A 57,671-nucleotide genomic window follows, 5' to 3' on the forward strand; every position below is an offset into this window, starting at 1 on the left:
GGTTGCGCATAAAATCACGACTGTTCTCGGTTGCGCGGGAAAAGCGTAATCGGTTTTCTTCGGCATTAAAGTGCCTTACAGAATACAGACAGATAGGAGATTGCCATGCTCACAAAATACTGGAGCCAATTCAAAAGCGGAACGGATATCCGCGGTGTTGCAAGTGATGGCGTTGCCGGGGAAGAAGTCAATCTGACGGATGAGAATATTGAAAAAATGACGGCAGGCTTTGCGCTTTGGCTTTCGGACTCTGTTAAAAAAGACGTTTCCGCTTTGAAAGTGGCCGTCGGGCATGATTCGCGGATTTCCGCCGACCGGATTCAGGCTGCCGTTACACGCACGCTGACCGCCGCGGGCGTACAGGTGCTGGACTGCGGACTTGCTTCCACACCGTCCATGTTTATGACAACCGTCGACCTTGGCTGTGATGGTTCCGTTCAGATTACGGCGAGCCACCACCCGTTCAACCGGAACGGCTTGAAATTCTTTACAAAAAACGGCGGACTGGACTCGCCGGATATTGAAGCGATTCTTCTGCATGCCCAGGACGGGGACAAACCCGCAGAAGGGAAGGGCAGTGTAAAAACCGTCGATTATATGTCGCAGTACAGCGCACATCTGCGCGCAATGATTCAAAAAGGTGTAAACGCGGCGGACTACGCTCACCCGCTGAAAGGATTCCACATCGTCGTTGACGCCGGAAACGGTGCGGGCGGGTTTTATGCCCGCGATGTGCTGGAACCGCTCGGCGCGGATATCTCCGGAAGCCAGTTTCTAGAGCCGGACGGGCATTTCCCGAACCACATTCCGAATCCGGAAAATGAAACTGCGATGAAATCCGTCTGTGCGGCGACGGTCGAAGCCGGGGCGGATCTGGGCGTGATCTTTGACACCGACGTGGACCGCGGCGGCGCGGTGGACGAGCGCGGAGACGAGATAAACCGCAACCGTCTGGTGGCGATTGCCTCGGCGATTGCTCTGGAAGGGAACGGGGGAGGGACGATTGTAACCGACTCGATTACTTCCAGCGGATTAAACCAATACATAGAAAAAACCCTTGGCGGAAAACATCACCGTTTCAAAAGAGGCTATAAAAATGTGATCAACGAGGCGGTGCGCCTGAACAGCGAAGGCGTGAACTGCCCGCTTGCAATCGAAACTTCCGGCCATGCCGCCATGCGGGAGAATTATTTTCTGGACGACGGCGCCTACCTTGTGACGAAGATCATTATCAAGTCGGCGCAGCTCCGTGCGCAGGGGAAAAAGCTGGAGGATTTACTCGCGCCTTTGGCGGAGCCGGTGGAAGCAGCGGAGCTCCGTTTTCCCATTCGGACAGAAAACTTCCGAGAATACGGCCAAAAGGTGATTGCGGATTTAACGGAATACGCAAAACAACATCCTGCGTGGCATATCGCGCCCGAGAATTACGAGGGCCTGCGGGTGTTGTTCGGCAAAGAGGATGGCGACGGCTGGTTCCTTCTCCGCCTGAGCGTTCATGATCCCCTTATGCCGCTGAACGTGGAAAGCGACTCCCAAGGCGGCGTCCGGAAGATTCTGAATCAGCTGTCCGGTTATCTGAACACCTGTAGAGAGCTTGATCTGTCCCCGCTTAAAGAATATTGATACAAAAGTGAGGGGAAACACCCTTTGCTTTGTATATTGTTAACCGTAAGTGTGTCGAATTTTGAATAATAAGGAGAGAAAAGAATGGATCGGAATACAATTGTCATCGGCTGCGACAATGCAGCGGTTGATATGAAAAACATGATTGCCGAACACCTCAGGAACAAGGGCTATAACGTGGAAAATGTGGGATGTGACGAGTCGAGCGACCCTACCAATTATCCGAGCGTTGCAAAACGCCTCTGCGAGAGTATCATCAACAGCGGCTACAACAAGCGCGGAATTTTAATCTGCGGCACCGGAATCGGCATGGCGATGTGCGCGAACAAGTTCAAGGGCATCCGCGCCGCCGTATGCCACGACGCGTATTCCGCAGAGCGCGCCGCGCTGAGCAATAATGCGAACGTGATTTGTATGGGCGCACGCGTAATCGGCCCCGAGCTTGCGAAAAAGATCGTTGACGAATGGCTTCCGCTGGAGTACAGGGACGGCCGTTCCACCGCAAAGATTAAGGAAATTGCAGGAATCGAAACAGAGAACTTTAAATAAGATTTGCATCGGAACAAGGAGGATTCCATGGAACGCAGAAAAAAGATTTACTTAGGAACCAACACCAAGATGTATAAAACGACAGAGCAGACGGTTGCGTTTCTGAAAAGACTCAATGAACTCACGCAGGATATTTCCCGCGACAGAATGGAGTTATTCGTCATACCTTCCTATACAACGCTGACTGCGGCACGTGAAAGCGTGCCGCGGGAAAGCATCCTGTTAGGCGCCCAGAACATGGGCTGGGAAGAACAGGGTCAGTTTACCGGTGAAATTTCGCCGTTAATGCTGCGGGAAGCCGGTATGGATATCGTTATGGTCGGCCATTCGGAGCGCCGCCATGTATTCCGCGAAACAGACGCGGAGGAAAATAAAAAAGTCCTGTGTGCGTTGCAGCATGCTTTCCGGCCGCTCCTTTGCGTCGGCGAAACTGCCGAGGAAAAGGATTTCGGAATTGCCGAGGAGGTGCTGCGCACACAGTTGAAGGTCGGTTTTCACGGGGTTACGCCGGAGCAGGCCAAGACCGTTTGGGTTGCTTACGAGCCGGTTTGGGCGATCGGTGTGAACGGCGTGCCTGCTTCAAAAGAGTATGCCGACCATATTCATAAGGTGATCCGCGATACGCTGGCGGAACGGTTCGGCGCCGAAATCGGCGGCGATATTCCGGTCCTTTACGGCGGAAGCGTAAACCCGCAGAATGCGGAAGGATTAATCCGGATGCCTTATATAGACGGCCTGTTCATCGGCCGCAGCGCGTGGGACGCGGATAATTTCAACTCCATTATCCGGACGGTTCTGCCGCTGTTTGAAGAAAAACGGAAGAAGGAGGCTGCTGTATGAAACAAACCCAGCTTTATGCGCTGAATGAATCCATCCGCAACCTCGATTACGTTCTTGCTACCTATTATATAGAGCTGCCGAAGGAGACCAATGTGGTTGAGAAAGCCGCCGGTATGATTATCGGCCAGACGCTCGGCACATGGGTTCCGGTTCCGGGCATCACGGATGAAATGCGCGAAGAGCACATGGGCAAGGTGGTCAATATCATTGACCTGCCTCCGTGCGATCTTTCCACACAGGTGCAGACGGACACCGTTCCCTACCTGATTCAGCTCGCGTATCCGATTTCCAATTTCGGCGCGCAGTTCCCGCAGATGATGGTTACCCTCCTCGGAAACGACGCTTCGACCTCCGCACAGGTCAAGCTGGTTGATCTTCAGTTTCCGGAGAGCTTTGTAAAGGAATTCAAAGGCCCGCATTTCGGTATTGAAGGGATTCGTCAATTTGCCGGTGTACCGGAACGCCCGCTGTTACTGAATATGATTAAGCCCTGCACCGGTTTTACGCCGGACGTCGGCGCAAAGATTTTTTACGAAACGGCGCTGGGCGGCGTGGATTTCATTAAGGACGACGAACTGCTCGGCAACCCGGATTTCTGCTCGAATGTGGAGCGCGTAAAGGCGTATCAGAAAGCCTCCGACGCCGCGTACGAGAAAACCGGGCACCGTACCGTTTATATCTGCAATATTACCGACCGCGCGGACCGCATCGTCGACAATGCGAAACGCTGCATCGACGCGGGCGCAAAGGCGATTATGGTCAGCTACGCGGCGGTTGGCTACAGCATGGTGCGCACCCTTGCGGAAAGCGTAAACGTACCGATTTTGGGTCACTATGCAGGTTCCGGCATGTTCTACGAAGGGATTGTCAGCGGATTTTCGTCTCCGTTTGCCACCGGCCTTTTCCCAAGAATGGCGGGCGCGGATATGATTATGATGAATACGCCTTACGGGGGATATCCGCTGAAATTCCAGAAATATATCCAAACGGCACACGAAATGTCCCTGCCGTACTACCAACTCAAGCCTTCCATGCCCATCGTCGGGGGCGGCGTACATCCGGGTATTACGGAGCGCTATGTGAAGGATTTGGGAAGCGATATTGTCTTCGCCGCGGGCGGTGCCATTCAGGGTCACCCGATGGGCGCCGCGGCGGGCGCGCGTGCAATGCGTCAGGCAATCGATGCCGTGATGTCCGGAATTCCTCTGGAAGATGCGGCGAAGGAACAGGAAGAGCTTCGTGCTGCGCTGGAACGTTTTGGCCGCCGCAAGTGAGGCTGCTCCGAATCCCACTGGAACAGGATATACGGGCTGCCGCAGGCAAGGGCGGACCGGCATTCCTTCAAAACACAACGATAGATAGAGGTGTTTACTTTGCAGCAATATGACATCATTCTCATCGGCGGCGGCATTATGGGCTGCTCCATTGCAAGGGAACTTTCCAAGTACAAGCTGAAAATCGCCGTATGTGAAGCCGCCGCCGACGTGGCGTCCGGCACGACCAAAGCGAACGGCGGGCTGATTCACGCGGGGGACGATCCGATTCCCGGAACGCTGAAAGCTTTTTTAAACAGCAAGGGCTGCTTAATGTACCCGATTCTTTCCGAAAAGCTCGGGTTCCGTTTTCATAAAAGAGGTTCCATGGTCGTCGGATTTACCGAGGATGACCTCGCCGTTTTGAAAACATTGCTGGAACGCGGCCGCCTGAACGGTGCACCCGATCTGGAGCTGATCAGCGGCGACCGTATTTTTGAACTGGAGCCGGAAACAAACCGGAAGGCGAAATACGCGCTTTATACCCCGCACACCGGCATTGTCGACCCGTTCGAGGTTGCCATTGCCTTTTGCGAGAATGCGGTTGCAAACGGCGTGCAGTTCCATCTTTCTTCCCCTGTAACGGCGATCCGTAAAACGGACGGCGGCTTTGCCGTGACGATTCCCAAGGGCGAATTAAACGGAAAATATATCATTAACTGCGCCGGTGTGCATGCGGATGACGTGGCCCGCTTGGCCGGTGCGGATGAATTTACAATTCAGGCGCGCCACGGCGACCTGCTCGTAATGGACAAGAACTGCGGCGTCAAAGACGTTATGACGCTGTATCCGATTCCGAAGCCGGACACAAAGGGCGTTGTTTTGATGAGTACCGTTTCCGGGAATATTCTGGTAGGTTCGACCGCCGTTATGATGGAGAAAGACGATATTGCAAGCTACCGCGAAGGCATTGATGAGTTAATCGCCGGTGCAAACAAGCTGATTGAAAGGCTGGATATCCGGAAGGTGATCCGTACCTTCGCCGGGAACCGTGCCGTGGTTGTGGGGAACAACAACGACTTTTACATCCGTCCTTCGCAAAAGGTTGCCGGTCTGTTCCATGTCGCCGGGATTCAGTCCCCGGGTATCGCTTGCGCTCCCGCCGTCGCGGCCTATGTCGTGCAAATGCTGAAAGGCTGCGGCGTACCGATGGAAGAGAAGAAAAACTTTATCGATACAAGAAAGGCCCCTGTTGATTTCAGTTCTCTTTCCACGGAAGAACAGGATGAGCTTATCCATAGGAATTCCGCATACGGCAGGATTGTCTGCCGCTGCGAATGTGTAACGGAGGGCGAAATTATTGATGCCATGCACCGGAATCCGCAGCCCACAACGGTCGATGCAATCAAGCGCCGCACGCGCGCGGGCATGGGACGCTGCCAGAGCGGGTTCTGCCAGCAGAAGGTTCTGAGCATTATGGCGAAAGAGCTGGGATGCAGCCCAACAGAAATCGAACTTGGCGCCAAGGGTTCGCAGATTGTCTATTCAAAGCTGAAGGAGGGCTGCTAACATGAACGAATTTCTTTTTGACGTTGTCGTAATCGGTGGCGGCCCCGCCGGCATGGCGGCGGCAATCGAGGCGCGGAAAAACGGTGCGAGCGTTGCCCTGGTGGAACGCAACCCACGTTTGGGCGGCATTCTGTTACAGTGCATTCACAGCGGATTCGGCCTGAAATGCTTTAAACAGGAGCTGACCGGGCCGGAGTATGCCCAGCGGTTTATCAATCAACTGGATGAAACGGATATCCAGGTGTTTCTTTCCACCATGGTACTGCAAATAACGAAGGATAAAAAAGTAGTCTGCATGAATGAAAAAGGAATTTCCGTTTTAAATGCGAAAGCGGTTGTTTTGGCGATGGGGTGCCGCGAACGTACCCGCGGCGAAATCAAGATTCCGGGCGACCGCTGCGCGGGTGTTCTGACCGCGGGCCTTGCCCAGCACTATATCAATATTGACAACTATTGCCCCGGACATAAATTTGTCATTCTCGGTTCCGGCGACATCGGCCTGATCATGGCGCGCCGGCTCAGTCTGGAAGGAATGACCGTGCAGGGCGTTTATGAGCTGATGCCCTACCCGAACGGCCTGACAAGAAATATTAAGAACTGCCTTGAAGATTTTGGGATTCCGCTGCACCTTTCGACCACGGTAACCCGCGTAATCGGGAAAAACGGCCGTGTTGCCGCTGTTGAGGTAACAAAAGTGGACGAAAAATTGCAGCCTGTCGAAGGTACTTCCGAAATCGTACCTTGCGACACGCTGCTTCTTTCCGTTGGTCTTGTACCGGAGAACGAACTGTCCTCCGGCGCCGGTGTTGCATTAAGCCCGCGCACACATGGCGCGGTTGTGAACGACAGCTTACAGACAAGCGTTCCCGGCATCTTTGCCTGCGGGAATGTCCTCCATGTGCATGACCTTGCCGATAATGTAACCGCGGAAGCACAGCACGCCGGTGCGTGCGCCGCCGTCTTCGCGAAAGGCGGGTCAAGGGAAGATGGTGCGGCGATTGCCGTAAACTGTGAGGATCCGATCGGCTACACCGTTCCGTCAACGATTTGTTCGCGGGAGAAAGCCTCCGTGCTTTTCCGTGTGCGCCGTCCTGTTGAAAACGCTCGTATGGTGGTAACGTCCGAAGGCAATGTCCTGTTACAGGGAAAGCTGCGCAAATATATACCGAGCATCATGGAAGAACTGGTTTTGCCGTCCGCCATCCTGCAGAAGGCTGGCAGCGAAATCACCCTGCAAATCGAATCTGTTTAAGGAGGGAAGATCCATGAATCCAAAAGAACTTGTATGCACGGTTTGTCCGAACAGCTGCAATGTAACGGTTGAACGGAACGGGAAGGGCGAAGCCGTTAAGGTAACGGGAAACCGCTGCCCGCGCGGCGAGGCTTTCGCCAAACAGGAAGTCACCTGCCCCATGCGGGTAATTACCAGCACCGTCCTGCTTCGCGGGGAAGACGGCAGGGAAGCACTTCTTCCGGTTCGCTCCTCGGAGGCTTTCGCACTGAGCAAGCATGCCCGGACGATGGAGCTGCTCCGGCATATGACGGTACGCGCGCCCGTAAAAATGGGCGATATCGTGGTTCGCAACGTGCTGGATACCGGAGTGGATATTATTGCGTCCTGTGATTCCTGATTCTATGTAATTTTTCCGAACCGGCTTATTGGGCCTTTTTCCCGTTTGCCGCGGCGCTTTTGTTTTGCGGCGCGGCGTCGTAAATCCGGCATCCGTATTTACTGAGCGATGTGTGCCACTCCTGGGAAACAGGCCGGTCGGTGAAGATTGCATTTAAGCAATCGTATCCGCAGATGGTGATAAACGAAGCCTGGTCAAATTTTGTGTAATCGGCTACGAGGTAGCGTTCCTTGCTGCGCCGAATGATGGTCTTTCGTATCTGCGCCAGATCATCGTTCGAATCGGTTACCCCCTGATCGATGGAGAGGGTGCGGCAGGAGAAAAAGGCTTTGTCCACATAATACTCTTCCAGAGCTTTCTGCGCTTTACTCCCATAAAACGCAAGCTCCTTGAGCGAGAAAAATCCCCCGGTGCAAATCAGGCGCATGTTTTCCTTCTGGGACAAAAGATTGATAATGGGCAGAGAATTGGTAACGAGGGTCAGCCTCATATCCTGAATCACCTTTGCGATTGCATAAGTCGTCGTTGAATTGTCCAGAAAGATTACGTCGCCGTTTTGAATGATTTGCTTGCATTTTTCGGCAATAGCGTTCTTTTCTTCCAGATAGACAGTGGAACGAATACTGTAGTCAATCAGGTTTTCAACGCCCGTCTGAACGAAGGCGCCGCCGTACGAACGAAGCAGCACTCCCTCCTTTTCAAGACTGCGCAGATCGCGCCGAATGGTCTCATCCGTTACGTCAAACATCTGCGCCAGCTCCGTAACGGTGGCGCTCTTTCGCTCCAGAATCAGATCCTTTATTTTTTGCTTGCGTGTAACCGATAACATTGCATTGACACCCTTTCCTTTTGCGGCTTTATTCTTGAAAGATTCCGACCCTTTCCATTGGAATGCCGCATTTCTTATCATTTATTCAAAATTGATTTCCCATAAAGTCCACAATAGCAGGGAAAAAATCCCAAACAATTCTGTATCTCTATGTTTTAAATCAACTATTTTCTGAAAATCAGCCATAACAATCAACACAAATCAACATCGTATAAATTCATTTTGTAAATATTATATAGGATATACACAATTATGTAAATAGTTTTGATAAAATAATATATATAACCGTCTAAAAACCATTGACACTCCAACACGATTATGATATAATTCAACACGAATCCAAAAGATAACGAAACATACAAAAACTAAGAATGGAGAGATAAGATGTTTGTCCAGGATCACTACCCGGCCGATGATGAAGCAAAAGAAGCAATCGTCAAATACGGACGCGGTTTATTTGAACACGGATATGTGGTTTCCAATGATGGAAATATAACGGTTAAGGTTTCGGAAAATGAAGTCTGGTGTACGCCTACCGATGTATCCAAGGGAGCGATGACACCGGAAATGATGACCAAACTCGACTTGGACGGCAATATTCTGGCAGGCGCCGGAAATCCTTCTTCTGAAGTAAAAATGCATTTACGTGTCTATAAGGAAAACCCGGATGTCCGCGCGGTTGTGCACGCGCATCCGATTTATGCGACAACCTTCTCCATTGCCGGTATTGCGCTGGATGAGCCCACGTTAATGGAAGCTTTAATGCAGATCGGCTGCGTACCGGTTGCCAAATATGCAAAGCCCGGTGTGGAAGAGGTCCCCGACAGTATTGCTCCATTCTGCAAAAAATATAACGCCGTTCTTCTTTCCAACCACGGAGCCCTTACCTGGGGCGATTCCATCGGAATGGCATACCGCCGGATGGAAGTACTCGAAGACTATGCGAAGGTCACGTTTAATTTACATATGCTCGGCAAGACCCGTTTCCTGACGAACGATCAGCTGGCCGGTCTCGACGAACGCCGCCGTCTCGGCGGATTTTCCCCGGTCCCGATGCCGCTCGGCGTAAATGAGCCGCAGAATACGACGGATGTCCTGCCGAAGATCGGCTGAAAAATCCGCCCGGATTTCTTTAAATCGGTATGAAAAGAGGACATACTACATGCTAAGTAAAGATCTGATACGTCTTGACCTTGATGTTGCGAACCGGGAAGAAGCGATTCGCATATTGGCCGAAGATTTTGTAAAAGCCGGTGTTGTAAAGCCCAGTTTTGTAGACGCTGTACTCGAGCGGGAACAGCGTTCCCCAACGGCGCTGCCGGCTGTGGCTTACGACATTGCCATTCCCCATACGGTGAGTGAGCATGTTATTACCCCTGCAATGAACATCGCCGTCCTGAAGCATCCGGTTGCATTTCAGCAGATGGGGTCGCCGGAAATTACCCTTCACCCGCAGGTGCTGTTCATGCTTGCGATCAGCGATCCGAAGGATCAGCTTTCGCTGCTGCGCCGGATTATGAAGATGCTGCAGAACAAGGAATTGCTGAATCAGGTACGCGAAGCAAAAACAAAGGACGGGATTTACGATTTGCTGCAACCGGTAATCGACGTCTGACGCTTTTTTCCGACATTAATGCCGAGGCTGACGCCAAGGCGTTAAAATGACAATATTATTTAAAGGGAGTGCGTTTCTATGGCAACAAGAATTAGGATTCTGTCTGTTTGTGGTTCAGGTGTTGTAACCTCTTCCATGGTGGCAAACAAGTTGAAGGACATGTTTGCGGAAAAAGGCTATGACGCAGAGACCGTCGAGGCCAATTCCAGCGAGGTGGAAGGCTGCTGCAGCCGTCAGCATTTTGATTTGATTGCGTATGCCAGCCCAATCGGCGACAACTGCGGCGTGCCTGCTTTCAATGCAATCGGTCTTATCACCGGAATGGGCGAGGACGAATTTATGGAGGAGGCGATCGAAGCGCTGCATAAAGCCGGAAAGTAAACGGGAGGATCTCTTAAAAGGCAAGAATATTGCGGATTAAGAGGGAAAAGAAATGCGTGAGTTCAGCATTTCAAAAATCAGAAATTGGGAGGATTAACAATGTTTTTTACGGCAGTAAAAACCTTCTTTGACACATTCGGACCAGTTGTATTTGTGCCAGTTGTAATCTTCATCATTGCGGTCGCTCTGAAAGTTCCTGTAAAAAAGGCTTTCATGTCCGGTTTGTCCGCGGGTGTTGGCTTGGAAGGGTTTAACCTGGTTATCGGCGCTTACAGCCCCATTATCACTCCGGTCATCAATCAGCTCGTTAAGGATACCGGAATTAAATTGAACATCCTTGATATGGGCTGGCAAACCACTTCCATTATAGCCTATTCGACAAACATCGGCATGGTTTATCTGGTGATCGCCATTGTTCTTCAGATCGTATTGTTCCTCACACGTTATACAAACGTTTTCCAGGCGGGAGACCTTTGGAACAACTATTCCTACATGGCGTGGGGCTCCGTACTGTTCCTTCTCACCGGAAACTTCGCATTGAGCCTGGCCTGCATGATTGTTCAGCAGCTGTTCACACTCTGCTTTACAGAAGTCATCGAGGAAAGATGGTCCAAGTATTATCATTATCCGAACTGCACAATCGCATCCTTACATACTGCTACCGTCGGCGTATATGCAATCGGTATGAACTGGCTGCTGAATCGTATGGGCCTTTATAAGGTAAAGGCGGACCCTGAAAGCTTCCGCAAACGCTTCGGCTTCCTTGGCGAGCCTATGACACTGGGCCTTCTGCTCGGCTTGTTCATCGGCATCATCGGCAACATCAAGCACCTGGGCGAGCTCAAATCCTGGGGCACAATCCTTGTCTGCGGCGTTGCCACCGCTTCCGTTATGGCTGTTTTCCCGAAGATCTCCGGTATTTTCGCCGGTTCCTTCGGACCGATCACGGAAGCTTCCAAGAAGTCTGTTAAAGGCACAAAGGGCGAGTGGTATCTGGCGGTTAACGATGCCTGCGGTTACGGCGAAACAGCCACACTGATTTCCGGTATCGTTCTGATGCCGATCGTTCTGCTCCTTTCCTTCGTGCTTCCGGGCAACCAGACCCTGCCGATGCTTGATCTTGTTGCTATTCCATATGTAATCCAGCCTTGTGTTGCCTGCTCAAACGGCAACATGCTGAAATCCATCATCTCCGGCGGCATCTTCTGTGTGATTTTCCTGTATTGCTGCACAATGACCGGCGGCGCATTTACAGAAGTTGCCAAGAGTGTCGGTACGATTAAGCTTGAGGCCGGCGTCATGATGATTACCAGTTTCATCATCCTTGGTCAGCCTGTCGGCGCAATTATCTTCATGGCGTTCCTTTCTCAGAATCCGTTCGCCATTGCGGCGGTTATCGTAGCTTATGTATTCTGCTATGTCTTCGTACGCAAGAACCGCACAAAGATCCATGCATGGATCGAAGAAGAGGCGCTCAATCCCGGCCACGAGAAGGTCAACACAACGCCTGCTGCTGCACAATAATTTTGCAATCCGGTAATGATCCACTACCGTCCCAGCAATGCATTCCAGTATCGACCCAATAATGAATAGAATTGAAAAGAAAAGGTGCCGCACTGTTTCGGCGGTGTGCCGCCTTTTCTTTTTCTTAAAAATCCTTTAAAGATTCTGATGCGCGCTGCGCACATGTCCGGAAAGCTTTTAAAGTCAGGGAGGAATTCGAATTGGTGTATCAGGGAAATCCGGTGTCCGAAGGGATCGCAATGGGGAAAGTTATGCTGTATGAGCCGTTTATACCCGTAGTTGACGGTACGGCGATCTCCAAAGAAGAAATACCGGCGGCGTTGAGCCATTATAAAAATGCGCGCGGCGGCGCGAAAGAGGAACTGGAGGCATTGCATTCCCGGCTCCGGCAGGATGACCCCGGGAAAGCCAAGATCATAAAGGCTCATATGGACATCCTGTTTGATGTAGCCATGGAAGAGGAAATCCAGGACGCGATTTCCGACGGAAAAAGCACGGAAGCGGCTGTGGACAAAATCTTCCGCAAATACATCAGAATAATCGGCAAATCCGCGGATGAGCGGATTCGTGAGCGCGCTTCCGATCTGGAGGACGTAAGGTGCCGCCTGCTGCGGAACTGTATGGGCGTGAAAGAAAAAAATCTTGCGTTTTTAACCGATCCGGTTGTTGTTGTGGCAAAGGATTTATTCCCGTCCGACACCGCTTCCATGGACCGTAAAAAAGTTCTTGCGATTGTTACCGAAGTGGGCGGCCCCACTTCGCATACGGCGATTATCGCGCGCAGCTATGAAATTCCGGCTCTTCTCGGCGTGCCGAATATTCTTTCCGGGCTTCAGAACGGCCAGCAGGTAATTGTCGACGCTGTGGAGGGCAGCCTGATTACCGATCCGACCGACGAGGAACAAAAGGCTTATAAGGAAAAAGAGATTCGGTTTCAGGAGAAGGCCGCGGAAACCAGGCAGTACCTTGAAGGAGACGCCGTTACGAAAGACGGGGTTAAAATAGAGGTGGAACTGAATATCGGTTCCGCCAATGCACAGGAAATCCATGACATTCAGTATACAAACGGCGTGGGCCTTTTCCGCTCCGAATTTTTGTATATGGGAAGGGACACGCTGCCTTCGGAAGAAGAACAGTATAAGATTTACCGCAAGGTTCTGACGCAGGCGGGCGGCAATCCGGTTACGCTGCGCACACTGGATATCGGCGGAGATAAGAAGCTGGACTGCATGGAGCTTCCGAAAGAAGACAACCCCTTCCTCGGCAACCGTGCGCTGCGGCTCTGCCTGCAGCACCGCGATATTTTTAAAACCCAGCTCCGTGCCGCGCTTCGTGCCGGAACCATCGGAAATCTGTGGATTATGTTCCCAATGGTGGGAAGCCTGGATGATGTTCGCAGCGCCAAAGCGGTTGTCCGCGAGGTACAGCAGGATTTGGACCGCGAAAAGATTGAATATGGCAAAAACATCAAATTCGGCATTATGATTGAAATCCCCGCAATTGCCATGATTGCGGATCTGGCGGTAAAAGAGGTTGATTTTGCAAGTATCGGCACCAATGACCTTTGCCAGTATACCACCGCAGTCGATCGCCTGAACCAGAACGTCGCAAGCTACTATCAAAGCTACCATCCGGCCATGTTCCGTCTCATCCGCTACACGGTCGAGCAGTTCAACAAAGCCGGAAAACCGATTGGGGTCTGCGGCGAACTGGGCGGCGACAAGCTTGCCATGCCGGTACTGCTTGGCTTTGGGATGCGCCGCATCAGCATGGGAATCGCTTCGCTTGCCCGCGCGAAAAAAATTATTTCCCGTCTGGATCTGAACCTTGCAAAGGAAATGGCGGACAAAGTATGCCGAATGGAAACGGCCGGGGATGTGGAAGCGTATCTGAAGGATTCGCTGAAAGATATTATTTAAGGAGATATTTTCATGTATTCAAGAAAAACTGTTATTGCAAACGCCACGGGACTTCATGCCCGCCCGGCATCCGATTTTATTGCGGCTGCCGGCGAATTTGAATCCAAGATTAAAATTCGCCGCGTCGGCGGAGATCCGGAAGAAGACGTGGGGAATGCGAAGAGCATCATCAATGTGCTTGCGCTCGGTCTGGCACAGGGCGAGGAAGTGGAGCTTTCCGCGGAAGGCCCGGACGAGAAGCAGGCGGTTGACCGCCTGGTTGCGCTGATCGATTCCAAATTCGGAGAGTAATCTGCCTTTTCGGGCGGTTCGCCTGAAAGCAACAGAGAGGATGGTTTATGATGTATCCTATTGTTTATCAATTTAAATCGACGATGGACGATTACAGGGAGATGACCTTTTTCTCCACTTTTTCGTTTCGGAAAGGTCAGAATATCGCAATCCTGCTTACATGGATTACAGGAACCACGGCCTTTTTGCTGGATTTAGCAAAGGTGATCAAAATGACGGCAACCATCCATCTTTGTGCGCTGATGGTTGCCGTCACCATGCCGGTGCTTTTTGTGAGCTATCTGACCAATGTCCGCCGTTTTAAGATAAACGGCGCCGACTACCGCAAAAAGACCCATACGGTATTGCTGGGCAAAGACGATATACAATATAAGGAAAGCGGAAACATCCATACCGGCGCAGACAAATGGGACGATATTGCCTATGCCTTCGAAACGGATCATCTGTTTCTGCTTTACCGTACGTCGAACAATGCCGTCCTGCTTCCGAAAAGGAGCACGACGGAGAAGCAGATTGAAGAAACCCGTATCTGCCTTCAGGAAAAGCTCGGCGTGCGTTTTAAGATACGCTGCAGAACAAAACCGAGGAAAAAAGCACAGACGGAATAAAATTCCAACCGATCCCGTGAAAACGTTCATCTCAGCTTTGAACGTTTCAAACCGATTAAGCGATATAAAACGCATTTCTCCAACAGAATCATTGCGGAGCATGGCGGCACATCTGATAAGGAAGCCGTTATGCTTCGCTTTTTTATATTAATTGTTTCAGATTCGGGGAATCTCTTGAAAAAAGACTTGAGATAACGTAAAATAAAAGTATTATAAGAACGCAAAGGAACGTTAGAATGATTTTCAGCAGTTTATTTTTCGTATTTGTATTTTTACCCGTGGTATTAGCTGTTTATTTCCTTGTTCCGAGGAAATTCAAAAACCTCTGTCTGTTTCTTTTCAGCTTGCTGTTTTACGCCTGGGGAGAACCGGTCTATGTTTTTCTGATGCTGTTTACCACCGGGTTTGACTATATTATGGGGCATTTTATCGAGAAATACCGAAATACGCCTTATTCCCGCCCTTTATTAATTTTCAGTATTTGTGTAAATCTCGGCCTGCTCGGGTTCTTTAAATACTCGGGTTTGCTGGTTCAGACGGTCAATTCCCTTTCCGGGCTGGCTCTGGCGGTTCCCGAAGTGGCGCTGCCGATCGGCATTTCCTTTTACACCTTCGAATCCCTTTCCTATAATATTGATATCTATCGCGGGGAAGCGCCCGCGCAGCGCAATATCATCGATTTCGGCACCTATATCGCCTTTTTCCCGCATCTTGTGGCCGGGCCGATTGTCCGCTATGAATATCTGGCGGATCAGCTCCAAAACCGGCAGGAAACGCTGGAAAAGTTTACAGCCGGCGGCAAGCGGTTTCTGGTGGGCTTGTTTAAAAAGATTCTGCTTGCAAACAATTTAGCCATTCTGGCCGATAAAGTACAGTATATGGGGAACCCCAGCACGCTTTCCGCGTGGCTTGGCGCGCTTGCGTTTACCTTTCAAATCTATTTTGACTTTTCCGGTTATTCGGATATGGCGATCGGCCTTGCCGGAATGTTTGGCTTTCAGATTCCGGAAAACTTCAATTATCCCTATATTTCCCACAGTGTTTCGGAATTCTGGCGCCGCTGGCATATTACGCTGGGTTCCTGGTTCCGCGAATATGTCTATATCCCGCTGGGCGGAAACCGCTGCTCCAGGCTGAAAAACGTGCGGAACCTCGCCATTGTCTGGGTGCTGACCGGAATTTGGCACGGCGCAAGCTGGAATTTTGCTTTCTGGGGCGCTTATTACGGCCTTTTGATTATCTGCGAAAAGCTGTTTCTGCAAAAATGGCTGGATCGGATTCCCCGGTTCTTCCAATGGCTTTATAGCTTTTTGGCCGCGGTTATCGGATGGGTTTTCTTTTCCTATCTGGATATCCGGAAAGCGTTCGGCGTGGTTTGCGCCATGTTCGGATTCGCGCCCGGAGCGGACAGCCTTGGCGTTTATTCGCTGATTACCTGCGCGCCGCTTTTAATCGTTGCGGCGCTGTGCAGTTCCACGCTGGTGAAAACGCTGGCGGACAAGCTGCGTAAAAGCGGAACGGCGGGAAAAATCGTATGGAGCGCCGGTTTCGTCTGTCTGCTGCTTATTTCCCTGTCTTTTCTGGTGGGGAACGCGTATAATCCGTTTTTGTATTTCCGCTTCTGATTTTATATGCGAAAGGTGAAAAATGAAATTTTATCGTATTATAACGAATTTAAAGGAAAAATGCAATGCAGAGAATGCGTTCGTCACATTTGTTCTCTTCCTTACCATCCTGACGGGCATCCTCTATCTTCTTTTTGCTCCGAAAATTGATTTTTCAGAAGAGGAAAACCGTGTGCTGGAATCCCCTCCGGAGTTAACCGCCGCTTCCGTAGCGGACGGCAGCTTTATGAAATCCATTGAAAATTATGTCGGCGACCACTTTATGTTCCGCAGGAATTTCGTGGAAATGAATACCCGCGTGCAGCTTCTGATGGGCAAACGGGATCTGGGTTCCAACTACGGCCGGACTCCGGCGGAGGGCGGCGTTTATTTCGGCAGCGGCGGGCATCTTTATGAGGTGCTGCTCCCGAATCATACGGACATCTTTGCCCGCAACGCCGCGGCAATCCAGACTTTTGCGAAAAAAACCGCGCTGCCGTTTTATTTTGTCCCGGTTCCATCCGGCGCGCAGGAGCAGGGGGACCGGCTGCCCTATTCCGCGCCCAGCCACGACCAGCACGAGGAATTGAACGCCATTAAAGCGGGTGCGGGAGCCAATACCACGGTGGTTGACCTGTTTGACACCCTGAGCGACCGGACGGGAAACGATTATTATTATAAAACCGACCATCACTGGAATACCTTTGGTGCTTTTGAAGGCTACAAAGCGCTTGTGACGGCAATGGGAATGCAGCCGACCCCGAAGGATGACTTTTCATTCGAAAAGGTATCGGATTCTTTTTTGGGCACATTATATTCCAAGGCCATTTGCAGCAGCCAGGAACCGGATGCTCTTTATCTTCCCCTTTACAAAAAACAGGCGGTTGTAACGCAGCAGACCGGCAAACGGACGCGCGGCAATCTGTACTGGAAGGAATACCTTACGAAAAAGGATAAATATTCCGTTTTCCTCGGCGGCAATCATAGCGTGGATGTCGTTAAGAATCCGAATGCTTCCACAAAGAAAAAACTGCTCCTGATTAAGGATTCCTATGCGAACAGCCTGATTCCCTTTTTAACGACAAATTTCTCGGAAATACACATTATCGACTTGAGATATTACAATCAGGATATTTATAAATATATTCAACAGAATGGAATTACGGAAACGGCCGCGGTTTACAGCATCAAGCAGCTTTGCGAAGTTTCCGTTGCCAATAAATTAAGTGCGCGATAAGAGTTAACAAACGCGTCAGTGCTTAAAATTTTCGCCGTTATGGGCCTCGGGCCAAGCGGAACGATAAAATCATTTTTACAGCAAAGGAGGCAAATGAAAAGGCTGAAAGATTTCCGCAGAAAAGATCATTAAGGAGTGGTGAAGACGAATGAAAATAATCCATGGAATCGGTGCGTCAAAGGGAATCGCTATTGGGAAACTCACATTATGCCTGAATATTGACGATCATATTCAAAAGAAAACAATAACGGACGTTGAAGCAGAACTTTCCCGGCTGGACGAGGCGAAAGCGGCTTCCGTTGAAGCGCTGAATGCGATCTATATGAAAGCGCTCAAACGGGTCGGCGAGGCAAACTCCATGATTTTCCAGATTCATATCATGATGCTGCAGGACGAGGATTTTTACGGCTCCATACGGAACGTCATTAAAGAGGAAAAGGTGAATGCGGAATACGCCGCATGGAAGACGGGAAGGCAGTATTCCGAAATGTTTGCCCATATGGACGACGAATATATGCGGGGACGCGCGTCGGACGTCATTGATATTTCCAAACGCCTGATCCGGAACCTCGATACGCGGCTTGCCAACGGACTGGACAGCCTTTCGTCGCCGAGCATTGTCGCAGCCGTTGACCTGATGCCGAGTGAGACCGTGCAAATGGATAAGGAAATGGTTTTGGCCTTCATAACAAAAGAGGGTTCCAAAAGTTCGCATTCCGCTATTCTGGCCCGCACGATGGGAATCCCGGCGGTAGTCGGCCTGGCGGATCAGTTTGCTCAGTTTTCCGACGGTGACGATATCATCGTTGACGGAATTTCAGGCGATGTCATCCTTTCACCGGATGAAAAAACGCTCTCGGATTACCGCGTTAAACAGGGGGAGTTTAACAGGCATCAGCAGGAGCTGAAGCTTTTGAAGGGCACGAAGGCGATCACCAAAAACGGCGTGCAGATCGAAATCAACGCGAATATCGGCCACCCGGAGGACGTTGATTTGGTGCTGGAAAACGACGCCGACGGCATCGGCCTGTTCCGCAGCGAGTTTTTGTACATGGAGAGCAAACAGTTCCCGAGTGAGGAAGAGCAGTATATCGCCTATAAAACCGTTCTGGAAAAAATGAACGGCAAACGCGTAATCATCCGTACGCTGGACTTGGGGGCGGACAAGCAGGTGCCCTACCTCGACCTTCCGCATGAGGATAATCCGGCGATGGGCTTGCGGGCAATCCGCATCTGTCTGGACCGTCAGGATCTTTTTATTACGCAGCTGCGCGCGCTGCTCCGTGCTTCGACATTCGGAAAGCTTGCCATCATGTTCCCGATGATTATTTCGGTAGACGAAGTCCGGCAGATTAAATCGCTGATTGAAAAGGTAAAAAGTGACCTTACGAAAGAAAAAATCGCCTTTGCCCCCGATTTTGAACTGGGGATTATGATTGAAACCCCGGCATCGGTGATGATAAGCGACGAGCTTGCGAAGGAAGTGGATTTCTTCAGCATCGGCACCAACGACCTGACGCAGTACACCCTTGCGGTAGACCGTATGAACCACTGTATTTCGAAGCTGTTTGATTCCCGGCACCCCGCCGTGCTGCGCATGATTGAAATGACGGCGAAGAGCGCGAAAAAGGCAGGCATTTGGGTCGGCATCTGCGGTGAGTCCGCGGCGGACACAAGCCTGACCGAGTTCTATGTAAAAATCGGCATCAATGAGCTTTCCGTAACGCCTTCTTCCGTATTGGAACTCCGCAAAGCGGTTCAGCAAATCGATCTGAAATAATCGTTAAGCGGCTGCCGGGATAACGCGGGCAGCCGCTTGAAATTTACATTAAGGAAATATCTTTTCGGAATTGTTTAAGGGGAATTTTTATAATGAAAAATAATATTCAATTTTAATTCTGAATTGGTAAAATGCAGGATTCTTTTTTTATAGATTCATTTAAGTTCTTTCTTACAATTTTTTGTAGGTCGCTTTTGGTATTCCAGAAAGTAGTAATTTGCAATAGTTTTTTTGTAAATCTTTGTTGAAAAATGGGATTGTAAATTCTGTATAAATATTAAGAATGCAATGGAAATTTTTTGTTATGCAAAAAAGTTGTCAGAACGAAGAACAAATTACCAATTCGGCTTGAATTTTGAATGCAAAATTGATATAATACTGCAATAGTGCATGTTTCGTAGGACACACTTCGGATTGAGTGTGTCCTACAATAGCGTTTGCAGGGGTTTTAGCGCGCTAAACTGTTACTTCGTTAGTACTTTTCATACCTGATTATCGGCGCGTCGGGTCTGCTTCGTATCTAGGCGGTTTACTGTGTTGTACCCCCGGTATAAATTTAAGGAGTGGCTAAAGTGATCAAATATGTGATAAAGCGCGTTGCCTACGCACTTTTAACAATTTTCCTGATTTCAATCATCACCTTTACACTGATGAACATGATCCCCGGCGGGCCTTTTTTAAGCGAAAAGGCGGTGTCACCCGAAACAACACAGGCGCTGAAGATTAAGTACGGCTTGGATAAACCGCTCCCGGTACAGTACATAAACTTCATGAACAATTTTATTCATGGTGATTTTGGACTGTCCATCAAGCAGACGGGAAGAACAGCCAACGATATCATCTTTTCCACCTTTCCCGTTTCGGCAAAACTCGGCGGTATTTCTATTTTAGTGGCGCTGATACTGGGTGTGGTTATGGGCTCCGTGGCGGCGCTGAACAGAGGAAGATGGGCCGACAGCCTGCTGATGGTGATTTCTACTTTGGGAATTGCCGTACCAAGCTTTGTTGTCGCGTCTTTTCTGTTGATTACATTCGGCGTAAATCTGCATATGCTGCCAACGCTCGGGCTAAAAACCCCGCTGCATTATATTATGCCGGTTGCGGCGCTGTCTTTTTACCCCACGGCCTATATAACCCGCCTGATGCGTTCCAGCATGCTGGACGCGCTGAATCAGGATTATATCCGCACGGCCAAGGCAAAAGGCGTGAACAAATTTGTCATGCTGTTTAAACACGCAATGCGCAACGCGATTATTCCGGTTATTACCTACGTAGGTCCGTTGCTTGCCTACACGATGACCGGCAGCTTCGTGGTTGAGAAAATATTTACCATTCCGGGTTTAGGCCGTGAATTTATCAACTGTATTACCGGCCGCGATTATCCGATGGTTATGAGCACCACCATTTTTCTTGCCGTATTGTTGGTCTTTATGAATGTGTTGGTCGATATTTGTTACAAACTGGTAGACCCGAGAATTAAATTGAAGTAGGAAGGCAGGAAAAAATGTTGGACGACAGAAAGCTCAAAAAAAATCCGTTTAGCTTGCAATTGAATGCAGAAGATTTTTTGCCTGCCAGCGCGGATGAGAAACAATCCCTGGTTGTAATGCGTGAAAGCACAACCTACTGGAAAGACGCGGTTCGGCGTCTTCGGAAAAATAAAGTGGCGATGGTGGCGTTCGCGGTCATCATTCTTGTTATGTTTTGTGCGTTTATTGTTCCGAGTTTTTACCCTTATCACTATGACCAGCAGATTCGCGGAAGCGAAGATCTGCGCCCGATGCAGTACTCCGAGATGGAATTGAAGAGCATTTCACAGGGAAAAAGCGTTTTCCCCCATGTTTTCGGCACGGACAGTTTTGGCCGTGACCTCGGTATCCGTGTTATGATCGGTGCCAGAATATCCCTTCTGGTCGGTTTGATTGCCAGCTTTCTGGTTTTGCTGATCGGAAGCATTTACGGCGCGATTGCCGGATATTTCGGCGGCAAGGTCGATATGGTAATGATGCGTATCGTGGATATTATTTATTCGGTACCGGATATGCTGATTATTATCTTGTTGCAGGTTACATTGAAAACACCGCTGACCAATCTTTTTGACAGTAACCCCGCTTTTGCGGGGCTGCAAAAAGTCGGAGTCGGGTTAATCAGTATTTTTATTACATTCAGTCTGCTGTACTGGGTTGGTATGGCAAGAATCGTGCGCGGGCAGATCATGACGCTGAAAGAACAGGAATTTGTTACCGCGGCGAAGGCGCTGGGCGCCTCAAACCGTCAGATTATTGCGAAGCATCTGCTTCCGAACTGTATCGGCACGCTGATCGTCACAACGACCCTGCAGATTCCTTCCGCAATCTTTACGGAAGCGTTTCTGAGCTATCTCGGCCTGGGCGTTGCGATCCCGATGGCAAGCCTTGGTTCGCTTGCTTCCGATGCGCTGGGCGGAATCAGTGCCTTCCCTTATCGTCTGATTGTTCCGTCCGTTGCAATCAGTTTGATTATTTTATCGTTTAACCTCTTTGGCGACGGCCTGAGAGATGCGTTTGACCCGAAGCTTAAGAAATAGGAGATTTGAAAATGAGTGCGAATTGCCTTCTTGATATAGAAAACCTTCAAGTTTCCTTTTTTACCCCTGCCGGAGAGGTAAAAGCGGTCAGCGGTGTTTCCTACACGCTTGACCACGGCGAGGTGCTTGGAATAGTCGGCGAATCCGGAAGCGGAAAGAGTGTTTCCGCATACACCCTGATGGGACTGATTGATTATCCGGGTAAAATTGTAGGCGGCACGGTGAATTTTAACGGCCACCAAGTGGATAAGATGTCGGAAAGAGAATTCCGTAAAATGCGCGGCAGCGAAGTCAGCATTATTTTCCAGGACCCGATGACTTCCCTGAACCCGGTCTTTACAATCGGCAGCCAGCTTATGGAGATGCTGCGCCTGCACACGAATAAGAACAAGGAAGAGCGCAAAGCGAGAGCAATCGAGCTTTTGGGTTTGGTCGGCATGAACGAACCGGAAAAGCGCTTGAAACAGTATCCTCATGAATTCTCCGGCGGCATGCGCCAGAGAGTGATGATCGCCATGGCGCTTGCCTGCGAACCGAAGCTGCTGATCGCGGACGAACCGACCACGGCGCTCGACGTAACCATTCAGGCTCAGATACTGGAGCTGATGGTTGAACTGAAAAAGAAAATCAACATGTCGATTATCATGATCACCCATGATTTGGGTGTGGTTTCCGACGTCTGCGACCGCATCGCGGTTATGTACGCCGGAAAAATTGTAGAAATCGGCAGTACGGATGATATTTTTTATAATCCGAAGCATTGCTATACCGAGGGGCTTTTGCGTTCCATACCAAAAATGCACGAAAAGAAACACGAGAGGCTGGTTCCGATTGAGGGCACACCGGTTGATCTGCTGAATCCTCCGGCGGGATGCCCGTTTGCTTCGCGCTGCGACAAATGCATGAAAGTCTGCCTGCGGCAAATGCCGGAGTACACGGAAATATCTCCGGGCCATAAAAGCGCCTGCTGGCTGCTCCAGAAAGAGCAGTTTGAGAATGCCGAGGAGGGGAATAAGCAATGAGCGAGAAGCTATTAGAGGTTCAGCATCTTCAGCAGTATTTCCCTGTAGGCGGCGGCCTATTTAAAAAAAATTACGTTCAGGCGGTCGACGATGTAAGCTTTTATATCAATAAAGGGGAAACCTTTGGTCTGGTCGGGGAAAGCGGCTGCGGAAAAACAACAACCGGAAGAACGATTTTAAGATTATATGAGCCTACAGATGGGAAGATTATCTATGACGGCGTGGATGTCACCCATGTTGACTTTGCACCGTACCGCAGAAAAATGCAGATCGTTTTCCAGGATCCGTATGCATCGCTCGACGCACGTATGACGGTTGGCGATATTATCGGCGAACCGATCGATATACACGGCCTTGCTTCCAATAAAAAGGAACGCGAGGAAAGAATCCTTTCCCTTTTGGAAAAAGTCGGTCTGAATTCCGAACATGCAAACCGTTACCCGCATGAATTTTCCGGCGGCCAGCGGCAGAGAATAGGCATAGCCCGCGCGCTTGCGGTGGAACCGGAATTTATTGTCTGCGACGAGCCGATTTCCGCTTTGGACGTGTCCATTCAGGCGCAGGTCGTGAATATGTTTGAAGATTTACAGCGGGAATTGGGTCTCACCTATTTGTTTATTGCACATGATTTAGCGATTGTCAAGCATATCAGTAACCGAATCGGCGTAATGTATTTAGGGAAGCTGGTGGAACTGGCCGACAGCGATACCCTTTACGACCATCCGATCCACCCCTATACGCAGAGCCTGCTTTCCGCAATCCCGATTCCGGATCCGAAAACAAGCCGCGAAAAAAAGAGGATTGTGCTGGAAGGCGATGTGCCGAGCCCGCTGAATCCGCCGAGCGGATGCCGCTTCCGCACCCGCTGCCCGTACGCGACGGAACAGTGCGCCGCCGAGGTGCCGGAATTCAAAGAATATGAGACAGGACATTTTGCGGCCTGCCATAGAATCGGACAAATTTAGAGGTTTTAATTTGCAGAGCAAATTGAAATAAAAGAAAATTTGTGAAATTGGAGGGATTTAGTTATGAGAAAAAGAATAATTTCCATGTTACTTGCAATGGCTCTTATGTCTTCCGCATTTGTAGGATGCGGCAGCAGTACGACCGGCTCTTCTACCGCGGGAGGAACAAGCAGCAAAGCGGCCGCCGCGAAAACACTGAGCGTCAGTCTCGGTGCCGAACCGGCAACGATGGACCCGGCCTTAAACCAGGCGGCGGACGTCACTACGGTGATGAACCATCTGTTTGAGGGCCTTACCCGCTATTCGTCTGATCATAAGATTGTAAACGCGGAAGCAAAGGATATTCAAGTCAGCAGCGACCATAAAACCTATACCATTACGCTTCGTGACGATGTCAAATGGTCCGACGGCAAACCGGTAACCGCGGGCGACTATGAGTATGCCTGGAAGAGAGTGGTTGACCCGAAAACCGCGTCCCAGTATGCGTATATTTTTGATCCGGTGCTCAATGCAACGGAGATTACCGCAGGAAAGAAAGATAAAGATACCCTCGGCGTAAAAGCGAAAGACGACAAAACACTGGTCGTTACTTTAAAAGCGCCGTGCTCATACTTTAATGAACTGCTTTCCTTTACGGCTTATTTCCCGCTCCGCAAAGATATTGTGGAAGGAAATGACAAATGGACACAGAGCCCGAAAACCTATATTTCCAACGGTTCCTTTATGATGAAAGACTGGAGCCATAAGGAAAGCATTACGGTTGTAAAGAATCCGAATTATTACGACAAAGATAAAATCAAGCTCGATTCTATCAAATTTGTCTTACTGGAAGATGATTCTCCGAGACTTGCGGCTTATCAGAACGGGGAAATCAGCTTCTGCTACACGATTCCGATTGAAGAGATTGCAAATTGGAAGGATAAGCCCGATTTCCACAATCTCCCGGATTTAAGCACGAACTTTGTAGACTTCAACTGCACGAAGAAACCTTTTGATGATGTAAGGGTAAGAAAAGCCTTATCGCTTGCGATCGATCGCAATTATATTGCTGATCAGGTAACCAAAAAATCTCAAACTCCTGCCGGTGCTTTTGTACCGATCGGCATTAATGACCAGGATTCCACGAAGAAATTCCGCGATGTCGGGGGAGATTATATTCCTGTAAAGCCGGAAGATTACGATAAGAATGTAGCCGAAGCAAAGAAACTCCTTGCGGAAGCCGGTTATCCGGACGGCAAGGGCTTCCCGACGATTGAGTATGCTACCAATCCTGCTTCGATGAACAATGCGCTTGCCGAAGCCATTCAGAACATGTGGAAGACCGCGCTTGGCGTTAACTGCACAATTTCTGCGCAGGAATGGTCTGTGTTTATCGATACCCGTAACAAGGGTTCTTTCCAGACCTCAAGAGACGGATTTGGCGTTGACTTCAATGATGCAGTTTCCATGCTCGATCTGTTTGTTACCGGCGGCGGCAACAACAACTGCAAATATTCCAATCCGGAGTACGACAAGATTATTGCTCAGGTGAAAGCAACGGATGACAACAAAGTCAGAATGCCGCTTATGCACAAAGCGGAGGAAATCCTGATGAGGGATATGCCGATTGCACCGACGACTTACCGTACCCGTATTTGCCTGCTGAATCCGAATGTGAAGGGATACTATGAATCCCCGATGGGCTTCGACTATTTCATGTATGCGGATATAGAAGGCTGAGAAAATACGTTTTTCAGGCGCTCCTGTTTTACGGGAGCGTCTTTTTTTGTACAAATTCAATAAACGTATATGAATGAACGTGCTGCGAACGGTTGCAGAAATGTTGCCTTTATTGGTTTAAAGTGATAATATACCGATTATTTTGCAATATTAACGATATCTTGTTTCACTTTAAAGGCTGAGAATGGAAAAAAGCAAATAAAAAATGGTAAATTGAACGATTTCATAAAATCACACGAATAATTGCGAATATAAGGTTGCAAATAATACGTTTCAGTAGTATAATCAAGAACATTAAATATTTTAAAAAAATGTAAGAATGCAGTGATTTTTAACTTGGGAGGTATACAAAATGAAAAAGCGTTTATTAGCGGCTGCACTTGCGGCGGCAATGGTTGCGGCCTCTGTAACGGGATGCGCCCAGTCGGGTGATACAGGCTCCAATACGTCCGGCGGTGCGGCCGGCGGCGATACCGTAAAAATTGGCGGGCTTGCTCCGCTGACCGGCAATGTATCCGTTTATGGTATTGCGGCGAACAACGGAATTAAACTTGCGGTTGATGAAATCAATAAAGCAGGCGGCGTTCTGGGCAAGAAAATCGAGTACGTGCCCTATGACGAAAAAGGCGACGCCATCGAGGCGGTTAATGCCTATAACAAGCTGGTTCAGGACGACAGGGTGGTTGCGCTGATCGGCGACGTGACTTCCAAGCCGACGATTGCCGTAGCACAGAAAGCGGTAAAAGACAATCTGCCGATGATTACCGCAACCGGTACCGCTGCGGATATTACGAAGGCCGGCGACAACGTATTCCGGGCCTGCTTTATCGATCCCTACCAGGGCGAACTGATGGCTGCCTATGCCGCAAAGAAACTCAATGCGAAGACCGCCGCCATTATCTATGACAACGGCGACGACTATTCCACGGGCGTGGCAAATGCGTTTGAAACGGCTGCAAAGGCCGAAGGAATGACCATTACCAATAAAGAAGCCTACCAGTCCGGCGCAATGGACTTCAAAACGCAGCTTACCAAAATCAAAGCGAGCAATCCGGACGTCGTGATGGTTCCGGTTTACTATTCCGACGTTGCCCTGATCGCCGTACAGGCGAAGGACGTAGGCCTGAAGGCGAAGCTGCTCGGCGCGGACGGCTGGGACGGTGTTCTGGAAAAAATCGACAAGAGCAATCAGGATGCGGTAAAGGATTGCTACTTCTGCAGCCAGTATTCCGCGGAAAGCAAAGACCCGAAACTCCAGGATTTCCTGAAGAAATACAAGGAAGCCTATAAATCCGAAGCAAACATGTTTGCCGTTTTGGGCTACGATGCCATGGGCATGATGGCAGCCGCCATTAACAAGGCCGGTTCGACAGATTCCGACAAGATTATTGCCGCTTTGAAAGCGCTGGAATATAAGGGCATTACCGGAAACACCACGTTTGATGCGAACCGCAACCCGGTCAGAGAAGCGGTTATAACGACCATTGCAGACGGCAAGTATAAGTTTGTTGAAAACTTTAAAAAGTAATTTGCTCACTCAGTCAGGATATTTAAGGTGAAAAAAGAGGGTGAAGTAATTCACCCTCTTTTCGGGTCTATTTTGAAATATGAAAAAAGGCTTTTGAAATTGCAGGAGGGTGCGATTTATGGAATTTTTATCGCAGGTAATCAACGGCCTTGGCATCGGCAGCATCTATGCGCTGGTGGCATTAGGCTACAGCATGGTTTACGGTATCGTTCAGCTCATTAATTTCGCGCACGGCGATATTATTATGGTGGGAGCGTACGCTGTTTTTGTCATTTTGGTTATGATGAATCTGCCGCTTTGGCTGGCGGTACTGGGTTCAATCCTATTTTGCGGCATCGCCGGTGTGGTTATTGAGCGCGTTGCCTACCACCGTCTGCTCGTACACGACGCACCCCGGATTTCTCTGCTGATCACCGCCATCGGCGTCAGCATCTTTTTGCAGAATCTGTACCAGCTGCTTTTCGGTTCGGACCCAAAGTCCATGCCGAAAATGTTTACGTTTGCTCCGCTTCAGCTGGGCGGCATTCAGCTTACCTCTTCAACGATTATCAATATTTCGGTTTCCGTCGTTATGATGGCGGGCCTTCAGCTCCTGGTCAGTAAAATGAAAATCGGAAAAGCAATGCGCGCGACCTCCGAGGATGCGGGCGCCGCAAAGCTGATGGGTATCAATACGAATACGACAATCGCGTTTACCTTTGGCATCGGCTCCGCTTTGGCGGCTGTCGGCGCTGTGCTTTACTGCAATACATATCCGCAGATCAAGCCGGTTATGGGCGGCCTTTTAGGCCTGAAAGCGTTCGTCGCGGCCGTACTTGGCGGAATCGGAAGTATTCCGGGCGCCATGCTGGGCGGCTATCTTTTGGGCGTTGCGGAAAGCATGACGAATGCCTATATCAGCAGCAACCTGACCGACGCGGTTGTTTTCGGAATCCTGATTATCGTTCTTTTGGTTAAACCGACCGGGCTTCTGGGTAAAAATACGAGAGAGAAGGTGTAACGAATGCCGGGTATATCAAAAAAGAAAATCCTTTCCTATGTGGTGAATCTGGCGATCGTTCTCCTTTTGTACGTTGTGATTTCCACCCTGATCAGCCGGAGAATCATCAACAGTTATTATTCGGATATTATCAATATGATGCTCATCAACATCATCCTTGCCGTAAGCCTGAACCTTGTAACCGGTTTGCTCGGGCAGCTTGTTTTGGGACACGCGGGCTTCATGCTGGTGGGCGCTTATGCGGCCGCGCTGTTTACCCTGAACGTAAAGCTTCCGCTTACGGTTTCGTTCCCGATCGCCCTGATCATCGGCGGTCTGGCCGCTGCGCTGTCCGGTTTGATTATCGGCGTTCCGGCGCTGCGGCTCAGGGGCGACTACCTTGCCATTATTACGCTGGGCTTCGGGGAAATTATCCGCGTGATCGCGAACAACCTGACCATTACAAACGGCGCGAAAGGCCTTTACGGGATTGAGTCCCTGAATTCGCGCCATAATCTCACGGGTATGTTTACCTACATTTTCTTTATCGCGGTCTTTGTTATCTTCCTGAATTTTACGTTCGGAACCTCCCGCCACGGGCGCGCCGTTATTGCCATCCGCGAGGATGAAATTGCGGCGGAGGCTTCCGGTATCAATACAACTTACTATAAGCTGCTCGCCTTTATCCTGGCGGCGTTTATCGCCGGTGTCGCGGGCGGACTTTACGCGCACCAGATCGGCCTGATCGACCCGTCGAAATTCGACTTCAACCGGTCGACGGAAATCCTCGTTATGGTTGTTCTGGGCGGTATGGGCTCCATTACCGGCTCCATTATTTCGGCGGGGGTCCTCACCATTCTGCCGGAGGCATTGCGCGGATTTTCGAATTACCGCATGCTTCTGTATTCGATCGTGTTAATCTGCGTCATGCTGTTCCGCCCGACGGGGCTTTTGGGGCGCAGCGAGTTCTCCCTGATGGGAACCATTGAAAAGATCCGGAACGCTGTGGGCGGCAAGAAGAAAAAGACCGCCGCGAAAAAGGAGGGTTAACCGATGTCTGTGCTTGAAACAAAAAATTTGGGCATTGCTTTTGGAGGCCTCCAGGCGCTTCAGGATGTGCACTTTTCCATTGAAGAGGGCGAGATTGTCGGCCTGATCGGGCCGAACGGAGCGGGCAAAACAACCGTTTTCAACCTGCTGACCGATGTTTACATTCCGACGGAGGGCGTCATTGAACTGGACGGCAAGAATATCGTCGGAAAAAAGACCTATCAGATTACACAGAACGGCATCGCCCGTACCTTCCAGAATATCCGTTTGTTCAAGGATATCTCCGTGATTGATAATGTAAAAATCGCCATGAATTATCAGATGAAGTATTCCACTTTATCAGGAATTTTCCGCCTTCCTTCCTACTGGAAGGAGGAAAAGGCGGTTACAGATCGTGCGCACGAGCTTCTGAAGGTCTTTCGTCTGGATGAACATGCGGATGATCTGGCGAAAAACCTTCCCTACGGGCAGCAGCGCAAGCTGGAAATTGCCCGCGCACTTGCGGCCAATCCGAGGGTTCTGCTCCTTGATGAACCGGCTGCCGGGATGAATCCCACGGAAACCCGGGAACTGATGGAGACCATTTCACTGATCCGTGACAAATTCAAGGTCGCGATCCTGCTTATCGAGCACGATATGAACTTTGTGATGGGGATATGCGAGCATATCGTCGTTTTGGATTACGGCAGGATTATTGCGGAAGGAAGCGCCGAAGAAGTGCGCAACAATCCGAAAGTAATCGCCGCGTATCTTGGGGGTGAGTAAAATGGGAGTAATGCTGTCTGTTAAGAATCTGGATGTATACTACGGTTCCATCCATGCGATTAAAAATATATCCTTCGAAGTGCAGGAAGGCGAAATCGTAACCCTGATCGGGGCAAACGGCGCCGGAAAAACAACAACGCTTCATTCCATTTCCGGTTTGGTGAAACCGAAAAGCGGGGAGATTACCTTCTGCGGCAGCAACCTGATGGCAATCGAGCCGCATAAAATTATACGGCTCGGCCTTGCGCAGGTACCAGAGGGAAGAAGAATTTTTGCGAAGATGACGGTGCAGGAAAATCTGGAAATGGGCGCCTATATTCGGAACGACGGGGGCACGATTGAAAAAGACTATGAAAGAATTTTTGAGCGCCTTCCGCGTCTGAAAGAGCGCCGCAGACAGATTGCCGGAACGCTCAGCGGCGGCGAACAGCAAATGCTGGCGATCGGCCGCGCGCTGATGTGCAACCCGAAAATGCTGCTTCTGGACGAACCGTCCATGGGCCTTTCTCCGCTTCTTGTGGGTGAAATTTTCGAGATTATTCAGGATGTTAACAAAACCGGCATGACGGTGCTTCTCGTCGAACAGAACGCCAAGAAAGCACTGGAGATCGCCAACCACGCCTACGTTCTGGAAACCGGCTCCATTGCCATGGAAGGCGAAGCGGACGAACTTGCCAACAACGAGAAGGTACGCAAAGCCTATCTCGGCGGATAAAAGGGATGCCCAAAGAGGCGGAAGCACAGCTTCCGCCTCTTTGGGTTTGTGAGAATGAATACGCCCGGCTGCTTTTTATTTTACGGTCGTCAGGGTTGTGGTCGGATAATACCAGGCCAGAATCTGCTGGTAAGTGGAGCCCTGCGAGGCCATGTAATTCGCACCGACCTGGCTCATGCCTACGCCGTGCCCGTATCCTTTTACAAGGAACGTAAAGGTTCCCTTTGCGTAGGATAAGGAAAAGTTCGACGAGCGCAGGGCAAATGCGCTGCGGATATCGCCGCCGGTTATGTTTGTGCCGCCGATCTGTATGCTTTTGACCGTTCCGGAAGCGGTTCGCTGGATGGTTCCCACCCAGGCGGACGGGTCTCCGGACAGGTTCGCTTTCGGAGCGGTTTTCAGCACGGCTGTTTTAAACTGCTCCGTACTGAAAGCCGCCGATGTTTGGTAGCCGCTTGCAAACATGTCCCCGGGGCTTGCCACTGCAACAAGGTATTTTCGTTTTCCGCCCCAGATATCTTCTGAAGTTTCCGTGTTGCCGGAAGAAATCGCGTAGTAGGTAGCGTCGGCCAGTTCGCCGTCGCTTTTTAAAACCTTTCCGTAGATGGCGTTCACCACCGGGGTAAGTTTATTGTAATAGGTATCGAACTGATCGCCCCAGCGCTGTTTCATCTGCTCTTTGGTCACAAAGATCTGCCACCCCTGTGTGTCCGCGGAAAAGTCCGCCCCTTTCAGGGAGGCGGTCGGGCTGCTTCTTTGCTGTTCCCGCAGGCGGCTGTAGAAGGTATAGGCGGCCACGCCCTGCGCCTTCAGCGCTTCCGGTTCGAAGTCCGGCGACATTTCGGTCACGATCGCGCCGTACAGGAAACTGCGGTCGTCCGTGGTAATCACCGTGTTGCTTCTGGTATCCAGTATCTTAAACCCGGAAACGGAGCTTGCTGCGCCCGGCGCGGCGCTTTGCTGCGGCTTTGTTTGGGATACGGTACTTGCTTCCTTCTTTAACTTGTCTGCCTTGTCCGGTATTTTTGCCCCAATGGATAGGAATGGGACGATAAACATAATCAAAAACAGAAGAAGTCCGAGGAATACTTTCCCTTTCATTTCAATCCACCGTTTCTCCGTGCTGCACAGTATTTGATTGATAGGCGTCCAGAATTTGCACGGAAAATATCGGCAGCCTGTTCCATGCTTCCAGCGGGGAAGCGCTTCGAAAACGGGATCTTTTTGCAGGCTGGTAGCTTTCAACCTGTTCACTTCCTTAATATGAATATCGCGGTATTACATTTTACATTTACATCGCCTGAAATATTCATTATTTTTGAAATATATTTCCGGTATGTAGAAAAACAGTGAAAAAATGAAATTATGAATAGTATTTATTGCAAATTTAGGGATTTTGTAACTATGTGTTTACTTGACTTTCGAAATGCGGTGATATATATTATAGGATAACAGCATAAAAAAGAATGTGACGCTGTCGGTTCTTCCACACGGAACAGGGCGGTCTTTTTTTTAAATATTGTGTGGAGAAATGGTGTGCTATATGGCAGAAATTGTTCTTGAACAAGACAATCCGGGGCTTAAAAGTTTGTGCGACGAATTCCGGGCCAACAATAAGATACCGCCGGAAAAATTTGAACTGTACCAGGTGAAGCGCGGCCTCCGCAATCCGGACGGCACGGGCGTTATGGCCGGCCTTACCATGATTTGTAATGTACACGGTTACTTAATCGCGGACGGCGAGCGGATTCCGGATGAAGGAAAACTTACATACCGCGGTATCGACGTGAACGATATTGTCAATGGATGTATGGCGGAAAACCGCTTCGGCTATGAGGAAGTTGCGTGGCTTTTGCTGTTCGGCGAGCTGCCGACCAGGGAACAGCTTCAGACGTTCAGCCGGACGCTCAACAGTTACCGCGAGCTTCCGGAGTACTTCGCCGAGGATATGATCATCAAAGCGCCGTCGAAAAATATCATGAACAAGCTGGCGCGTTCCGTTCTGGCGCTTTACTCCTACGATGAGAACCCGGACGACACATCGCTTGAAAATAATATGCGCCAGGCAATTCAGTTAATTGCCCGGCTTCCAACGATTATGACGTATGCCTATCAGGTGAAAAGGCGTCACTTTGACAAAAAGAGTATGTATTTCCATCCGATTGACCCGAAGCATTCTACGGCGCAGTCCATCCTGAATGCGATCCGGCCGGACCGGAATTTTACCGATGAAGAAGCCAAACTGCTTGATCTTTGCCTGATTCTTCACGCGGAGCACGGCGGCGGCAACAACTCCACCTTTACGGCGCGCGTCCTGTCTTCAACCGGTACGGACACGTATTCCGCGATTGCGGCGGCGATCGGTTCCCTGAAAGGCCCGCGCCACGGCGGAGCCAACCACAGGGTCATGATGATGATGAACGACATCATGGAAAATGTACACAACTGGGAAGACGAAACCGAGCTTTCGGGCTATCTGGATAAAATCGTCCGCGGAGAGGCCGCCGATCATTCCGGCCTGATTTACGGGATGGGACATGCGGTTTATACGCTTTCCGACCCGAGAGCCGTTATTCTGAAGAGCAAGGCCCGCAAGCTGGCGGAAGAGAAGGATATGCTGAAGAAATTCGAACTGTTCGAGCGGGTGGAAAAGCTGTCTCCCGATGCGTTCGCTAAGGTTAAGGGCGAGCGGAAGGTCATTTCCGCCAACGTAGATTTCTATTCCGGCCTTGTATACGAAATGCTGGGGATTCCAAGCGACCTGTATACGCCGCTCTTTGCGATTTCCCGTATTGCGGGCTGGTGCGCCCATCGCATGGAGGAAATGGAAACCTGCGGCAGAATCATGCGCCCCGCGTACCGTTCCCTGTCCAAAAGCAGACCTTACCTACCCCTTGAAGAACGTAACAGAGAGTGATTTTGGAAGGAAGATAGAATGAAAATTAAAAATGCATGGATTGTCTTTGCTGTTACATTGCTGATTACCCTTCCGCTCCGATTGTATCAGCTCTATTTTCTCAGTGAGAAGGATACCGGTTTTTACACGGACGGCATCCGGACGACCGTCATTATTTCCTCTGTGCTTGCGGTTGGGGCCGCCCTGATGATCATGATGTCCGCGATGGACCGCAGGGGCCGCGCGGCTTACAGCCCGGTTCGCAGTGTTCCGGCGGCGGTTTTCGGAATTCTGACCGGTCTCGGCGTGATTCTGGAATGTGTCGCAAGCCTTTTCGGAATCGAAAGCCTTCAAAGCCAGATTACCTATGCGGTCTTAACAATTCTTGGAATCTTTGCGGGGATTGTACTGATTCTTTCCGGTTCCAACTTCGCCGCAGGGAAAAATACTTTTGAACAGCAGCCGCTTCTCGCGCTGGTACCGTCCATATGGGGCTGCGCGTGCCTTGTCGCCCTGTTTATCAGCTTTGTGGCCGTAGTAAATGTGGCGGAGAATATTTACGATACCTTTACGGTGATTCTTATTTTGCTGTTTCTGTTCCATCAGGCGAAGCTGCTTGCGCGCATAGATGATGAAAAAAGTGGAAAAATGATTTATATGTTCGGCCTGCCGGCGGCGCTCATGGCTTTGTTAACCGGGATATCCGGTTTTGCCCAGCAGTTTATGGGCGTGACCCGCTCGGGTTTGTTCCCCGCAGGCTTTTACCCGGTCAATATTCTCTTCGCGCTGTATATTCTTTCCTTCCTCGCGGCGGATTCCAAAAGCTTCGCTGTACGGGTGTCGGTCGATATCCATGAATTTGTGAAGGAGGATAAACCGGCTGAAAAGGGTGAGGAAGAGCAGAACGCCGTCCCTTGCCAGGAAAACTGCCTGGCGTATCTTGCAAAGGCTTACGACAGCGACATCCGCTTTTTTGATCATACAATCAGTCCTTTTATGGAGAGAATTGAAAAAAGCTAGTTAAATTTATGTCAAATCACTTGTAAAATGGCGTAGAATGCTATAAAATAGGTAAAGAAACATTAAATTTCAGGAGGTATTTGTTTTATGTCTATCAAAGTTGGCATTAACGGTTTTGGCCGTATCGGCCGCCTGGTATTCCGTGCAGCAGTCGCCCAGCCGGAAGCATTTGAAATTGTTGGTATTAACGATCCGTTTGTTGATGTAGATTACATGGTCTACATGGTAAAATACGATACCATGCATGGTCATTTCGAGGGCGACATCAAGGCTGAGGACGGCAAACTGGTCGTTAACGGCAAGAAGATCAACGTCTATGCGGAAAAGGATCCTTCCCAGATTCCGTGGGGCAAGATCGACGCTGAGTATGTTGTTGAATCCACCGGTGTGTTCTGCACAACCGAGAAGGCTTCCGCTCATATCGCTGCCGGTGCTAAGAAAGTTGTTATTTCCGCTCCTGCAAAAGATAAGGAAACCCCGACTTTCGTATGCGGTGTTAACCTCGACACTTACAACAAAGACATGAAGGTTGTTTCCAATGCTTCCTGCACAACAAACTGCCTTGCTCCTCTGACCAAGGTTATCAACGACAAGTTCGGCATTGTTGAAGGCCTTATGACTACCGTTCACTCCACAACCGCTACCCAGAAGACGGTTGACGGACCTTCCATGAAAGACTGGAGAGGCGGCCGTGCAGCAGCCGGAAACATCATTCCTTCCTCCACCGGCGCCGCCAAAGCCTGCGCACTTGTTATCCCTGAAGTCAAGGGCAAACTGACCGGTATGTCCATGCGTGTTCCTACTCTGGATGTTTCCGTTGTCGACCTGACGGTAAGCCTTGCAAAGCCGACCACCTACGAAGAGATCTGCGCGGCTGTTAAGAAAGCTTCCGAAGGCGAAATGAAGGGTATCCTCGGTTACACCGAAGACGCAGTTGTTTCCTCTGACTTCCTCGGCGATCCCCGCACCTCTATCTTTGATAAAGATGCCGGTATCATGCTGAACGATCATTTCGTAAAGCTTGTTTCCTGGTACGACAATGAGTGGGGTTACAGCAACAAGGTTCTTGAGCTCATTAAGCACATGAACAAAGTTGACCACGAATAAGTATAAAGCCTCAAGCCCCCGCGGTTTTACCGCGGGGGCTTTTTTGCCGGCAAAACCACCGGCGGTGCGGCGGGACCGGAAAAGCTTTTGCTTATTCCGCGCTTGCTGCATCTTAAACCTTATGCAGGGGAAAAGGGAGAAGACGATTCCGAAAACGAAGGAAATGCGGCCTTTTATGGGGTTCAGAAAGGATACTGCCCCATTTGGTACCGCTGAAGAGTTGTGAATTTGTCAGAGCGTATTTATTACACTTTCCCGGTACCGCAAAAAACGACACAAAGAGAATGGTATACTGAGAACAGGTTCTTTTGTTACTGTATGGAAAGGGATCGTTTTTATAACAAAGTAACTAAAAATATGGAATATACATAAGAAATATTACAAATAAATTACCAAAGTATTGCTATTTTACAGATTTGTGATATGATAAATTTAAGACCTATGGGAACGATTAAAACCAGGGGAGTTGTTAGACATGCAAATGACAGTTGCATCCGATGACGGGAATCTGCCGCTTTATTTGTTCCACCAGGGAACGAACATAAAAGCATATGAATTTATGGGTACACATAAGACTATAGTGGATGGAAAGGAATGCATGGTTTGCCGCGTTTGGGCGCCGAATGCGGAAGCGGTTTCCGTTGTGGGCGATTTCAACGAATGGAAGCCCGGCGTTTATGAAATGGAAAAAATCAGCGACGGTGTCTGGGAATGCACCCTTCCGTTTGTAATGAAGCAGTATGAAACGTATAAATTCTGTGTGGAAAGCGCGGATGGAAAACAAACCTTCAAGGGCGACCCTTATGCTTATCATTTTGAGACCCGTCCGGGCAATGCTTCCAAATACTACGACCTCGATGGCTACAACTGGAACGACGGCGCATGGATGAAACATAAGGCTGCAAAAAAGCACTATAGCCAGCCGATGAATATTTACGAAATGCATATGGGTTCCTGGCGCAGGTATTCGGACGGAAACACCTTTTCCTACGATAAGCTGGCCGATGAGCTGGTACCTTATCTGAAAGAGATGGGTTATACGCACATTGAGCTAATGCCGATTACCGAATATCCTTACGACGGTTCCTGGGGCTATCAGGTAACCGGATATTTTGCCCCGACCTCCCGTTACGGCGAACCGAAGGAATTCATGAGTTTTGTGGATAAACTCCACAGGGCGGGAATCGGCGTTATAATGGACTGGGTTCCGGCGCATTTTCCAAAGGATGAATCCGGACTTGCCCGTTTCGACGGTACGCCCTGCTACGAATATTCCGACCCGCGAAAAGGCGAGCATAAGGAATGGGGCACGCTGGTTTTCGATTATGGCCGCAACGAGGTGATCAGTTTCCTGATTTCCAGCGCCGTATTCTGGCTGGAAAAATATCATATCGACGGGATTCGTGTTGACGCGGTTGCTTCCATGCTTTACCTTGATTACAGCCGCAAGGACGGCGAATGGGTTCCGAACAAAAACGGCGGGAAAGAAAATCTGGAAGCGGTTGCTTTCCTGCAAAAGCTGAATGAATCCGTATTTGAGCTGTTCCCGGATGTCATGATGATCGCGGAAGAGTCGACCTCGTGGCCGATGGTTTCGAAACCGACTTACTGCGGCGGGCTGGGCTTCAATTATAAATGGAACATGGGCTGGATGAACGATATGCTTCATTATATGTCGCTTGATCCGATCTACCGTAAATTCAACCATGACAATGTTACCTTTTCCTTCTTCTACGCATTTTCTGAAAATTTCATTTTACCGATTTCCCATGACGAAGTCGTATACGGGAAATGCTCGCTGATAAATAAAATGCCGGGGGATGAAGACCGGAAATATGCGGGCGTTCGCGCCTTCATGTGTTATATGATGGCGCATCCCGGGAAAAAGCTGATTTTTATGGGCACCGAATTCGGGCAGCGGGAGGAATGGAATTACCAGAAAGAACTGGACTGGGGCCTTTTAAATGAGCCGAAGCATCAGCAGCTTCATCATTTCTTCCAATCTCTGAACCATTTTTATCTGAATACCGCCCCTTTGTGGGAAGTTGATTTTACATGGGAGGGATTTTCCTGGATTTCCAATGATGATTACACCCAAAGCGTAATCGCCTTCCGCCGGATTGACAAAAACGGCGGGGAGATTATCGCCGTTTGTAATTTCCTCCCCGTTCAGCGCGAACACTATGCCATTGGGGTGCCGTTTGAAGGAACGTACGCGGAAATTTTTTCTTCGGACAGTTCCGAATTCGGAGGCGGCGGGATTACCAACGGAGACAGTATTCATACGAATAAAAAAGCGATGCACGGCTTTGAGCAGTCGGTTGAATTAACCTTGCCGCCGCTGTCCGTTCTCTTTTTGAAATGCAAAAGACGTAAAGTAAAAAAGGTTAAGACCGCCGCGCTCGCAGCGGAATCTGAAAAGAAAACACCCAAAAAAGTACGATAATCAATAGGGAGGGTATTAAAATGTTGCCAAAACAAGAGGTAGTTGCCATGCTGCTGGCGGGAGGTCAGGGAAGCCGTCTGGGCGTTCTGACCAAGAACCTGGCAAAACCGGCGGTACCTTACGGAGGGAAATATCGTATTATTGATTTCCCGCTTTCCAACTGCGTAAATTCCGGAATTGAAACGGTAGGTGTGCTCACACAATACCAGCCGCTTGTTCTGAATGAATATATCGGAAGCGGCCAGCCGTGGGATCTGGACAGTATGAACGCGGGAGTCCGCGTTCTGCCGCCTTATCAGCGCAGCCGCAAGTCGGATTGGTATAAAGGGACGGCGAACGCAATTTATCAGAATATCCAGTATATCGACCGGTATAATCCGGAATATGTCGTCGTACTTTCCGGCGACCATATTTACAAGATGGACTATTCCAAAATGATTGCCTACCATAAGGAAAAGGAAGCCGACTGCACCATTGCGGTGTTTGAGGTTCCGCTGGACGAAGCTTCCCGCTTCGGCATCCTGAACACCCATCCGGACGGCTCCATCTATCAGTTTGACGAGAAGCCGAAGGTTCCGAAAAGCAATCAGGCTTCCATGGGCATTTATGTGTTTACGTGGAGCAAGCTTCGCAAGTATCTGGAAATGGACGAGGCAAACCCGAAATCCTCCAACGATTTCGGGAAAGATGTTCTGCCCGCCATGCTGAAAGCGGGCGAGCACATGTTTGCCTATCGCTTTGAGGGTTACTGGAAGGATGTCGGAACCATCGACAGCCTCTGGGAATCCAATATGGATTTACTGAATCCGAATGTTCCTTTGGATTTGAACGAGGGCGACTGGAAGATTTACTCCCGCAACCCGGTTATGCCGCCGCACTACATAGCAAGCGGCGCCAAGGTGCAGAACTCGCTTGTTGCCGAGGGCTGCAATGTTTACGGAGAAATCGAGTTTGCCGTGTTGTTTGCCGGTGTTACCATTGCACCGGGCGCCGTGGTGAAGGATTCCATCATTATGCCGGGCTCCCGTGTAGAGGAGGGCGCGGTGGTGCAGTATGCCATCGTATCCGAAAACACGGTGATCGGAAAGGGAGCCGTTGTCGGCGCCCGTCCGGAGGACATTTCAAATAAAGACGAGTGGGGCGTTACCGTCATCGGAGACGGCTGCAATATCGCCCCCGGCGCAGTCATTCCGCCGAAAGCAATGATTGACGCTGAAACACTGGCAGAGGAGGCGTCAAAATAATGCGCGGAAATAATGTACTGGGACTGATTTTTTCAAATGTTCACGAGGAGAGAATCCGGGAGCTGACCGATAAACGCACGATGGGTTCGGTTCCTTTCGGCGGAAGGTATCGCCTGATCGATTTTCCGCTTTCCAATATGGTGAATTCCGGCATCAATAAGGTCGGCGTCATTACCAAGAGCAACTACCAGTCTCTGATGGACCACCTCGGTTCCGGAAAAGCGTGGGATTTGTCCCGCAAAAGGGAGGGCCTTTTCATTCTTCCGCCCTTCACGGGGGAATGCACGGTTTTTAACAGCCGGATTGAATCGTTGGCTTCGATCAACACCTTTCTGGCGAATTCCCGGGAAGAGTTTGTACTGCTGACCGACTCCGACGTCGTATGCAACATTGAGTTTACCGATGTGGTGTCCTTCCATATGAAGCATAACGCGGATATCACCATTATCTACAGAAAAGGGAAACTGCCGGAAAAAATTTGCGACCCGACGGTTTACACGATCGACGCGGACGACCGCGTGCAGGATATGCTGATCAATCCGCGCACGGAAGGTGTTTGCCATTACGGCCTGAGCATGCTTCTGATTAAGCGCGACCTTCTGATGAAAATGATCGCGGACTGCGTCAGCCGGAATTTGTACAATTTTAAACGGGATTTCCTGCAACGGAACATCGCCTCTTATAAAATCTATGCCTATGAATTTAAGGGCTATACGCAGTCGATCTGCTCGATGAATTCCTACTTCGAAGCGAATATGGCGCTGATGCAGCCGGCCGTCCGATCGGAACTGTTTAACGCCAACCGGCCGATCTTTACCAAGGTGCGCGACGACATGCCCGCACGCTATGGCCTTGGTTCCGGCGTAAACAATTCGCTGATAGCCGACGGATGCGTTATCGAAGGTTCTGTTGAAAACTGCGTCCTTTTCCGCGGCGTCCGTGTAGGAAAGGGCACAAAGCTGGAAAACTGCGTGGTAATGCAGGATACGACGATCGGGCCGGACTGCCGTCTCAATTATGTGATCATTGATAAAGACGCTGTTATTAAAAACGACCGCTCTCTTTTCGGTTTCCATTCCTATCCGGTTTTTATCAGTAAGGGAAGCGTCGTCTGACATTCCCGAGCGAAAAATTTCAGTTGAGGAGGCTTATCCATGAAAGTTTTATATTGCACCAGTGAGGCGAGGCCCTTTGCTGCGACGGGGGGATTGGCCGACGTGGCAGGTTCGCTGCCGCAGGCTCTTCGCCTTCGCCTGATCGGCTGCCGTGTGGTCATGCCGCTGTATGAAGATATACCGCAGGAACTGCGCGACAATATGAAGTTTATCACCAGCCTGTCGGTTCCGGTTGCCTGGCGGCGCCAGTACTGCGGCGTGTTCGAAGCAAAAGCGGGCGGTGTGATTTACTACCTGATCGACAACCAGTATTATTTTAAGCGCCATGGGCTTTACGGCCATTACGACGACGCGGAGCGCTTCGCGTTTTTGTCCCGCGCGGCCCTTGAAATGCTTCCTTATATTGATTTCAGACCCGATGTCATCCACAGCAACGACTGGCAGACCGCGCTGGTTCCGATCTATTTCAGTATCTTTTATGCAAATAACGACTGGTATAAGGGCATAAAAACCGTCCAGACCATACACAATATTCAATATCAGGGCAAGTACGGGAAGGAACTGGTTGAGGACGTTCTCGGCATCCCCCAGTCGGAGCTGTCGGTTCTGGAATACGACGGGTGCATTAATCTGCTCAAGGGCGCGATCGAATGCGCGAACCGCGTAACAACGGTCAGCCCGACATATGCGAAGGAAATCCTTGATCCGTGGTTCTCGCATGATCTGGATGGAATCCTGCGCGAGCGTACGTGGAAGCTTTCCGGCATTTTGAACGGGATTGACGTCGTCGATTATGACCCCGCGAATGACACCGATCTTTATGCTCCCTTTACCGCCGAGGATCGCTCCGGCAAGGCAGTGAATAAAATGGAACTGCAAAAGCGCCTGAGCCTCAATGAGGAGCCGGATACGCCGCTGATCGGGATGGTTACAAGAATGGTGCCCCACAAAGGGCTTGACCTTGTAAAGGACGTTCTGGATCAACTGATGACGGAAAACAATATGCAATTTGTGGTTTTGGGTTCCGGCGACTGGGAATACGAGAATTTCTTTAAGGAAATGCAGAGCAAATATCCCGGCAGGCTCTGCGCCTGTTTTGGCTTTGTTCCGGAACTTTCCCGTAAAATCTACGCCGCTTCGGATATCTTCCTGATGCCCAGCAAGAGCGAGCCCTGCGGGCTGGCTCAGATGATTGCGCTGCGTTACGGCGCGATTCCGGTGGTGCGCGAAACCGGCGGGCTGAAGGATTCCATACAAGACAGCGGCGACGGGCAGGGCAACGGCTTTACCTTCCACAACTACGATCCCGGCGACATGGTTTACGCCGTGAGCCGCGCGCTCGAGGGCTATCAAAACCGGGAAGGCTGGGATATTCTGGTGGAACGGGCGATGAAATGCGATTTCAGCTGGGGACGCTCGGCGAACGAATACATCCGCCTGTACCGCGAACTGATGAAGGAAAACAAATCCTGACAATGGCGATAAAAAAGGGAAGACTCAGGGGGGACCATCATTTGAACAGCACACAAGAAGAAAAGAAAATCCTGCTCGAAATGAAGCAGGCAAAGCGGTATCCGATCGTACGTCTGGAGCTGCACAATTCGGAAGACGCGGAACTCGTTTCCGTCGCGCTGAACTATGTGCGGATTACGGACGCGCAGGATTCCATGGAAACGGTCAAGGAACGCGGCGCGGCGCTGCAAAGCCTGATGGAAAAAGGGCTTGTATTCATTGACTACACCGTTCGCGTCTGGGTTTCGGGGGATTACGACGTCTACTATAAAAGCAAAATTTACGAGCTGCTGTGCCATACCGTTATGGAAAGCGCCAAGCGGCCGGAGGCGATCTTTAACCTTCCGTATATGCGGAAAGGTTACGCAAACCTTACGGCAAAGGGCGAAAAAATCGCGGCTCATATGGAAGTCAAAACCTCCGGCTAAGCCGGAGGCATGATAAAGCCCTAGAAGGGCATATTACAAACAATACCCCTAAAGGGGCTCCGAAGAGGTCTGCCAACTGTATTGCTTTTTCGGGCAACCCCTAAAGGGGTATTTATTATGCTTTGGTTTCCTTGCTACCCGTAAACGGGTCAATGTATTCCTTGAGACTCATTTGATCTGCTATTTGATCTTCTTCTAATTGTCTTTTTATGTACTCCTGTATCTGCTTTTTATTCCGTCCTACTGTATCAACATATGAGCCAAACGTATTAGGAAAACTGCAAAAACCCTTATTCTATGCGGGATAAGGGAATACCAAAATAAAATATGAGCTATCACATTACACAGGATACCGNTACTGTATCAACATATGAGCCAAACGTATTAGGAAAACTGCAAAAACCCTTATTCTATGCGGGATAAGGGAATACCAAAATAAAATATGAGCTATCACATTACACAGGATACCGCCTAATTGGACAAGATAGGCGGTATTTTTGTATCTGGATAGCGGAACTTCGGGTCAACTTGGCCCGAAGTGGAAAGGGGGGATTACAAATCCCTGTGGGGCTTGACCTAAAAAATCAAGCCCCTTTTTCATGCCATAAAACAGACAAGGAGGAAAAACGCATGGCAAAAAATGAGCCAAACAAACCGGACGAAGTAAAAACCGCCCCGGCACAGGAAGCCGCAGCAGAAGAAAAAAGCACTCCCAAACCCATGCCGGAGATTGGCGGCAAAGCTCCTGCCCCGGAAAAGACTGCCGAAGAAACAGCGGCACTTCCCCATGAGGACGGAGCCGCCCTGCATGAATCTGATAAGGACAGGCCGAAAGTACCTACCCCCATTGACATTCCCGCCCCCGGTGATGTGGTGGTTTCCTTTGACAAAATCAATGAGATTGTTTCCGGGAAACAGGCGGCGGTAAAGGAAGCGGAGCAGACCGCCCCCGAAAAAAAGGACATGGAAAAATCAGCACACACCGAAAAAAAGGCAGAGCCAGAGAAACCCGGTATGGATAAGGGAAAGGAAAACGAGCCGAAAACGGCTAACAGCAAGCCCAAATCTCGCTCACAAAAAACCACTGAAAAAGCGGACAAAAAGCCTACTCGCCCTGCCAAACAGGAAAAAGCCCCAAAGGCTGTAAAACCGGAAAAGCCGGATAAACCGAAACAAGCCGCAGAAATTGGCGGCGGGGCTTCTGATTCCCCGCAAGCTACGGAACAGGCACAGCAGGAAACGCCGTCCCCTGCCCCGGAACTGCCGTCCGAACCGAGGGAAGCACCCCGCCCCGGCGAACAGGAACAGATTGTTTATCTCAATCTTTCCGAGCTTTTCGCTTTCAAAGATCACCCGTTTCAGGTTCGTAATGATGAAGAAATGGCGGCTATGGTGGAAAGCGTTAAGGACAAGGGCGTTACCCAGCCTGCCATTGTGCGCCCCCGTGAAGATGGCGGCTATGAAATCGTATCAGGCCACCGCCGCCAGAAGGCCAGCGAATTAGCCGGATTTGCGGATATGCCTTGTATTATCCGCAACATGACGGACGAACAGGCCATCACGCAGATGGTAGAGGACAACACCAACCAGCGTGAAAATATCCTGCCCAGTGAACGGGCCAAAGCCCTGCAAATGCAGTTGGAAGCCATCAAGCGGCAGGGCGCGCGAACCGGCAACGGGCAACGCTCCAATGAGGTTGTAGCAGAGCGCAACAAAATGACGGTCAAGCAGGTTCAGCGGTATATTAAGCTCAATGAGTTGGTTCCCGACCTTATAAAAATGGTGGACGAAAAGAAAATCGCGTTCACTCCCGCCGTGGAGCTTGCGTTCATCAAGCCCAAAAATCAGCGGTATATCGCTATCGCCATTGAGGGCCAGCAGTCGGCTCCCTCACTCTCACAGGCACAGCGTATGCGTGACCTTGACCAAAAGAAGTTGTTAAACCCCGATGTGATTGACGGAATCATGTTAGAAGAAAAAAAGGAGGCAGACAAAGTGATTATTTCAAGTCAGGAATTAAGCCAGTATTACGGCAAGGAGAAAACACCTCGCGAAATGAAGGATACCATTATGAAACTGCTGGAGGAAAACAAGGCGAAGCTGAAAGAGGTTTCGGCTCCTCAAAAGAAAGCCGAACAGGAAAAATAAGCACTTCGGGTCAAATTGGCCCGAAGTCGGTATATGCGGGGCTTTGCCCCGTGCCCCAAAGCTCTAAGGATAAATATATTCCCCGTCGCCGCTTATTGGGTAGCATAGCCGGGAAAATCGGTCAAGAGCTTGCCGCCGTAGGCGGTGCTTCGCACTCTTGACGGATTTCTCCCGGTTATGCTTTAAGGCAGTCAAGCGACGGGGATATATATTCCTTTGAGCTGCTCCCTTTCCAAGCGTGGAAAGGGCGGGGGGATAGGTTGACACATTCAGCGCAACAAGAACGGAGGTGCTTAAATCATGAAACGACCTTTAGCATACATTACTGCCGCGTGGTGCGGCAATCACGATACGGATACCAAACAGGCGGCGCAGTATTGCCGGGCAGTCTATGAAGCCGGGTTTTCCCCGGTTTGCCCGACCCTGTATCTTCCGCTTTTTCTCAATGACGCAATCCCGGAGGAACATAAAAGCGGCATTGATATGAGCCGGGATCTCCTGCGCCGCGCCCATGTACTTGTCGTATGCGGAAGCGATATTGACGAGGACGTGAAAAACGACATTGCCGTTGCCGGGCGGCTGAACATCACGGCAACCACGCTGGACGGGATTCTGACCGTGAAAACACAGGGGCAGGAAAAAGACCATGCTTGAAGCCTTTGTTACCAATCTTGGACGGTATAACGAGGGATATTTGGACGGGGAGCCTTTAAAGCTCCCTGCCACCACCGAGGAAGTGCAGGCTCTTTTGAAGCGTATCCATGTGGACGGTGTGCGGTATGAGGAAATTTTCATTACTAATTATGAAACCGACATTCCCGGTCTGCGTGACTGCTTAGGAGAATATGAAAGCATTGATGAGTTGAACTTCTTGGCTTCCCTGCTGGACGATATGGAGGAATGGGAGTTAGAAAAGTTTTCTGCCGCCGTGGACTTCGGGGAGTACAACAGTGTACCCGCCCTAATTAACCTTACGCAAAATCTGGATTGTTTTGAGTTTTACGCCGGGGTTGAGAATGAGGAAGATTTAGGCCGCTACTATGTTGAGGAAATGTGTACGCTGGAAATCCCGGAGCATTTGGAAAACAATATTGATTATGAAGCCTATGGGCGGGATATGAACTTGGACGACGACGGGCGTTTTACCGATGGCGGCTATGTGGTACGGACAGGCGACAGCTTCACTGAGTATTACAGCGGCAGGGACGATTTACCGGAGGAATACCGAATTTTTGCTTATCCCGAACCGGAAAAATCCATCAAGAAAACGCTGGAAAGCTACGGGAAGATGATAAACGAAACCGTCACCGCCGCCCGTGAGCGCCCCCACCCCGCCAATGCGGAACGATACGCTACCGCACGGAAACCGACACATGGACGGACGAAAACGGCGAAACCCATACCGACACCTACGAGGTTCCCTACGATTACTATATCCTCAATGTGTCTTTGAAAAATAAGTCATTGGGAGCCGTGGCCCTTGCCAATCTCGACCCGGAGCAGACGGAACGCTACCTTATCTACCAAAAGACCAAAGGCAACCGCCCTTATCTCTTTGAGGGCAATATCTACGTTCACCCTGGCGAATACACCGATTACGACATACCGCCGGAAGCTCTGGCCGACCCGGAATTTGCCGCCCTGATTGCCGAAGCGGAAAAATATTTAGGCTATCCCTATGTTTGGGGCGGTGCTTCTCCCTCCACTTCCTTTGACTGTTCGGGCTTTGTGTGCTATGTGCTGGATCAGTCCGGCGTATATCCCATGAGCCGGACAACCGCGCAGGGCATTTTTAACCAGTGTGCGAAGATCCCGCGCTCCGAAGCAAAACCCGGCGACATTATCTTTTTTACGGGAACCTACGACAGTTCCGGGCCTGTGTCGCACGTTGGAATCTATGTAGGCGGGAATATGATGCTACATTGTGCCAGCGGCGGCGTTCAGTACGCCCGTATGGACACCAATTACTGGACGGAACATTTTTATGCAATGGGCCGGTTATAGGCCCGTTTTGAAAGGAGTGGTTTTTTGAACGCGAAAATTGAGCGTGTAAGCAAGGACATACAGAAAACAAAGGAAAAAATCAATGAGTTTCAAACGAAGCTGCGGGAGCTGGAAAAGCAGAAAACCGAGCTTGAAAATCTGGAAATCGTGGACGCGGTGCGTGGTATGGATATTTCCCTGACCGACCTTGCCGACCTGCTGAAAGCGGCAAAGGCAGGCGGCGCCACTTCGGGCCAACTTGGCCCGAAGTCCACAGTACATGACGAATCGAAAAAGGAGGAAATCGAAGAATGAGAAAATTTCGCATGATGGCGGCGCTGTGCGCCGTTTTTTTAATGACCTTTTCCTTTAGCACCATGGCCTACGCCAGCGGCGGTGAGGAGACCCCGGAAGTAACGGAAGCCCCTGCTACTTCTGAAACAACCAGTGCCCCCAATCCCTTTACCCCTGCCGGAACGGGAACGGTAGTCAATACCGCCACGGACGAGGACGGCAAGCAATTTTATACCATTACCACCCCGGACGAAAATGTATTTTATCTTGTGATTGACCTTCAGCGCGAACAGGATAACGTATATTTCCTGAACGCCGTGACGGAAAAAGACCTGCTGGCTCTTGCGGAGAAGTCCGAGGATACAGAGGAAAATGAAACCGCCGTTGTGTCCACTCCCGAACCGGAAAGCAATTCTGAAACGGATATAAGCTCTGAAACTTCTTCCGAAACCTCTACGGAGCCGGAGCAAAAAAGCGATACCCAAATGCTCTTACTGGTGCTGGCGGTTGTAGTTATTGGCGGCGGGGCCGGATATTACTTCAAGATTTATCGCCCGAAGCAGGAACAGGCCGCTTTGGCAGAGGACGAATTTGACGAATACGAAGCCGACCCCTATGACGAACAGGAGGACGATACCCCGCCGTGGGAAGTAGACGGGGAGGAGTCTGATACCGGGGAGGACGAGGACGCATGAATTTCACAAACAGCCCCTATGAAAAAATGATGAAAGAAAGGCCCCGCCCCTGCCGCCCGGCTCCGGCGCGCAAGCCGCCGAAAGGCTCCCCCTGCCGGGATTGCAGTTATTGGAACGGCTCTGTTTGTGTGGGCGTTTGCTACCGGAATTTGATTTTGCCGCAAAGGGAGGGAACTTCGGGCCAACTTGGCCCGAAGTCAGACCTATGAGTGCCGATTCCCGCGAACTGACCCGCCGGGAACGTGCCGCAATCCGCAAGCTGGTAACAGGTATGTGCGCCAACTATGACCCGGAATACGGCTGTCTGCCCCTTGATTACGGCGGCTGTTACATGCTGGATAAATGCTGGACGGGCGCATACTGCAAGTATTTTCAAAAGGCCGTGCTTCCGCTTGATCCGGTACTGGAAGCCAATTTAGCAGGAACCCCCGCCGTGCTTTCCCGTAAGACCTGCCCGGTCTGCGGTGCGGCCTATCTTCCTGTCACCAGTCAGACCTATTGTTCCGAAGCCTGCCGCCGGAAAGGAAAACGCGAAGCAGACCGCCGCCGCCAACAGCGGCACAGGCGCAAAAACAAGGGGTAAGGTGTCACGAAGTTTGCTTGAAAAAAACTTGATTTCCGGGGCTTTCCGGCCCCGGTTTCAAGGAAAAGGTATCTATGCTTCATACCCCCGCTTTTTGAGGGTAACAGCGTGACATTTCTATGTATGAGAACGGAGGGAAAAATGAGCGATAACGTAAAAGGATATGAAATCAAACGGGCCATTGCCTTTGAGAATGAAAGAGGTTTTGCTCTTGGGGAAAATCCGCAGGCGGTACAGCCCTTTGCCACATGGCAGTTTACCGAGGACGCAAGCGGCAGGCGCGACTATTATTGGGGACACTATACCACCAGTAAAGCCGCCGCTACAAGGGACTATGAGAACCGTGTTTCGGAATATCGGCATGATTACGGCGTATCCGAAAAATCGGCTTACCGATATTATTCTACTCAACGGCCCGTGGATATTGGCACGTTCCCTAAAACGGAGAACGGCCCATTATATCTTGTGAATTTTGATAAGCGGGAAAGTGTGGAACAAGGCCGCTTTCTGGCATGGGGCTATCTTGTATATGACGCGCCCCTGACGGAAAAGCAGATGGCGGACTATGAGCTTCGGGCGGCTCCCGGCAATCCCGACAGAAAAGCCCCCATGCGGGAACCGGGAGAAAGTAAATCCATTGCCGCCCGGCTAGCAGAGGGGGCAAAACAAGCGGCACGGGACAACGCCGCCCGTCCTGCTCCCGAAAAAGGCACAGAGAAAGACAGGTAATCACTTCGGGCCAACTTGGCCCGAAGTTACAAAAAAGGAGATTTTTTGAGAATGGAAAAGGATAACTACTTGAAAAATGCAGAGCTTTCGACCGAGCAGAATTACAACATGATTGATGGGATTCCGAATAATGCCCCTCTGCCTGTTCCGCAGGCCATGCTGGAGGAAAGGCCGAAAGACAGGGTAAAGGAGCCGCCGGCAAAGCGCAGGAGCCGGGAACGGGAGGAACGGTGAGCCGCCCCAAACGCAGGCGGGGCGTTCCCCTTTATGTTTGGGTGAGTAATGATGAATACGCCGCCATTCAGGAACGTATGGCACAAGCCGGAACACAGAATTTAAGCGCCTATATCCGCAAAATGGCGCTCAATGGCTATGTGCTGAATGTTGACCTTGCCCCCGTCCGGGAGCTGGTTTCCCTGCAACGCAGATGTGCCAACAATCTGAATCAGGTTGCCATTCATGCCAATACCTACGGCGTTTATCCGTCCGAAATTGCCGCCCTGCAAAAAGATTATACCGAGTTATGGGGCCGGGTTTCAGAGGTACTCAAACAGCTTACGGCGGTAGTGGAGCTATAAGGAAAGCGGGGAGCGTTGGCACAATGCCGCCGCTCCCCGCTTTTGCTACACAAAACACATTCATGAGAGTGAATCATTCTGATATAGAATCAACTATATCAGATGCCATTTTTATATTAACAATGATAGAACAAAAATCAGCTTCCTCATACTGCTTGAAATCAAATAAGTGTTTATCTTGACTTTTAATGCGAGTATATAGTGTATTAATTGACTGAAAAAGTATGGTAAGTGTATGCTTAAAGACCGACTTCCATAAAGCTATGTTTGATTGATTTAATTCAAATGTGAAAGCAATACTATCAGAAATGTCATCTACAACAGCATTTCTATAATTTTTCACAGTTGATATATCTGCATGTTCAAATTTACTTGCATCATTGTAGAATGACAGATACATTCCAAGTAACAATGGATCTTTTTCGGTTAATTCAAAAATGCTCTTATTCTTTAAAGGTTTTTGAGCGTTGTCTACAGTGTAACCCTCGGTTCTAAGAATACCCTTGATTTTATTAATTGTTGAGTTAATGACCTTGAAATCCAGTGTGGAAAATTCTTCAAATTGTGGAGTGTCCTCTGGCAAACTTCGTAAATATTTTTTTATGTTGTAAAGTTGTTGTAACTGAGTTATATGAGGCTCATAAAAATATTCTTTTACTCTGGAATTATCATTATCGTTGCATATATAAGAAATCCAAAGCATGTTGTTAAACTGACTTCGAGCAAGAATATATGCTTCTTGTTCCATATTATTTTCCAGTAATACAATGCAACTTTCAAATAGATTTGATTGTTTTGCAAGCAATGATAATACTTCGCGAAGCCATTCATATTTTTCTAAAATTATAAATGGCTGTCCTTCTTTAAGAATATCTTTATTAAGATGGTCTTGAATTTGACGTGAAAGCGAAATTGCTTTCTGTATAGAAATTGTATTATCCATATTAGTAAAACTCCTGTGTGCTAAGTTTGATTTACATATAGGTATGTATTGTCTTGTAGACGTGTTTTTTATAATTATTATACATAATTCCCGTGGCATCACAAGCGGTATATGTCTACTTCGGGCCAACTTGTCCCGAAGTTCCGGGACAAGATCGGTGTGGCCTCGACAACATTGTTACTCTCTGCACGAAATGGTAAAATATAGGTAGGATACAACAATAAGGTTGCTTAATGAAAGGAGAATTTTTATGAAGTTTATCAAACTGATATTTAAGATTATCGCCGCGCCGTTTGTGGTTCTGCTGACGATAGTAACACCCATGATTGAATTTGTGTTCTGCTATGCAGCCGCTCTCTTGCAAGTGGTTTCCGGGATAGGTGTTCTTATCAGTATTGCCCTGCTGATAAGCGGCGAAAAGCTGGGCTTCGGCGTGTTCCTGTTCCTGTCGTTTTTGATTTCTCCTCTTGGGATTCCCGCCATTGCGGAACACCTGATTGACGGACTGCACAGCCTGAACAACTCGCTTCGCTTTTTCATTGTAAACTAACATCAGAATAACAGAGCTGCCGGGCTACTTCGGGCCAACTTGGCCCGAAGTTGTTTTTTCGAGGAAAGGAGGAAATGCACATAGCAACCACCCGCCTTATGACCCGTCATGCAGGAAGCGGCATGACCATTATGGAAACCTTAAAGGACGGTTTTGATTACGGGAAAAATCCAGACAAGACCCGCAACGGCGATTTAATTCTTGCCTATGAATGTGACCCCGACACGGCTGACGCAGAATTTTTACTCTCAAAAGCAAAGTACAAAGCTATCACAGGGCGGGAACAAAAACGGGATAATGATGTGCTGTATTATCAAATCCGGCAGGCATTCCCGCCCGGCGAAACAGATCCGGAAACCGCCCTCAAAATCAGTTATGACCTTGCCATGCGCTGGACGAAAGGCCGACACGCCTTTTTCGTGGTTTCCCATGCTGACCGCCCCCACCCTCATTGCCATATCTACTACAATTCAACCTCGCTGGACTGCACCCGGAAATTCCGGGATTTTATCGGTTCGGCCCGTGCGGTGCGGCGGCTCTCCGACCGTATATGTTTTGAAAATAGGCTATCTGTTATTACCAATCCGAAACGCCACAGCAAGGGAAAATTCAAGCATTACGGGGAATGGCTCGGCGGTCATAAGCCGCCCACCTTTCAAGAGAAATTAAAGGCGCAGATTGATATTTGCCTTGCAACGAAGCCGCCGGATATGGATACCTTTTTACAAGCAATGGTGGCGGCTGGCTATGAAATCAAGCAGGGGCGCGGCGGCGCAATTAGCTTTCGGGCAGAGGGGCAGGAACGCTTTACCCGGCTCCGTGCTTCTACTCTTGGCAAGGGCTACGGGCAGGAGGATATACAAGCGGCGATTGAGGGCAGAACCGCCCCGCAGCAACGGCGCAAGGTCAATCTGATTGTGGATATTCAATCCCGTATGAAAGCTGGAAAAGGCCCTGCCTATGGACGGTGGGCAAAGGTATTCAACCTAAAGCAAATGGCGGCAGCCTTACAGTATTTACAGGAAAACGGCTTGATAGAATATGCGGATTTAGAGCAAAAGGCCGCAGAGCTTACCGACCACTTTCATGTGCTTTCGGATAGCATAAAATCCACCGAAGCCGCTATGCGTGTCAATGCGGAGCTAAAGGCGGCAGTGGTGGATTACGCTAAAACCCGGTCTGTGTTTGAGGGGTATAAGGCGGCGAAGTACAACAAGAAATATCTTGTGGAGCATGAAGCGGATATTGCCACCTACCGGGCGGCGCAGGACACCTTCCGGCGTTTGCTGTCCGGGGCAAAGTTACCTAAAATGGATACGCTGAAAGCAGAGTTTCAGCGGTTGTCGGCAGACAAGAAAAAGGCTTACCGGGAGTATCGGGAAACCAAAAAAGATATGCAGGAAATTGTAACGGTGAAAAGCAATATTGACCATCTGCTTGGCCTGATGGACGCGCAGAAAAATAAGGAAAGGGAGCGATAGCGACATGACGCAACATAAGGTGCGAAGCGCCGACTTCGGGCCAACTTGGCCCGAAGTGGCAGGGTTTGGGGCGGCTTGCCCCAACAAGCAATTTTTAAGATTTGACCGCAGGGAAAAATCTTAAAAATGTGCAAGTGTCAATACACTTGCCCTGCTTGCGGGTTAGCGTAAGCCCCAAAAATGGCACAAAAATTGTGGTTTGCTTTTAATATCCTTCCGCCCCAAAATTCCGATTACCAAATTTGTATTTTAAATTTGCATGTCTATCGAAAATCATTATCGCACTTTTTCCTTTGAGATATCCCATGATTTGCGATATACTGTATTTTGGTGGAATTGAGAGAAGCAAATGAATATGGTCGGGCATTATATGTCCTTCTATGATCGCAATTCCCTTCCTTTTGCATAAATCTCTTATGATTTGCCGTATGTCGTCCCTCAATTGATAATAGATTATCTTTCGCTGATACTTCGGCGTGAATACGTGGTCATTATGTCTGTCTGTGTGCGGTGATGATGGTGAAACTGTAAGCATTTACGGTAATTTCGCTGCCGAGATGTACTATGATACGACTCCAGAGGCAAGATATATGGAGCTATGGTTGCCATTAAGTTCATCGCAAAGTATAATGCAAATATGGATAAAAACAATGGAATACAAAAATAATCTACTCCGGTTTTTTGCCTATTGGTATGGCGATTTTTGGGCCTTTAGCAGATGTTGTCCCATTTCGTTGGGTTATGGTTTGGTTCAGGCGTTGCGTTAATTATTATTGCTACAGTTACACACTGCAATCTCATTTAGCAAATAAATAGATGTATCATGGAAAAATGCGAATGGATATTACTCGCTATTTATATAATTTGGAGGGTTATAAAGTTGAATAAAATAACAAAAAAGAATGTCATTCCCATACTAAGCGTTACAGTGGTTGGTGTTTTATTAGGTCTTTTTTCGGCCTATATAGACAATAGGCATATCCATATCAATTTCTTCTTAGGTCAAATAAATGTAAATGCGATTCTTTCAAATTTTGGTATATGGATCCTTATTGCATTATTTATTTCATTAAAAAGCGAAAAATCTATTTCAGCTGCAATTAGAGTTTTGTTTTTTTTCTTAAGTCTAAATATTACATTTCATATATACCATTTATTGATTCATGTTAATGTTAATAGCTATATGTTAATTTGGTATACAATTACCGCAATATCGCCGTTTTTGGCCGTTTTATGTCATAAAATAAAGCAAGATAATATCTTAGCGGTATTACTATCAGCAGGTGTTATTTCGGTAATGCTTTTGCAAATTATGTCCAGTAATCATGATGATATGTATTGTGAGATAATATTTTTAATTTGTGCTATAATTCTTATGCATAAAAAATTGATTACAACATTAATATCACTGTGTATAGGACCTGCTATTGCCTTTTTTCTGTATCAAATGCCTTTCTTTTCCTGAATGAGATGGTTTTTTAGTAAAAAGTCTGAAAATATGAAGGATTAATAGATGTTTACGACTTTTGCGAAGGATTTTGGATTGGAGTATATTTTGATATAATAATGACGCTTTCCAAAGGAAAATGTCCTTATCTAATACAATGGAATATTGATATGTGTTTGCGAGGGAACTGAACAAGTTGAAAAAGGTAAGACCTGACCTCTAGACCTGTGGCTAATACCGGCGTAAGAAAGCAATTTCTTACGCCATCTTTGCGTCTGAAAGAGCTTCCGAATTAATTGAAGTCTCTCATTTACACCCCTTGATAGATTACATAGATAGAGTTATCAAATGACAAATTGAATTGCCATACAGAAAAATAGACTTGCTCTGCGATTTTATTAGCCCTTAATAAAAAATCAACTTGACAATAATACAATGACAGTTTTGGTTACTTGGTCTTTAAAAATATTGAAGTCTAAGCCGTTGTGTGAAAATGCAGATTTTTCCTGTCTAAGAGCGTCAATTAAAATGCAGCAAGTGTAAACTTTTTCAAATAAGTCATCTTGCGTTATGCCATTTTTATTTAATAGCTCTTTAATTTTTAAAAAATATTCATTTTCAAAATTGGAAAAATGACGATTGATATCAGTATCTTCTGATATCATCATTCTTAACTGAGCCAGAGCGTGACTGGTATCGGCATATAAGTCAATATAATAACAGATCCAATTTTCGACAAAACTAGCTAGTGAAAAAGGTTGTTGCAAACTTAATTTTTCAAGTAAATGGCCTGAAATATTTTCAAGATAATCGTGAAAAGCAGCAATGTATATTTGTTTCTTATCTTTAAAGTAACTATATAGCGCTCCTGTTGAGATACCAGCACGTTTGGCAATCTCAATTGTATTGGTTTTATAATATCCTTTTTCGCAAAAAAGGGCAAACCCGGCATCTAGTATTTTTTTCTTTGTTTCAATAGAACGTTTTTGAATGGGTTCTCTTACATCATTCATAATATCACCTCTTTTTTATTATACTTGGAACTTTAAATCAGGTCAATGAAATGTGAATCATTATTCGCATTTTGTTGACATCTATCAATGCGGGTACTATAATAATAATGTGAATAATCATTCGTATATAGGAGGAAGAATAATGGATTTTTTAACACTGGCAAAACAACGCTGCACAACACGCGGCTTTACGGGAGCACAGATTCCAAAAGATGACTTAAATCAGATTTTATCGGCTGGACGTGTCGCCCCTACAGCCTGTAATAAACAACCACAAAGGATTATTGTTGTTCAAAGTGAAGAAAACATTTTAAAAATTAAAAAGGCTTATCAAACGTTTGGTTCTAAGTGTGTTTTTATCGTGTGTCGGGATCGACGGGATGAATTAATACGGCCATTTGATCAAAAATGTTCCGGCGATTTGGATATAGGTATTGTCTGTGACCACCTGATGTTGGCAGCAAGAGAATTAAATATTGGAAGCGTAATGGTTGGTTTGTTTGATCCCGCAATTATAAGCAATGAATTTCATTTACCAGAGTACATAGAACCGACAGCTTTACTCTTAATGGGGTATCCAGAAAAAGGCTTTTTAAGTCCAGAGCGTCATATTGCCCAACGCAAAGAAATAAGCGAAACGGTGATGTATGAGAAATATATAGATTAAGGTAAAAGTCTTCCATAGGAGTTGTTGAGTATGAAAGTATTAGTAAGTGCATGTGTACTAGGATGTAATTGTAAATATAATGGAAGAAACAATCGCAATGAAGCTGTGATTGAATATCTAAAAGGAAAAGAGGTTCTCAGTATTTGTCCTGAAATGTTAGCCAATATGCCTATTCCCCGACCATGTGCTGAGATTGTTGATGAAGTAGTGATGGATGATAAGGGAAATAATGTTGATTCTGATTATAGGAAAGCAGTTGCGCTTGCATTAGAAAAAATAGAAGGAGAAAAAATTGATTTGGCTATTTTGCAGTCAAGAAGTCCAACTTGCGGAGTTAACAATATATATGATGGAACATTTACCGGGAAGCTAATATCTGGTCAGGGACTTTTTGCTAAAGCCCTGATTACTAAAGGGTACCCCGTAAAAGATGCAGAAGATTTTAATATGTAGATTCGAAATAGAAAAATTCAATGTTTTTGCCGAATATCAGTTGGTCGTCGTGTCTAACTTTTCATTACATTAGAAAGAGGGATTAGCATTGCTGATCCCTTTTTCTGTACTCCAAAGGGGTACAGCCAATCTGTTCTCGGAAAGTTTTCGTAAAGTAGCTGCTGCTTTGAAATCCGCATTGAAAGGCAATATCGATAGAAGTCATATCTGTATCGATTAACATTTGACATGCTTTTTGGATTCGATATTGTTTCAGGTACTGATTCGGTGTGGAATGGATTGTACGGTGAAAACAGCGCAGAACTTCGCTTTCACTGATCAGCGCTACCCTTGCTAAAGTAGAGATGGTTATGGTTTCTGAAAAATGCATCTGAATGTATTGAAGCATGGTTTTTATTCGATCGGCATTTCGAAGATTTCGAATGCTGGGTTTTGCTTCACATATGGAATGATTTGTTAGCACAATTAGAATCAATTGCGATAATTCGTTCCTGACATATATTTCAAAACCATTTTCAGTGTTATAAAGTCTGTTCCATACAGAAATCGAGTAAGCGAGTATTTTGTCCTGCCAGTTAATGAATGGGTCTAATAAAATGTATGGCAGATTTTTATTCTGGATAATCGGCTCAATATAATTTTGCCAGTATATACTATCTATGCTTCCGATTAGCCTTGGATGAAAAACAATGGATCTTAAAACGTATTCGCCATCGTTTGTTGCATGAATGGAATGAAGAAAGCCTGCATTGATAAATATCCCTTGATTTTTGTTTAGGATATGTTCTGTGCTATTAACAGATACTTTTATCGATCCTGAGATTACCCATATAATCTCAAAATCTTCGTGCCAGTGCCAGGGAATAGAATAGCTTGATAAGTTTTCCTCATAAAAAGCAATCGGGAATTCTGACGTTCCATGCTTTTGAACTTCTTCACCGGAAGAATTCACTGTTACATTACATTTTGCTATGCTCATACAAGATACCTTCTCTTTGACGATTTTATTATATAATTTCGAGTGAAATATTATATAAAAGTTCGTTGAATGATGATATTATTATATCACAAAAAAGAGAAGGAGATCAATATGTTTCAATTACTGTTAGTAATTATCTATATTGCATTTATTAGTCTTGGATTGCCCGATTCCTTATTGGGTTCGGCATGGCCATCCATGTATATGGAATTTGGGGTGCCGATTTCATACATAGGCGTCATTTCTATGATTATTGCAATCGGAACCGTTGTTTCAAGTTTACAGAGTGATAAACTTACCCGTAAATTTGGAACCGGAAAGATAACGACCATCAGCATTACTATGACGGCAGTTGCTTTATTTGGCTTTTCCAGTTCACACTCATTTGGTTTGCTTTGTTTCTGGGCAGTTCCTTACGGACTTGGAGCAGGTAGTGTTGATGCATCCTTGAATAATTATGTAGCACTTCACTATGCAAGCAGACATATGAGTTGGCTTCATTGTATGTGGGGAATCGGCGCAACTATTGGGCCTTATATGATGGGATATGCCTTGAAGCATGGTCAGAATTGGAATGCAGGTTATCAATATATTTCCTTTTTACAGATTGCTTTTGCAGTAGTTTTGTTTTTTAGCCTGCCGTTATGGAAGAACCAAAAAGGGACGGCAGAAGAGAATGATATTTTAGCGGGAAAAGCATTGCCTTTGAAAGAGGTAATTCAGATTTCTGGAGCAAAAGAAGTAATGCTTTGTTTCTTTTGCTACTGTGCTTTGGAACAGACGACCGGCTTATGGGCA

At 48.5% G+C, this 57,671-nt stretch carries 56 protein-coding genes and 3 pseudogenes (1 of these 59 running past the window's edge); 52 read left to right on the forward strand and 7 right to left on the reverse strand.

Going from position 1 to position 57,671, the window contains the following annotated elements; translation table 11 throughout:
• Positions 1–105: 105 nt before the first annotated feature.
• From OUY18_RS12130 to OUY18_RS12160, 7 genes are all read left to right on the forward strand, one after another.
• Positions 106–1,623, forward strand: a complete 1,518-nt coding sequence (locus OUY18_RS12130) for a phosphomannomutase/phosphoglucomutase (protein WP_268059057.1) — start codon at positions 106–108, stop codon at positions 1,621–1,623.
• Between the two features lie 84 nt (positions 1,624–1,707).
• A complete protein-coding gene (gene rpiB, locus OUY18_RS12135) occupies positions 1,708–2,172 on the forward strand; it encodes a ribose 5-phosphate isomerase B (RefSeq protein WP_268059058.1) in 465 nt (154 codons plus the stop codon).
• Between the two features lie 27 nt (positions 2,173–2,199).
• Positions 2,200–3,012, forward strand: a complete 813-nt coding sequence (locus OUY18_RS12140; protein ID WP_268059059.1) for a triose-phosphate isomerase — start codon at positions 2,200–2,202, stop codon at positions 3,010–3,012.
• Entirely contained in the window at positions 3,009–4,286 is a 1,278-nt protein-coding gene (locus OUY18_RS12145) for a RuBisCO large subunit C-terminal-like domain-containing protein (protein ID WP_268059060.1), read from the forward strand. The genes OUY18_RS12140 and OUY18_RS12145 overlap by 4 nt, the downstream gene beginning before the upstream one ends.
• A gap of 99 nt (positions 4,287–4,385) precedes the next feature.
• Positions 4,386–5,834 (forward strand): NAD(P)/FAD-dependent oxidoreductase, encoded by a 1,449-nt coding sequence (locus OUY18_RS12150; RefSeq protein WP_268059061.1) that lies wholly within the window; start codon positions 4,386–4,388, stop codon positions 5,832–5,834.
• A 1-nt stretch (position 5,835) separates the two neighbouring features.
• The gene (locus OUY18_RS12155) at positions 5,836–7,086 is read left to right on the forward strand and encodes an NAD(P)/FAD-dependent oxidoreductase (RefSeq protein WP_268059062.1); all 1,251 of its coding nucleotides are present in this window, start codon (positions 5,836–5,838) and stop codon (positions 7,084–7,086) included.
• Between the two features lie 13 nt (positions 7,087–7,099).
• On the forward strand, positions 7,100–7,465 hold the full coding sequence (locus tag OUY18_RS12160; protein WP_268059063.1) for a DUF1667 domain-containing protein: 366 nt from the start codon (positions 7,100–7,102) through the stop codon (positions 7,463–7,465).
• A 25-nt stretch (positions 7,466–7,490) separates the two neighbouring features.
• Here the strand turns inward: OUY18_RS12160 and OUY18_RS12165 are convergent, their stop codons facing one another.
• Positions 7,491–8,294 carry a DeoR/GlpR family DNA-binding transcription regulator gene (locus OUY18_RS12165; RefSeq protein WP_268059064.1) on the reverse strand — a complete coding sequence of 268 codons (804 nt, stop codon included), beginning with the start codon at positions 8,292–8,294 and terminating at the stop codon, positions 7,491–7,493.
• A 384-nt stretch (positions 8,295–8,678) separates the two neighbouring features.
• Between OUY18_RS12165 and OUY18_RS12170 the strand changes: the two genes are divergently transcribed.
• The 20 genes from OUY18_RS12170 to OUY18_RS12265 all read left to right on the forward strand — a co-directional run bounded on the left by OUY18_RS12170 (position 8,679) and on the right by OUY18_RS12265 (position 30,562).
• A complete protein-coding gene (locus OUY18_RS12170; RefSeq protein ID WP_268059065.1) occupies positions 8,679–9,407 on the forward strand; it encodes a class II aldolase/adducin family protein in 729 nt (242 codons plus the stop codon).
• A 49-nt stretch (positions 9,408–9,456) separates the two neighbouring features.
• Positions 9,457–9,909 (forward strand): PTS sugar transporter subunit IIA, encoded by a 453-nt coding sequence (locus OUY18_RS12175; protein WP_268059066.1) that lies wholly within the window; start codon positions 9,457–9,459, stop codon positions 9,907–9,909.
• A 78-nt stretch (positions 9,910–9,987) separates the two neighbouring features.
• Positions 9,988–10,290: a PTS sugar transporter subunit IIB gene (locus OUY18_RS12180; RefSeq protein ID WP_268059067.1), complete on the forward strand. Its 303-nt coding sequence runs from the start codon at positions 9,988–9,990 to the stop codon at positions 10,288–10,290.
• A gap of 99 nt (positions 10,291–10,389) precedes the next feature.
• Positions 10,390–11,814, forward strand: coding sequence for a PTS transporter subunit IIC (locus tag OUY18_RS12185; RefSeq protein WP_268059068.1), 1,425 nt, complete (start codon positions 10,390–10,392; stop codon positions 11,812–11,814).
• 203 nt (positions 11,815–12,017) lie between these two features.
• Positions 12,018–13,733, forward strand: a complete 1,716-nt coding sequence (ptsP, locus tag OUY18_RS12190) for a phosphoenolpyruvate--protein phosphotransferase (RefSeq protein WP_268059095.1) — start codon at positions 12,018–12,020, stop codon at positions 13,731–13,733.
• 12 nt (positions 13,734–13,745) lie between these two features.
• A complete protein-coding gene (locus OUY18_RS12195) occupies positions 13,746–14,024 on the forward strand; it encodes an HPr family phosphocarrier protein (protein WP_268059069.1) in 279 nt (92 codons plus the stop codon).
• Positions 14,025–14,071: 47 nt separating this feature from the next.
• Positions 14,072–14,632: a YcxB family protein gene (locus OUY18_RS12200; RefSeq protein ID WP_268059070.1), complete on the forward strand. Its 561-nt coding sequence runs from the start codon at positions 14,072–14,074 to the stop codon at positions 14,630–14,632.
• 236 nt (positions 14,633–14,868) lie between these two features.
• Positions 14,869–16,257 carry an MBOAT family O-acyltransferase gene (locus OUY18_RS12205; protein ID WP_268059071.1) on the forward strand — a complete coding sequence of 463 codons (1,389 nt, stop codon included), beginning with the start codon at positions 14,869–14,871 and terminating at the stop codon, positions 16,255–16,257.
• A gap of 22 nt (positions 16,258–16,279) precedes the next feature.
• The gene (locus OUY18_RS12210; protein WP_268059072.1) at positions 16,280–17,473 is read left to right on the forward strand and encodes a DHHW family protein; all 1,194 of its coding nucleotides are present in this window, start codon (positions 16,280–16,282) and stop codon (positions 17,471–17,473) included.
• Positions 17,474–17,621: 148 nt separating this feature from the next.
• Positions 17,622–19,253: a phosphoenolpyruvate--protein phosphotransferase gene (gene ptsP / locus OUY18_RS12215; RefSeq protein ID WP_268059073.1), complete on the forward strand. Its 1,632-nt coding sequence runs from the start codon at positions 17,622–17,624 to the stop codon at positions 19,251–19,253.
• Positions 19,254–19,825: 572 nt separating this feature from the next.
• Entirely contained in the window at positions 19,826–20,743 is a 918-nt protein-coding gene (locus OUY18_RS12220; RefSeq protein ID WP_268059074.1) for an ABC transporter permease, read from the forward strand.
• 14 nt (positions 20,744–20,757) lie between these two features.
• Positions 20,758–21,819: an ABC transporter permease gene (locus OUY18_RS12225; protein ID WP_268059075.1), complete on the forward strand. Its 1,062-nt coding sequence runs from the start codon at positions 20,758–20,760 to the stop codon at positions 21,817–21,819.
• Between the two features lie 11 nt (positions 21,820–21,830).
• Complete coding sequence (locus OUY18_RS12230) at positions 21,831–22,841, forward strand: ABC transporter ATP-binding protein (protein ID WP_268059076.1); 1,011 nt, start codon at positions 21,831–21,833, stop codon at positions 22,839–22,841.
• A complete protein-coding gene (locus OUY18_RS12235) occupies positions 22,838–23,806 on the forward strand; it encodes an ABC transporter ATP-binding protein (protein WP_268059077.1) in 969 nt (322 codons plus the stop codon). Before OUY18_RS12230 ends, OUY18_RS12235 begins: the two co-directional genes overlap by 4 nt.
• Before the next feature lie 63 nt (positions 23,807–23,869).
• Positions 23,870–25,525, forward strand: coding sequence for a peptide ABC transporter substrate-binding protein (locus OUY18_RS12240; protein WP_268059078.1), 1,656 nt, complete (start codon positions 23,870–23,872; stop codon positions 25,523–25,525).
• A 352-nt stretch (positions 25,526–25,877) separates the two neighbouring features.
• On the forward strand, positions 25,878–27,053 hold the full coding sequence (locus tag OUY18_RS12245; RefSeq protein ID WP_268059079.1) for an ABC transporter substrate-binding protein: 1,176 nt from the start codon (positions 25,878–25,880) through the stop codon (positions 27,051–27,053).
• A gap of 118 nt (positions 27,054–27,171) precedes the next feature.
• On the forward strand, positions 27,172–28,053 hold the full coding sequence (locus tag OUY18_RS12250) for a branched-chain amino acid ABC transporter permease (RefSeq protein WP_268059080.1): 882 nt from the start codon (positions 27,172–27,174) through the stop codon (positions 28,051–28,053).
• Between the two features lie 3 nt (positions 28,054–28,056).
• Complete coding sequence (locus OUY18_RS12255) at positions 28,057–29,082, forward strand: branched-chain amino acid ABC transporter permease (RefSeq protein WP_268059081.1); 1,026 nt, start codon at positions 28,057–28,059, stop codon at positions 29,080–29,082.
• A gap of 3 nt (positions 29,083–29,085) precedes the next feature.
• Positions 29,086–29,847, forward strand: coding sequence for an ABC transporter ATP-binding protein (locus OUY18_RS12260; RefSeq protein WP_268059082.1), 762 nt, complete (start codon positions 29,086–29,088; stop codon positions 29,845–29,847).
• Between the two features lies 1 nt (position 29,848).
• Positions 29,849–30,562: an ABC transporter ATP-binding protein gene (locus tag OUY18_RS12265; protein WP_268059083.1), complete on the forward strand. Its 714-nt coding sequence runs from the start codon at positions 29,849–29,851 to the stop codon at positions 30,560–30,562.
• A gap of 75 nt (positions 30,563–30,637) precedes the next feature.
• Here OUY18_RS12265 and spoIID read toward each other — a convergent pair whose 3' ends face one another.
• Positions 30,638–31,807: a stage II sporulation protein D gene (gene spoIID / locus OUY18_RS12270; protein WP_268059084.1), complete on the reverse strand. Its 1,170-nt coding sequence runs from the start codon at positions 31,805–31,807 to the stop codon at positions 30,638–30,640.
• 298 nt (positions 31,808–32,105) lie between these two features.
• Between spoIID and OUY18_RS12275 the strand changes: the two genes are divergently transcribed.
• The 8 genes from OUY18_RS12275 (at position 32,106) to OUY18_RS12310 (ending at position 42,330) form a co-directional block, all read left to right on the forward strand.
• Positions 32,106–33,479 carry a citrate/2-methylcitrate synthase gene (locus OUY18_RS12275; RefSeq protein ID WP_268059085.1) on the forward strand — a complete coding sequence of 458 codons (1,374 nt, stop codon included), beginning with the start codon at positions 32,106–32,108 and terminating at the stop codon, positions 33,477–33,479.
• Positions 33,480–33,497: 18 nt separating this feature from the next.
• Positions 33,498–34,478: a hypothetical protein gene (locus tag OUY18_RS12280; protein ID WP_268059086.1), complete on the forward strand. Its 981-nt coding sequence runs from the start codon at positions 33,498–33,500 to the stop codon at positions 34,476–34,478.
• Positions 34,479–34,565: 87 nt separating this feature from the next.
• Positions 34,566–35,585, forward strand: a complete 1,020-nt coding sequence (gene gap, locus OUY18_RS12285) for a type I glyceraldehyde-3-phosphate dehydrogenase (protein ID WP_268059087.1) — start codon at positions 34,566–34,568, stop codon at positions 35,583–35,585.
• Positions 35,586–36,060: 475 nt separating this feature from the next.
• The gene (gene glgB / locus OUY18_RS12290) at positions 36,061–38,031 is read left to right on the forward strand and encodes a 1,4-alpha-glucan branching protein GlgB (protein WP_419196144.1); all 1,971 of its coding nucleotides are present in this window, start codon (positions 36,061–36,063) and stop codon (positions 38,029–38,031) included.
• Positions 38,032–38,051: 20 nt separating this feature from the next.
• Positions 38,052–39,275, forward strand: coding sequence for a glucose-1-phosphate adenylyltransferase (locus OUY18_RS12295; RefSeq protein ID WP_268059088.1), 1,224 nt, complete (start codon positions 38,052–38,054; stop codon positions 39,273–39,275).
• Entirely contained in the window at positions 39,275–40,390 is a 1,116-nt protein-coding gene (gene glgD / locus OUY18_RS12300) for a glucose-1-phosphate adenylyltransferase subunit GlgD (protein ID WP_268059089.1), read from the forward strand. The genes OUY18_RS12295 and glgD overlap by 1 nt, the downstream gene beginning before the upstream one ends.
• Positions 40,391–40,429: 39 nt before the next feature.
• Positions 40,430–41,863, forward strand: a complete 1,434-nt coding sequence (glgA, locus tag OUY18_RS12305) for a glycogen synthase GlgA (protein ID WP_268059090.1) — start codon at positions 40,430–40,432, stop codon at positions 41,861–41,863.
• Between the two features lie 41 nt (positions 41,864–41,904).
• The gene (locus OUY18_RS12310) at positions 41,905–42,330 is read left to right on the forward strand and encodes a hypothetical protein (protein ID WP_268059091.1); all 426 of its coding nucleotides are present in this window, start codon (positions 41,905–41,907) and stop codon (positions 42,328–42,330) included.
• 115 nt (positions 42,331–42,445) lie between these two features.
• On the opposite strand, the pseudogene OUY18_RS12315 reads toward OUY18_RS12310, so the two are convergent.
• Positions 42,446–42,592 (reverse strand): annotated as a pseudogene (locus OUY18_RS12315) (IS200/IS605 family transposase); the annotation flags it as partial.
• Positions 42,593–42,960: 368 nt separating this feature from the next.
• Between OUY18_RS12315 and OUY18_RS12320 the strand changes: the two are divergent.
• From OUY18_RS12320 to OUY18_RS12370, 11 genes and pseudogenes are all read left to right on the forward strand, one after another.
• Positions 42,961–44,478, forward strand: a complete 1,518-nt coding sequence (locus OUY18_RS12320) for a ParB/RepB/Spo0J family partition protein (RefSeq protein ID WP_268059092.1) — start codon at positions 42,961–42,963, stop codon at positions 44,476–44,478.
• Positions 44,479–44,778: 300 nt separating this feature from the next.
• Positions 44,779–45,132, forward strand: a complete 354-nt coding sequence (locus OUY18_RS12325) for a hypothetical protein (RefSeq protein ID WP_011988863.1) — start codon at positions 44,779–44,781, stop codon at positions 45,130–45,132.
• Positions 45,125–45,931: an antirestriction protein ArdA gene (locus OUY18_RS12330; protein WP_268059093.1), complete on the forward strand. Its 807-nt coding sequence runs from the start codon at positions 45,125–45,127 to the stop codon at positions 45,929–45,931. The genes OUY18_RS12325 and OUY18_RS12330 overlap by 8 nt, the downstream gene beginning before the upstream one ends.
• Positions 45,826–46,482, forward strand: a pseudogene (locus tag OUY18_RS12335) (C40 family peptidase); the annotation flags it as partial. The gene OUY18_RS12330 and the pseudogene OUY18_RS12335, both read left to right, overlap by 106 nt.
• Before the next feature lie 24 nt (positions 46,483–46,506).
• Positions 46,507–46,776, forward strand: coding sequence for a DUF4315 family protein (locus OUY18_RS12340; RefSeq protein ID WP_009064758.1), 270 nt, complete (start codon positions 46,507–46,509; stop codon positions 46,774–46,776).
• A complete protein-coding gene (locus OUY18_RS12345; RefSeq protein WP_011988854.1) occupies positions 46,773–47,450 on the forward strand; it encodes a DUF4366 domain-containing protein in 678 nt (225 codons plus the stop codon). The genes OUY18_RS12340 and OUY18_RS12345 overlap by 4 nt, the downstream gene beginning before the upstream one ends.
• The gene (locus tag OUY18_RS12350; protein WP_041700748.1) at positions 47,447–47,659 is read left to right on the forward strand and encodes a hypothetical protein; all 213 of its coding nucleotides are present in this window, start codon (positions 47,447–47,449) and stop codon (positions 47,657–47,659) included. Before OUY18_RS12345 ends, OUY18_RS12350 begins: the two co-directional genes overlap by 4 nt.
• A complete protein-coding gene (locus OUY18_RS12355) occupies positions 47,656–48,033 on the forward strand; it encodes a cysteine-rich VLP domain-containing protein (protein ID WP_041700746.1) in 378 nt (125 codons plus the stop codon). The genes OUY18_RS12350 and OUY18_RS12355 overlap by 4 nt, the downstream gene beginning before the upstream one ends.
• Positions 48,034–48,174: 141 nt before the next feature.
• Positions 48,175–48,762, forward strand: a complete 588-nt coding sequence (locus tag OUY18_RS12360; RefSeq protein WP_011988852.1) for a hypothetical protein — start codon at positions 48,175–48,177, stop codon at positions 48,760–48,762.
• A 51-nt stretch (positions 48,763–48,813) separates the two neighbouring features.
• Positions 48,814–48,996, forward strand: a complete 183-nt coding sequence (locus OUY18_RS12365; RefSeq protein WP_011988851.1) for a DUF4316 domain-containing protein — start codon at positions 48,814–48,816, stop codon at positions 48,994–48,996.
• Complete coding sequence (locus tag OUY18_RS12370; protein WP_011988850.1) at positions 48,993–49,340, forward strand: plasmid mobilization protein; 348 nt, start codon at positions 48,993–48,995, stop codon at positions 49,338–49,340. Before OUY18_RS12365 ends, OUY18_RS12370 begins: the two co-directional genes overlap by 4 nt.
• A 73-nt stretch (positions 49,341–49,413) precedes the next feature.
• On the opposite strand, the gene OUY18_RS12375 is transcribed toward OUY18_RS12370, so the two are convergent.
• Entirely contained in the window at positions 49,414–50,283 is an 870-nt protein-coding gene (locus OUY18_RS12375) for a DUF5677 domain-containing protein (protein ID WP_011988849.1), read from the reverse strand.
• Between the two features lie 250 nt (positions 50,284–50,533).
• Here OUY18_RS12375 and OUY18_RS12380 point away from each other — a divergent pair, with 250 nt between their 5' ends.
• Together OUY18_RS12380 and OUY18_RS12385 are read left to right on the forward strand one after the other, a co-directional pair.
• Entirely contained in the window at positions 50,534–50,833 is a 300-nt protein-coding gene (locus OUY18_RS12380) for a CD1845 family protein (protein ID WP_009064829.1), read from the forward strand.
• A gap of 74 nt (positions 50,834–50,907) precedes the next feature.
• The gene (locus OUY18_RS12385; protein ID WP_419196145.1) at positions 50,908–52,314 is read left to right on the forward strand and encodes a relaxase/mobilization nuclease domain-containing protein; all 1,407 of its coding nucleotides are present in this window, start codon (positions 50,908–50,910) and stop codon (positions 52,312–52,314) included.
• A 208-nt stretch (positions 52,315–52,522) separates the two neighbouring features.
• Here OUY18_RS12385 and tnpA read toward each other — a convergent pair.
• Positions 52,523–52,849, reverse strand: a pseudogene (gene tnpA, locus OUY18_RS12390) (IS200/IS605 family transposase); the annotation flags it as partial.
• Between the two features lie 345 nt (positions 52,850–53,194).
• On the opposite strand from tnpA, the gene OUY18_RS12395 reads away from it, so the two are divergent.
• Positions 53,195–53,779 carry a hypothetical protein gene (locus tag OUY18_RS12395; protein ID WP_020073007.1) on the forward strand — a complete coding sequence of 195 codons (585 nt, stop codon included), beginning with the start codon at positions 53,195–53,197 and terminating at the stop codon, positions 53,777–53,779.
• Positions 53,780–54,177: 398 nt separating this feature from the next.
• Here the strand turns inward: OUY18_RS12395 and OUY18_RS12400 are convergent, their stop codons facing one another.
• Positions 54,178–54,774: a TetR/AcrR family transcriptional regulator gene (locus OUY18_RS12400; protein WP_009064831.1), complete on the reverse strand. Its 597-nt coding sequence runs from the start codon at positions 54,772–54,774 to the stop codon at positions 54,178–54,180.
• Between the two features lie 142 nt (positions 54,775–54,916).
• Here OUY18_RS12400 and OUY18_RS12405 point away from each other — a divergent pair, with 142 nt between their 5' ends.
• Both OUY18_RS12405 and OUY18_RS12410 read left to right on the forward strand, forming a co-directional pair.
• A complete protein-coding gene (locus OUY18_RS12405) occupies positions 54,917–55,441 on the forward strand; it encodes a nitroreductase family protein (RefSeq protein WP_009064821.1) in 525 nt (174 codons plus the stop codon).
• Between the two features lie 30 nt (positions 55,442–55,471).
• On the forward strand, positions 55,472–55,894 hold the full coding sequence (locus OUY18_RS12410) for a DUF523 domain-containing protein (RefSeq protein ID WP_011988846.1): 423 nt from the start codon (positions 55,472–55,474) through the stop codon (positions 55,892–55,894).
• A gap of 82 nt (positions 55,895–55,976) precedes the next feature.
• Here OUY18_RS12410 and OUY18_RS12415 read toward each other — a convergent pair whose 3' ends face one another.
• Complete coding sequence (locus tag OUY18_RS12415) at positions 55,977–56,873, reverse strand: AraC family transcriptional regulator (protein ID WP_009064827.1); 897 nt, start codon at positions 56,871–56,873, stop codon at positions 55,977–55,979.
• A 111-nt stretch (positions 56,874–56,984) separates the two neighbouring features.
• On the opposite strand from OUY18_RS12415, the gene OUY18_RS12420 reads away from it, so the two are divergent.
• A protein-coding gene (locus tag OUY18_RS12420) for an MFS transporter (protein ID WP_009064824.1) crosses the window boundary here: on the forward strand, positions 56,985–57,671 show its 5' portion. It continues 474 nt past the right edge of the window; the window shows 687 of its 1,161 coding nt (coding positions 1–687); it begins with the start codon at positions 56,985–56,987; its stop codon lies beyond the right edge, outside the window.

Source organism: Caproiciproducens galactitolivorans (genome assembly GCF_026672255.1).
Taxonomy (GTDB): Bacteria; Bacillota; Clostridia; order Oscillospirales; family Acutalibacteraceae; genus Caproiciproducens; species Caproiciproducens galactitolivorans_A.

Excerpts from the sequence above, each read along its gene's own strand:
- OUY18_RS12130 (WP_268059057.1), top strand. The coding sequence starts at position 106 with ATGCTCACAAAATACTGGAGCCAATTCAAAAGCGGAACGGATATCCGC.
- rpiB (WP_268059058.1), top strand. The coding sequence starts at position 1,708 with ATGGATCGGAATACAATTGTCATCGGCTGCGACAATGCAGCGGTTGAT.
- OUY18_RS12140 (WP_268059059.1), top strand. The coding sequence starts at position 2,200 with ATGGAACGCAGAAAAAAGATTTACTTAGGAACCAACACCAAGATGTAT.
- OUY18_RS12145 (WP_268059060.1), top strand. The coding sequence starts at position 3,009 with ATGAAACAAACCCAGCTTTATGCGCTGAATGAATCCATCCGCAACCTC.
- OUY18_RS12155 (WP_268059062.1), top strand. The coding sequence starts at position 5,836 with ATGAACGAATTTCTTTTTGACGTTGTCGTAATCGGTGGCGGCCCCGCC.
- OUY18_RS12160 (WP_268059063.1), top strand. The coding sequence starts at position 7,100 with ATGAATCCAAAAGAACTTGTATGCACGGTTTGTCCGAACAGCTGCAAT.
- OUY18_RS12165 (WP_268059064.1), bottom strand. The coding sequence starts at position 8,294 with ATGTTATCGGTTACACGCAAGCAAAAAATAAAGGATCTGATTCTGGAG.
- OUY18_RS12170 (WP_268059065.1), top strand. The coding sequence starts at position 8,679 with ATGTTTGTCCAGGATCACTACCCGGCCGATGATGAAGCAAAAGAAGCA.
- OUY18_RS12175 (WP_268059066.1), top strand. The coding sequence starts at position 9,457 with ATGCTAAGTAAAGATCTGATACGTCTTGACCTTGATGTTGCGAACCGG.
- OUY18_RS12180 (WP_268059067.1), top strand. The coding sequence starts at position 9,988 with ATGGCAACAAGAATTAGGATTCTGTCTGTTTGTGGTTCAGGTGTTGTA.
- OUY18_RS12185 (WP_268059068.1), top strand. The coding sequence starts at position 10,390 with ATGTTTTTTACGGCAGTAAAAACCTTCTTTGACACATTCGGACCAGTT.
- OUY18_RS12195 (WP_268059069.1), top strand. The coding sequence starts at position 13,746 with ATGTATTCAAGAAAAACTGTTATTGCAAACGCCACGGGACTTCATGCC.
- OUY18_RS12200 (WP_268059070.1), top strand. The coding sequence starts at position 14,072 with ATGATGTATCCTATTGTTTATCAATTTAAATCGACGATGGACGATTAC.
- OUY18_RS12205 (WP_268059071.1), top strand. The coding sequence starts at position 14,869 with ATGATTTTCAGCAGTTTATTTTTCGTATTTGTATTTTTACCCGTGGTA.
- OUY18_RS12210 (WP_268059072.1), top strand. The coding sequence starts at position 16,280 with ATGAAATTTTATCGTATTATAACGAATTTAAAGGAAAAATGCAATGCA.
- ptsP (WP_268059073.1), top strand. The coding sequence starts at position 17,622 with ATGAAAATAATCCATGGAATCGGTGCGTCAAAGGGAATCGCTATTGGG.
- OUY18_RS12225 (WP_268059075.1), top strand. The coding sequence starts at position 20,758 with ATGTTGGACGACAGAAAGCTCAAAAAAAATCCGTTTAGCTTGCAATTG.
- OUY18_RS12230 (WP_268059076.1), top strand. The coding sequence starts at position 21,831 with ATGAGTGCGAATTGCCTTCTTGATATAGAAAACCTTCAAGTTTCCTTT.
- OUY18_RS12235 (WP_268059077.1), top strand. The coding sequence starts at position 22,838 with ATGAGCGAGAAGCTATTAGAGGTTCAGCATCTTCAGCAGTATTTCCCT.
- OUY18_RS12240 (WP_268059078.1), top strand. The coding sequence starts at position 23,870 with ATGAGAAAAAGAATAATTTCCATGTTACTTGCAATGGCTCTTATGTCT.
- OUY18_RS12245 (WP_268059079.1), top strand. The coding sequence starts at position 25,878 with ATGAAAAAGCGTTTATTAGCGGCTGCACTTGCGGCGGCAATGGTTGCG.
- OUY18_RS12250 (WP_268059080.1), top strand. The coding sequence starts at position 27,172 with ATGGAATTTTTATCGCAGGTAATCAACGGCCTTGGCATCGGCAGCATC.
- OUY18_RS12255 (WP_268059081.1), top strand. The coding sequence starts at position 28,057 with ATGCCGGGTATATCAAAAAAGAAAATCCTTTCCTATGTGGTGAATCTG.
- OUY18_RS12260 (WP_268059082.1), top strand. The coding sequence starts at position 29,086 with ATGTCTGTGCTTGAAACAAAAAATTTGGGCATTGCTTTTGGAGGCCTC.
- OUY18_RS12265 (WP_268059083.1), top strand. The coding sequence starts at position 29,849 with ATGGGAGTAATGCTGTCTGTTAAGAATCTGGATGTATACTACGGTTCC.
- OUY18_RS12275 (WP_268059085.1), top strand. The coding sequence starts at position 32,106 with ATGGCAGAAATTGTTCTTGAACAAGACAATCCGGGGCTTAAAAGTTTG.
- OUY18_RS12280 (WP_268059086.1), top strand. The coding sequence starts at position 33,498 with ATGAAAATTAAAAATGCATGGATTGTCTTTGCTGTTACATTGCTGATT.
- gap (WP_268059087.1), top strand. The coding sequence starts at position 34,566 with ATGTCTATCAAAGTTGGCATTAACGGTTTTGGCCGTATCGGCCGCCTG.
- glgB (WP_419196144.1), top strand. The coding sequence starts at position 36,061 with ATGCAAATGACAGTTGCATCCGATGACGGGAATCTGCCGCTTTATTTG.
- OUY18_RS12295 (WP_268059088.1), top strand. The coding sequence starts at position 38,052 with ATGTTGCCAAAACAAGAGGTAGTTGCCATGCTGCTGGCGGGAGGTCAG.
- glgD (WP_268059089.1), top strand. The coding sequence starts at position 39,275 with ATGCGCGGAAATAATGTACTGGGACTGATTTTTTCAAATGTTCACGAG.
- glgA (WP_268059090.1), top strand. The coding sequence starts at position 40,430 with ATGAAAGTTTTATATTGCACCAGTGAGGCGAGGCCCTTTGCTGCGACG.
- OUY18_RS12320 (WP_268059092.1), top strand. The coding sequence starts at position 42,961 with ATGGCAAAAAATGAGCCAAACAAACCGGACGAAGTAAAAACCGCCCCG.
- OUY18_RS12325 (WP_011988863.1), top strand. The coding sequence starts at position 44,779 with ATGAAACGACCTTTAGCATACATTACTGCCGCGTGGTGCGGCAATCAC.
- OUY18_RS12330 (WP_268059093.1), top strand. The coding sequence starts at position 45,125 with ATGCTTGAAGCCTTTGTTACCAATCTTGGACGGTATAACGAGGGATAT.
- OUY18_RS12345 (WP_011988854.1), top strand. The coding sequence starts at position 46,773 with ATGAGAAAATTTCGCATGATGGCGGCGCTGTGCGCCGTTTTTTTAATG.
- OUY18_RS12350 (WP_041700748.1), top strand. The coding sequence starts at position 47,447 with ATGAATTTCACAAACAGCCCCTATGAAAAAATGATGAAAGAAAGGCCC.
- OUY18_RS12355 (WP_041700746.1), top strand. The coding sequence starts at position 47,656 with ATGAGTGCCGATTCCCGCGAACTGACCCGCCGGGAACGTGCCGCAATC.
- OUY18_RS12360 (WP_011988852.1), top strand. The coding sequence starts at position 48,175 with ATGAGCGATAACGTAAAAGGATATGAAATCAAACGGGCCATTGCCTTT.
- OUY18_RS12365 (WP_011988851.1), top strand. The coding sequence starts at position 48,814 with ATGGAAAAGGATAACTACTTGAAAAATGCAGAGCTTTCGACCGAGCAG.
- OUY18_RS12375 (WP_011988849.1), bottom strand. The coding sequence starts at position 50,283 with ATGGATAATACAATTTCTATACAGAAAGCAATTTCGCTTTCACGTCAA.
- OUY18_RS12380 (WP_009064829.1), top strand. The coding sequence starts at position 50,534 with ATGAAGTTTATCAAACTGATATTTAAGATTATCGCCGCGCCGTTTGTG.
- OUY18_RS12385 (WP_419196145.1), top strand. The coding sequence starts at position 50,908 with ATGCACATAGCAACCACCCGCCTTATGACCCGTCATGCAGGAAGCGGC.
- OUY18_RS12400 (WP_009064831.1), bottom strand. The coding sequence starts at position 54,774 with ATGAATGATGTAAGAGAACCCATTCAAAAACGTTCTATTGAAACAAAG.
- OUY18_RS12405 (WP_009064821.1), top strand. The coding sequence starts at position 54,917 with ATGGATTTTTTAACACTGGCAAAACAACGCTGCACAACACGCGGCTTT.
- OUY18_RS12410 (WP_011988846.1), top strand. The coding sequence starts at position 55,472 with ATGAAAGTATTAGTAAGTGCATGTGTACTAGGATGTAATTGTAAATAT.
- OUY18_RS12415 (WP_009064827.1), bottom strand. The coding sequence starts at position 56,873 with ATGAGCATAGCAAAATGTAATGTAACAGTGAATTCTTCCGGTGAAGAA.